The organism is Nonomuraea antri (assembly GCF_013283785.1).
Taxonomy (GTDB): Bacteria; Actinomycetota; Actinomycetes; order Streptosporangiales; family Streptosporangiaceae; genus Nonomuraea; species Nonomuraea antri.
Window position 1 is genome coordinate 1 of record NZ_JABCPZ010000023.1, and the last position, 57,671, is coordinate 57,671.

Here is a 57,671-nt window from a genome sequence, read left to right on the forward strand (position 1 = left end):
GGCTGCGGGCGGTGGGGGCGCCGATCCGGGGGCTGCCCGAGAAGTTGCTGATGGTGTGGTCGGGGGCGTTGATCGTCGCCGCGGTCATCCCGACCACGCCCATCGGCCACGACCTGACCACGACCGCGCTGATCCACCGGTACGTGTCGGTGGCCGCGTTCGTGAGCCTGCCCGCGGCGGGGGCGCTGCTGGTGCCCAGGCTGGCCGCGCACGCCGAGTGGAAGCCGGTGGCCAGGACGGTCGAGTGGGTGACGCTGGCGGGCGGTTTCGGGGTGCTGGCGATCACGTACGTGGCGATGCCGGGCGAGCGGGTGCTGATCGGGCTGGTGGAGCGGCTGCTGCTGGGCGCCGAGGTGGGGTTGCTGGCCGTGCTGGCGGCCTGGCTGGTGCGGGTGGTGTGGGTCCGGCGGACCTCACAGGCCGCAAATTTCACGACTTATCACAGATTTATCGCTAGTCGATCTTAAAATGGTCCGATTTGCTGCTATTCTCTCCCGCGATCTTCTATCCGGGAGCGGGTGTCATGGCATCGGGCAGATCTATCAGGTTCAAGATCTCGACGCTGCTCGTCATCCCCCTGATCTCCCTGGTCGCGCTCTGGGCCTTCGCCGCGAGCACGACCACGGGTCAGGCGCTGAACCTGCTCAAGGTCGAGACGTTCTGGTCCGGTGTCATCAACCACACCGACGCCCTCGTCACCGACCTGCAGAACGAACGCCTGGCCTCCGCTGAGCGGCTGGCCGGCGTCGCCACCGACCCGGCCGCGCTGTCCGCCGCCCGGGCCAAGGCGGACAAGACCAGGAAGGCCCTGACCGACAGCGTCCTGTCGCAGGACGTCAGGGACTCGATGACGGCCGAGATGAAGACGCGCCTGCAAGGCGTGCTGGCCGCCGTGGACAACCTCTCCGACACCCGGCGCCGGGTGGACGAGGGCAAGCTCACCGGCAGAGACCTGATCACCAGGTACGCGACCGTCTCGGACGCGGTGCACCTGCTGTACTCCACGTTCACGATCAGCACCGACGTGGAGCTCTCGCTCCAGGCGCAGGGCCTGATCGCCGCCGACGAGGTACGCGAGCTGCTCAGCCGCGAGCACGCGCTGATCGTCGCGGTGAACGGCAAGATCGAGCACGCGGACATGCACCTGGTGGCCGGGATCGACGGCACCAGGCGCTTCCTGTTCCCCAAGGCCCTGGCCCAGCTCGACCCCGAGCTGCGCGCGCCGTTCGAGAAGCTGGAGGCCTCCTCCAGGTACGCCACGATGGAGCGGGTGCTCACCGGCTACATCGCGGCCCAGCCCGTCGACATGCAGATCTGGCGCGGGCTGGCCGACCCGGTGCTCAAGGAGTACACCGAGGCCGTCTGGAGCACCGGCGGGGAGCTGCTGTCCAGGATGGAGCCTGCGGGCGTGTCGATCCTGGTGCAGGCCGCCATCGCGGGCGCGCTGGGGCTCATCGCGGTCGTCTTCTCGATCTTCATCTCGGTGCGGCTGGGCCGCCGCATCACCAGGGAGCTGGCCGGCCTGCGCCGCACCGCGCTGGACCTGTCGGAGATCAGGCTGCCCGACGTGGTGGCCAAGCTGCGCAGGGGCGAGAGCGTGGACATCGCGTCCGAGGCCCCGGCCATCACCGTCGGCTCCGACGCGACCAGCGAGGTCGCCGACCTGGCCGCGGCGTTCGACAGCGTGCAGAGCACCGCCGTGGACGCCGCCGTCGAGCAGGCCAGAATGCGCGAAGGCATCGCGCAGGCGCTGCGCAACCTGGCCAGGCGCAGCCAGTCGCTGCTGCAGCGCCAGCTCAAGCTGCTGGACGAGATGCAGCGCCAGACCGAGGAGCCGGAAGCGCTCGAGCACCTGTTCAAGCTCGACCACCTGACCACCCGCATGCGCCGCCACGCCGAGGGCCTGGTACTGCTGTCCGGCGGCTCGGCCGGCCGCAGGTGGCGCGGCACGATCCCGATGGAGGACGTGCTGAGCGGCTCCGCCGCCCAGATCGAGGAGTACACCCGCGTCCGCGTCTACCCGATGCCCGAGTACGGGGTGTCGGGCGGCACCGTGGCCGACCTCATGCACCTGTTCGCCGAACTGATCGAGAACGCCACCTCGTTCTCCGCCCCGAACAACGAGATCTCCGTACGCGGTGAGATGGTCGGCCGCGGCTTCGCGGTCGAGATCGAGGACCGCGGCCTGGGCATGTCCGAGGAGATCCGCAGGTCCATCAACGAGCGGCTGGCCAGCCCGCCCGACTTCGACCCGGCGCAGACCGAGCGGCTGGGGTTCGCGGTGGTCGGCATGCTCGCCGCCAAGCACGGGATCAAGGTCACGCTCAAGCCCTCGCCGTTCGGCGGCACGACCGCGATCGTGCTGGTGCCCAGGACGCTGGTCGAGCACGTGCCCGCGCCGGTGGAGCCGCTGCGGTTCGAGTCGGTCTCCGTCTCCGTGGTCAGGCCGGACACCGAGACCACCGGCGACGGCGAGCTGCCGCGCCGGGTGCGCACGACCAAGCGGGGGGTGACCTCACCGGTCGGGCAGCCGCAGGAGCCGGTGCTGCCCCGCCGGGTACGCCAGACGAACCTGCCGCAGCGGCAGGAGCACGTGTCCCACGTACCGGAGGAGCGTTCGCCCGAGCAGACCAGGGCGCTGCTCTCCTCGCTTCAGTCCGGCTGGCAGCGGGGGCGCCAGGACAGCGATCAGGATGGGGGATCTCAATCGTGAGTCGCGACCACGAGTGGGTTGACGAGGAGGCCGGGCCTGTCGTGCGCCCGTACGCGGTGACCCGCGGACGCACCAGGCCCACGTCCGCCTCGCTCGACCTGCTGGCGACGGTCGGATTGACCGGGCTGCCGGTGCCGGCCAAGGCCGAGCTGAGCACCCAGCACCGGCGGTTGTTGAGCTGCGTGGCCGGAGGGAGCCGGCCCGTGGCCGAGGTGGCCTCGGAACTGGGGCTGCCGGTGGGGGTGATCAGGGTGTTGCTGAGCGACCTGCTCGATTACGGGCTGGTCGCGGTGCGTCCGCCGGTCGACCGGGGCGCCACGCCTACGGAGAGCCTGCTGCGTGAGGTGATCAACGGGCTTCGTGCCCTCTGACGGCCCGCGCCGGGGGGAACGGCGGCGCGGGGCCAAAGGGTCCGCAGGGGGATCAGTTCGCGGAGGTCAGAGTCCGCAGTGAGTGCTCGACCAGGGCGATCATGACTTCCTTGGCCGACGCGCGCCGCCGCACGTCGCACAGCAGCACCGGCACGTCGTCGTCCAGGTCGAGTGCGATGCGCACGTCGTCCACGCTGTGCCTGTCGGCGCCGTCGAAGCAGTTCACCGCCACCACGAACGGCGTGCCGCGCTGCTCGAAGTAGTCGACGGACGGGAAGCAGTCGGTCAGCCGCCGGGTGTCGGCGATCACGACCGCGCCCAGCGCGCCGTAGCTGAGCTCGTCCCACATGAACCAGAACCGCTCCTGCCCGGGCGTGCCGAACAGGTACACGACCAGGCCATCACGGATGGTGATGCGGCCGAAGTCCATCGCCACCGTGGTGGTGGTCTTGCCTTCCACGCCGTCGAGGTCGTCCACCCCGATCCCGCGGTCGGAGAGCACCTCCTCCGTGCGCAGCGGCTTGATCTCGCTGATCGCGCCGACCAGCGTGGTCTTGCCCACGCCGAACCCCCCGGCGATGAGGATCTTCAGCGCTACGGGGTCCTCAGAGAGCACGGAGTCCATTGATCACTTCCTTGAGAATGCGCTCATTCGTCCGCGACCCGGCCGATGAGGGTGAGGTCACCGAGACGAGGCCGTGGTCAAGCAGGTCGCCGAGCAGCACCCGGACGACGCCGACAGGCAGGTCGAGCTCGACGGCCAGGTCGGCCACCGAGATCGGGCTTCGCGCCGCCCGCAGAATGAGCTGTTGCTCAGGCCCCAGAGAGTCGTGGCCGGCGGAGGGGCCGCGTACGGCGCGCACGGTCGCGATGAGGTCGAGGCCCTCCCCAGAGGATCTCGTGCGGCCGCGGATGAGAGCATAAGGCCGGACGATCGGTCCCGCCTCCTCATCCATCCACTGCGGGCTGTCGCTCATGGCGTGCCCGTGCGCGGGTTGGTGGTGATGTGCTGGCCCACCCGCTTGACCAGCATCGCCATCTCGTAGGCGATATGACCGACGTCGACGTTCGCGTCGGCGATCACCGCGAGGCAGGTGCCCTGCCCGGCCGCGGTCACGAACAGGAACGCCGTCTCCATCTCCACGATGGTCTGACGGACGTCGCCGCCGCCGAAATGCCGCCCGGTGCCGCGCGCCAGGCTCTGGAAGCCGGCCGCCACGGCCGACAGATGCTCGGCGTCCTCGCGGGTCAGGCCCTTGGAATAGCCGACCGCCAGGCCGTCCGTCGAAAGGATCACGGCCTGGCGTACCGCGGCCACCCTGCTGGTCAGGTCGTCGAGGAGCCAGTTCAGCTCACCGGTGTTGGTGGTCGGCACACTCATGCGTCCCCCTCATCATTGTCTTCTTCTCGTGCGCGCTGATTGCCCCGCTGGAACGCGGAGAACAGGTCGCGTACCTCATCGGGAGAGCGTTCGGTCTTCTTCTCCTCCGGCTCCACGGCCGGCTCGGGAAGCTCTGCGGGCGCTTCCTTGAGCTGTGGGGCCAGATTGGCCTGTCGTACGCGCCGCGGCAGCCCGGCATGGCTTCCCGAGCTGACCACCGCGAGGGCTTTCTTCCTGGTACGCGCGGGCAACGCCGGCATGTCGTCGCCGGATTCGACCGCCCCTGGCTCGGTGACCAGCGTTTTCGGCACCAGCACGATGGCGGTCGTGCCGCCGAAGGGCGAGCGCCGCAGCAGCACCTTGATGCCGTGCCTGGCGGCGAGCCTGGCCACCACGAACAGGCCGAGCCTGTCGCTGTCGGCCAGGTCGAACTCGGGCGGGTCGGCCAGCATGGCGTTGAACGCGGCGTACTCGCTGGGCGACAGCCCGAGCCCGCGGTCCTCCACCTCGATCGCGTAACCGTTGCTGACCAGGTCGCCGCGCACCTGGACGGAGGTGTCCGGGGGCGAGTAGATGGTGGCGTTCTCGATCAGCTCGGCCACCAGGTGGGTCAGGTCGGTCGCGGAGCCGCCGTCGAAGGCGCTGTCCGGCATGGTCTCGACGTTGACCCGGGTGTAGTCCTCGACCTCGGCCACGGCGGCGCGGACGATGTCGATCACCGCGACGGGCTTGCGCCACACGCGGGCGGGGGCCGAGCCGGACAGGATGAGCAGGCTCTCCGCGTGCCGCCGCATGCGCGTGGTCAGGTGGTCCAGGCGGAAGAGCTCTTCGAGCTGGTCGGGGTCGTGCGTGCGGCGCTGCATGCCGTCGAGCAGCGCGAGCTGGCGGTGCAGCAGGCCCTGCTTGCGCCTGGCCAGGTTGAGGAACACCAGGCTGACGCCGCGGCGCAGCGCGGCCTGGCCGACCGCGGCCTGCACCGCGGTGTGCTGCACGGAGCCGAAGGCCCTGGCCACGTCGATGATCTCGGCGGAGCCGCTCACCTTGATGGCCTTGGTCTCCTTCCCCACGTTCACGTCCTCGCCCTTGCGTAGCCGTTCCACGACGTCCGGGAGCCGCTGGGTGGACAGTTCCAGCGCCGCCGAACGCAGCCCCGCCATTTCGGCGGCGAGGCGACGACCGAAGCGTACCGAGATGATGATCGAGGCGAGTACCGCGATCAGGCCGACGCCGCCGGCGAACGCGATCCTGGCCACGGTGCCGTCGACGGCCTCGCCGCCCCGCTCGGTCACGACCGCGGTCGAGGTCACGGCGACCTTGTCGAGCTGGGCGGAGAGCTTGTCGACCGCGGAGTTCCAGGCGCCGGCGTCGTCCGGGGGCTCGCCGGTCTTGATGACCTGGCCCTCCATGGCGGCGAAGGTGAGGAACGGCTCGCCGGCGAAGAGCTGCTCGTAGGACCTGCGCAGCTCGACGTCGAGTCCGGCCAGGCCGCGCGCGTGCAGGAACTTCCTGGTGGCCGCGTACTCGGTGAAGGCGGAGATCTCCGGCGCGGTCAGATCCTCGTCGAGCAGCGCCGCGGTGATCAGGGCGTGCTGCCTGGCGATGAGCTCGCGGGCGTGGCCCATGGTCTGCAGCGAGGCGGCCTGCTGGTAGAGCGCCAGGTCGGAGACGGAGACCAGGTGGTCGTAGAGCGCGTAGAGCGCGTCGAGGAGGTGGTTGTACTCGTTCAGGCCGGTCAGGCGGGAGCTGAGGCCGCCGTCGATGTCGGCCCGGATGGAGCCGAGCCGGTTGAGCCCGGTGGTCAAGGTGTCAAGTGGGCCGCCGAGGTCTTCGCTGACCGCGTCGCCGGCCTCGGAGACGGCCCGCTGGAAGTCGTCGATCGCCCGGTCGGTGCGGGCCCGCTGCGCGCCCAGGTCCTCGGTGAGCTTACGGGTGGTGAGCGCCTGGGCCGAGCGCACCCGCTCGCCCTGTAACTGAATTCCCAGCTCGGTGGAGGAGACCCCGAGGGTTCGGTACAAGGTGTCGGCTCGCAGCAGTGACTGTCCGTCGCCCATGGTGAGGTTGAGTACGAAACCCCAGAGCGCGCTCAGAGACAGGAGGGGTAGCAGCAGCAATAAAAAGATCTTGAACCGAATTGACCGGTTTCGCGAGCCCATGTCCCAACCTCGAGTCGAAGGGCATTTCCACACCTTGTGTAAATACACCTCCGGAAGATCGCACAGGAGACTAGCACCGTTTATGGCTCCGCGCAGTGGGAGGAACGCGATGATTACCGTGATTATTGGGGCAAGTTCCGGCGCTCTCGTTGATCACTCTCCGTCGAGCCATCGTGACCAGGGAAATCACGCCGACCAGACCCGGTCGATCACCGTGCCGCCGCGAGCTCTCGCACGGCCCGGCAGGCGGCGGTGATCGCGGCGTCGGTGCTGTCGGCGGGACCCGTGCCGGCGCCCGCGTCGGAGCCCGCGATGGCGATCCTGCCGAAACGGCGCCGCGCGGTGTCGGCCGGGTACGGGCCGCCGGGGTGGAAGGCGTCCCACGGGCGGCGGTAGCCGGCCGCGACCCCGTGCCCCCACCGGTGCACGGTGACGGCCTCGACGCCGAGGTCCGATCCCGCCCGGCCGAGCAGCCTGGCGAGCTGGTCGCGGACCGAGCGCTCCAGCTGCTCGAACGGCGTCCTGAGCAGTTCCCACCGGGCCGCCGCCGCCCCGGCGCGCGGGCCCAGCTCGGACCGGCAGGGCGCGGCGTACAGGCGCGCGGTGACCGAACCGTCGGCGGCCGGCGCGCCGAGCTCGCTCACGCACCAGTACGCCCCGGTCCAGCGGGTTCGCCCGGCCCGCCACGGCCCGGGCCCGCGCAGCCGCACGACGGCCTCCAGCACCGGCAGCCGGACGGCCGCGCGCAACGCCTGCCGCTGATCGGCGGGCAGATCGGGCACCAGGTACGGGATGAACGCGTGCGGGCAGGCCAGGATCACCGCTCCCGCGGTCACCGTCCTGACCTCGTGGCCGTCGAAGTAGCCGACGACGGCCGCCGGGCCCTCGTCCCTGGCCAGCACGACCGGGCTGGACAGGCGGACGCGGACCCGGTTGCCCGGCCGGTCGAGTTCGCCGTCGTGGATCAGCCGGCCGGTCAGCGCGCGTACCAGCGCCGGGCCTGGCGCGTGCCGGGCCGGGCGCTCGTCCCACCGCCTGCGCACGCCTGCCGCGTTGAACCTGGACGGCTTCCCGCCGTCGAGCCCCAGCCCGCGAAAGCCCGGATAGCCCTGGCCCCAGGCGTCGATCGCGCCGAACGCCCGGGCGTCGCAGGCCCACTCGCGGCTGGGCAGGCTCCGGCAGAAGCGTTCCACGTCAGGATGCACCCGGCAGATCTCCAGCAGGAACCGCGAGTACGTCAGCCCGGCCAGCCGCTCCTGCTTGTCCTCGGCCGGCAGCCCGGGGAACCAGTCGGGCGGGTCCTCGTGGAGCGTCCGCAGCTCCCGCCTGGCCCGCTCGCCGAGCGGCAGCCCGCCGATCCAGTCCTGGCCGAGTTCGACCAGCCGGTCGGCGCCGAACGTCTCGGCGTCGCACATGACGCCGTCGTACGCGGCCGGCTGGTGGTGCGGTGGCGCGGGCGGGAACCCGAGCCGGTCGAGCAGGTCCTCCGTCTCCGGGGACGGTGACCTGATCTCCCCCGAGCTCTCCGGCCCAGGGCCGCCGACCTCGTCGCGGTTGTCCAGGACGAGCACCCGCGACCCCGGATGCCCGCGCAGCCATTCGTGGGCCGCGCTCAGCCCGCTCACCCCGCCGCCGGCCACCACCAGGTCGTAGGTCTCGCCGGTGTGCGCGGGCGGCCCGGCGTACCGCCAGAAGCGGCCGTCGCGCAGCGCGTGCGGGACGGCCAGCGCCTGCGCGGTGTCCCCGAGCAGCCGGAAGGGCGGCTCGGCGAGCGACGGGATCCCGGTGGACGCGTACCCGCCGGCCGCGCACCCGGCGGCGGTCACGGCGATGCCGTCGAAGAAATCGCGGCGGGAAATGGCGCGGTCCATCCCGAGGTCGTCCATGTCGCCGATCCTCGGCAGCGCCGCCGAATGTCGCTCAGTGGCGCGCAGCGGGACGAGGAACATTTTGCGCGACCTATTACGGCGAATGCCCCTTTGGCGTGCTGTCTGGAATGCCGTGAACAGGGGGATCTGGGGTGGCCTGGACGCCGAGGCCCGGGAGCCCGAGCCCGCCGACCTGGAGCCCGTCCGGCCGTCGCGCCTCGCGACGCGACCGCCGAGGCGACCGCAGTGGCGGGCGCCCCTGGGGGCCGGTGAACCGGAAATCCCTCGTGAAACCCCCGAATTCCATTGATAGCGGCGTTGCTCGGTTGTCTGGTCGCCGATTCCTCTAGCGTTTTTTCTGATGCCGCCAGAGGAATTGGAGAAATTCATGCTTAAGGCCTTTTTCAGGATTTGTCTAAGCATGATGGTCGTTGCCGGTTGCGCGGCCGCTGATGAGCAGAAGTCCGGCCAGGCCGGGCAGCCGTCGCCGTCGGCGAGCGTGGACGCGGCCAGGCTGCGGGCCGCGCTGCTGCCCGTGCCCAAGGGCATGACCATCGCCTACGGCCCGGAGACCGGCGCGTTCGGCGCGCTCAAATCCACCCAGCAGGGCCTGGCCGCGGTACGCCAGGCCAAGCTGGAACGCCCGGAGTGCGCGGGCGCCGCCCAGCTCGACGCCGCCAGGCCGGAGGTCGCCAAGGCGCCGGCCGCGGTGATCGCCTTCGCCGCCCAGCGGGGCTCGATCACCCAGGCCGTGGTGTCGCTGCCGGGCACCGCGTTCCCCGACCCGCTCCCCGCGCAGTGCGCCGCCTACCAGGCCGACGTACGCGGCACGCAGGTCACGTACAAGACCCGTGACCTGCGCATGCCGCCACGCGGCGACCGGTCGCGGGCGTACCTGACCACGGCGGCGGGCGGCAAGCAGAACGCCCAGATCGGCTCGGTGATGATCAGGCGCGGGAACCTGATCATGAGCATGCTCGTGGTCGGGCAGCGGGTGAAGCCCCGTGGCCTGTTCGAGCTCGGCCGGCTCGCCGACCAGAACCTGGCGCGGGTGACCAGATAACACAGGTCACCAGATAACACGGGTCACCGGGAAGCACGGGGCGGTGCGCCGCCGGTGCGTACGCGGTGCGCGCCCTCGCCGAGTCTTGATTCATCGCAAGACGACGAGGGAGCACCCGATGAGCAAGAACATCCTGATCTCCGGCGCCAGCCTGGCCGGCCCCGCCACCGCCTACTGGCTCACCCGCACCGGGCACCGCGTCACGGTGGTCGAGCGGGCCCCGGCGCTGCGCGAGGGCGGCCAGGCGGTCGACTTCCGCGGCGAGGCGCACCTGACCATGCTGCGCAGAATGGGCATCCTGGAGGAGATCCGCCGCTGGCAGACCGAGCCGAGCGAGCTGCAGATCATCGACGGGACCGGCCGGGTCAAGATCAGCCTGCCCGCCTCGTTCACCGGCGGCGCGGTGGAGATCACCCGCGGCGACCTGAGCCGCCTGCTGCACGACATGACCAAGGACCGGGCCGAGTACATCTTCAACGACTCGATCGCCGCGATGACCGAGCGTGCCGACGGCGTCCACGTCACCTTCGAAAGCGGCCTGAGCCGCACGTTCGACCTGGTGATCGGCGCGGACGGGCTGCACTCCATCGTCCGCAGGCTGGCCTTCGGGCCTGAGGAGCGCTTCGTGCGGCCGTCCGGTTACTACGCCGCGCTGTTCAGCACGCCGAACCCGCTCGGGCGGAGCGGCAGCACGCTGCTCTACAGCGAGCCCGGCCGCGGCGGCGCCTTCAACGCGGACGCCGACGGCGCCGGCCTGCTGTGCGTCTTCGCCTCGGAGGCGCTGGACTACCACCACCGGGACGTGGCACGCCAGAAGGAGCTCGTCGCCCGCGCGTTCGCCGGGATGGGCTGGGAGATGCCCACGCTGATGTCCGGGCTGGCGGAGTCGCGTGACTTCTACTTCGACTCGATCAGCATGGTGCACATGGAGCACTTCACCCAGGGCCGGGTCGCGCTGGTCGGCGACGCCGGCTACGGGGCGACCATGGGCGGCATGGGCGCGGGCATGTCGATGATCGCGGCGTACGTGCTGGCGGGCGAGCTGGCGGCGGCGGACGGCGACCACGTCACCGCCTTCGCCCGCTACCAGGAGACCATCAGGCCCTACGCCAAGGCGTGCCAGAAGATCGCCGGCAACGCCGGCCCCTTCTTCGCGCCCAGGACGGCCCGCGGCATCAAGCTCCGCGACCTGGCGCACCGGGTGCTCACCAAGGGCCCTTTCCTGCGCCTGCTCGACAAGATGTCCACCAAGGCGGCCAACTCGATCGAGCTCAAGGACTACCGCATCTGACCCGCCCGGGCGGCCGCTCAGATGAGGACGTGCGCGTCCGGCCGCCCGACGAACGAGAACTGCGCGTTACGCGTCAGCTTGATGTGGTCGGCCTGCCAGGTGTGCATCGAGGTGTCGGCGCTGCGCCAGTAGACGAAGTTGAACCGGTCCGCCGAGTAGATCTTGACCCCGTCCTCCTTGAGCCGCCGCACCAGGTGGGTGTCCTCACCCCGGGTGATGTCGGCGAACCCGTACGAGCGGAACATCTCGGCCGTGCCGAGGAACGTCCCGCCCTGCACCAGGAACGAGTAACGATGCTCCAGCCCGGGCAGCCGCAGCATGGTGGTGTTGCTGCCCTCGAAGTAGGAGTAGTGCGCGCCCTTGCCGACCAGCTCGGCGTCGGAGTAGTCGAAGGCGCGCACCAGGTCCGACAGGTAGTGGTCGCCGTAGAGGTTGTCGTCGTCCATCTTGGCGATCAGCTCGCCCTCGGCGGCCGCGATGCCCAGGTTCATGCAGGCCCCGAGCGAGAGCTCGGCGGCGGCGGGCAGCACCACGACGTCCGTGATGCCGGCCATGCGGGCCTTGTCCGCGACCACCACGGGGTCGATGTCCAGGCCGTGCAGCACCATGACGAGCTGCAGCGGACGGTGGATCTGACGGGCCACCGAGGAGATGGCGTGCTCGATCTGCGAGGCGCGGTTGGTGGGCAGCACCACCGAGATCGACCGGGCGCGCGGCGCGGTGGCGTGGCCGAGCAGCTGCAGGATCTGGTCCACCCGGTGCGAGAACAGGTGCTTGTCGAACACCTCGCGCATCGCCAGGTGACCCATCCTGGCCCGCAGCTCGGGGCTGTTGATCAGGTGCAGCACCTGGTTGTACGACTCGATCGGCTCGCGCGCGATGGGGATGAGCTCGCCGAACGTCTCCTCGATCGCCCGCGACCAGCCGGTCACGACCGGGGTCGCGCAGGCCGACAGCTCGAACACGCGCCTGGCGCACATGGTCGGCGAGTCGAGCACCGAGTTGACGTTCAGGAACACCTTGTACATGCGGTAGGCGGCGAGCATCTGGTCGTAGGGCAGCTCGCCGACGATGTGCGGGCGGTACTTCTCCGGCCAGGCGTACTTCTCGTCCACCTCGCCGTTGCGGGCGAAGATGTGCAGGCCGAGCTCGCGGACCGGGTCGAGCACGGTCTCCATCTGCTCGCGGCGCTCGGGGTGCTTGTCGCGGAAGTACATGCCGGCGAAGACGACGTCGTGCAGCCGGCCCTGCTTCTGCTGGATCGGGTTGTGCACCCGGGGCTGGGCGGCGAACTGCAGCACGTCCACCCGGTCGTGTCCCAGAGTTTCGCGATATTTCGGCAGCATGTCGCCGTCGCAGGTGAACACGTAGTCGAACAGCTTGGCCGTGTCGATGAAGAAGTCGAAGTTCGGCGGGTCCTCCTTGTTCCAGAAGACCGTCGGGATGCCCTCCGACTTGCACCAGGCGACCAGCTCGCGCAGCGGCTCCTTGGGCGCGTTCGTGCCGGTCATCTGGTAGCGCCAGCGGCCCTGGTTGCCGTGCCAGGCCGACTCGCAGAACAGCAGGTCCGGACGCTTCTCCGCGAAGATCTCCGGCCAGTCCTTGAGCCCGAACTCGATCTGGTCCCACTCGTATTTGAAGGCCATCCTGGAGAAGTCGTCCAGGATGACGGCGACCTTCAGGTCAGGACGGTTCACCGGCCCCAGCGGCCACTTCACCGCCGGGACCTCGACCAGCGGCGGCCGGTGGTTGGCGAGCTCGGCCGCCTCGGCGACGGGCAGGGGCGGCTTGGGCGCCTTCTCCCTGGACCGCACCGCCTCGACGATCTTCCCCGGGCTCTTGGTGCCCAGCGCCTCGCCCAGCTTGAACGTGCGCTTGGCCTGGGTGGCCTCCAGCTTCCACGCCGAGTAGGCGGCCTTGGCCTCGGCTATCTCCAGGCGCCGGCGCAGCTCCCTGACCTCGGCCTCGTATCGCTCGACGAGCTTGCGCTCCTCGGGCAGCCAGTTGACGGGACCGAGCCGCTGGAAGGTGGGCTCGTCAGGGGTTTCGGCCATGGGGGAACCAATCGCTCTAGCGGAGATATGTCATGGTACGGGGGGTTGGCCCGTTATTCCGAGCGAATGGCCTGGGAAGCCGGCGCCAGATTGTCGCCCTTCAGCCAGGCGGCGATCACCGTGGCGATGCGCGGGCCCGACTTGCCGTCCCACAGCACCGGCAGCTCGCCGGCCGGCGTGGCGGCGCCGTCGGACAGCGCCTTCTCCGCGGCCGCGGGCAGGAGGGCCGGCGTGACCAGGCGGTTCGTGCCGTGCGTGACCGTGATCGGCCGCTCGGTGTTGGGCCGCAGGGTCAGGCAGGGCACGCCCAGCATGGTGGTCTCCTCCTGCACGCCGCCCGAGTCCGTGACGACCAGCGCGGCCCCGCGGACGAGTGAGAGGAAGTCCACATAGCCGAGCGGCTCGACGACCTTGATCGTCTCGCCGTCCACCAGACCGGCCTCGGCCAGGCGCGCCTTGCCGCGCGGGTGCACCGGCACCACGATCGGCAGCTGCCGCGAGACCTCCAGGACCGCGTCCACCAGCTCCTTGGCTGCCTCGGCGGTGTCGACGTTGGCCGGACGGTGCAGGGTCGCCACGGCGTAGCGCGCGGGCAGGCCGAGCCGGGCCGCCACCGGCGCCGGGTCCAGCGACGGCAGGGCGGAGAACAGGCTGTCGATCATCGGGTTGCCGACCAGGTGCACCTTGGACGCGGGAACGCCCTCGGCGGCCAGGTAGGCCAGCGCCTCGGGCGAGGTGGCGAACAGCAGGTCGGCCAGCGCGTCGGTGACCACCCGGTTGACCTCTTCCGGCATGCCCCGGTCGAACGAGCGCAGCCCCGCCTCCACGTGCGCGGTCTTGATGCCCAGCTTGGCGCAGACCAGGATCGCGGCCAGCGTGGAGTTCACGTCGCCGTAGACCACGACCAGGTCCGGCTCCTGCTCCAGGCAGAGCTCCTCCAGGCCGACCAGCAGGGCCGCGGTCTGCTTGGCGTGGGTGCCCGAGCCGACCGCCAGGTTCGCCACCGGTTCCGGCAGGCCGAGGTCGGCGAAGAAGACGTCCGACATCAGCGCGTCGTAGTGCTGGCCGGTGTGGACGATGCCCTGCCGCACGCCGAGCTCAGCGAGTGCTCGCACCACCGGGGCCGCTTTCACGAAGTTGGGGCGAGCACCCAGTACGTGCAGGACCAGGGGGTTCTCCCTCATTGACCTCGCCTTTCATAGCGGAAGGGAAGAAAACGTTGCCTATGGTACGGTCACCGCGTGGCATCCGACGCCAGTCGTCAAGACTCCTCCAAGGTTTCCGCGAAGTCCGCCCGAGCAGGCGTCGGTGGACTTCTCAAGGGCTTCGTCCAGCATCCGATCATCGTCTCCCGCGTCGTCGTGACGAAGGTCAAATCCGACCCCGTCCGGGTGGCCCAGGCCGCCGCCGACGCGCTTCCGCCGCGCCTGCGTCCCGTCGTGGGCAAGGTGGCCTGGCCGGCCGCGCGCCAGGCCAGGCGCATGGTGCGCAAGCTCGGCATGCGCATGATCAAGGCCCCGTGGAACGAGGCGAAGGAACACTGGGACGCCGGCCGGGTCAGCCAGGCCGCCGAGGCGCTCGACGCGCACGCCAAGTACCCGTTCGTCAAGCGCAGGGCCGCCTACTACCGGGGCGAGCTGGCCGCCATCAGCCCTGAGCCGATCCCTCCCGGCCCGAAGGTGGCCATCACCGAGCGGGTGGCGGGCCGGGTGCTGCACCTGGTCACGAACGCGCTGCCGTACACGCAGGCCGGCTACACCGTGCGCACGCACCGCATCGTCACCTCGCAGCGGGCCGCCGGGCTCGACCCGCACGTGGTCACCAGCTGGGGCTGGCCCATGCTGCAGGGGCACGCCGACGCGCCGCCTTTCGAGGAGATCGACGGCACCCCGTACCACCGGCTGCTGCCCGACGGGCGCGGGGAGATGCCCTTCGAGATGCGCGGACGCATGATCAAGGGCGCGGACGAGGTCACCAAGCTCGTCACCCAGCTACGCCCGCAGGTGCTGCACGCGGCCACCGACCACCGCAACGGCTCTGTCGCGCACGCCGTGCGCGACAGGACGGGCACCCCCTTCGTGTACGAGGTCCGCGGCTTCCTGGAGGAGACCTGGGCCTCGCGTGACCCGATCCGGGTCGGCAGCCAGCGGCACGTGCTCCAGCGCGAGCGCGAGGCGTTCCTCATGCGCGAGGCCGACGCGGTCGTGACGCTGGCCGAGACGATGGCCGTGGAGATCGTCGAGCGCGGGGTGCCCAGGGAGAAGATCCACCTGGCGCCCAACGCGGTGGACGATTCCCTGCTGAGCGCCCAGTACGACGGCGCCTCGTTCCGCCGCGAGTACGGCATCGCCGACGACGAGATCGTGGTCGGCTCGGTGTCCAGCATCGTGGCCTACGAGGGTTTCGCCACCCTGCTGCGGGCCGCCGCGCTGCTGCGCGACCAGCGCAACCCGGTCCGGGTGCTGATCGTGGGCGACGGCACCGAGCGCGAGAACCTGCTCACCCTGGTCGGGGAACTCGGACTGAGCGACGCGATCCTTCCGGGACGGGTCGGCCCGGAAGAGGCGCTGCAGGCCCAGGACGCGATCGACATCTTCGCCTGCCCGCGAGAGGACCTGCGGGTTTGCCGACTTGTTACGCCATTGAAACCCGTCGAGGCGATGGCGCTCGGAAAGCCGGTGGTGCTCAGCGATTTGCCTGCGTTGTCCGAGTTGGTGGGCTCTGACGGGGCCGGAATGCTGGTCGCGCCCGGCGATCCCGCCGCACTCGCCAAGGCGATCGCGGATCTTCGTGAAGATCCCGCACGCCGCGCGGAGATGGGTGAAGCCGGTCGCGCGGAAGTGGCGGCGAAGCGCACCTGGGGCCGCGTTGCCGAGACTTATCAAGCTCTATACCGATCTCTTGCGGAATGATGACCTCCAAGTTGGCTGTCTGTTGTGACGGGTTCGGTCGCATTAGGCGTGAGCTAGGTGGACTTGAGATAACCTTTGCGACCATGAAGTGTTGTTTCCGGCTCTCTAAGGCACAGCTGTGACAGAAATCGACTTGGCTGTCATCGGCCTGGGCTACGTCGGCATGCCGCTCGCCAAGGAGGCAGTGGCCGCCGGCCTGCGGGTCGTGGGCGTGGACGTCGACCGGAACAAGGTCGACGCGCTCAACGCCGGGCAGTCCTACATCGATGACCTCACCGACGCCGACCTCGAGCACATGCTGGCCAACGGGTTCAGCGCCACGCTCGACGAGTCAGTGCTGGCCAAGAGCAACACGATCGTCATCTGCGTCCCCACGCCGCTGGACGAGGACCACCGTCCGGACCTCTCCGCGGTCGAGGGCGCGACCAAGTCCGTCGCGCGCAACCTGAGCAAGGGCACGCTGGTCGTGCTCGAATCGACCACCTGGCCGGGCACCACCGACGAGGTGGCCCGCCCGCTGCTCGAAACCTCGGGCCTGGTCGCCGGCGAAGACTTCCACCTGGCCTTCTCGCCCGAGCGCATCGACCCGGGCAATCCCAAGTTCGGCCTGCGCAACACGCCCAAGGTCGTCGGCGGCTTCACGCCGACGTGCCGCGACCGGGCGACCGCGTTCTACGGCCAGTTCATCGAGCAGGTCGTGCCGGTCAGCGGCACCCGCGAGGCCGAGATGGCCAAGCTGCTCGAGAACACCTACCGGCACGTCAACATCGCACTCGTCAACGAGATGGCGATCTTCTGCGACGAGCTGGGCATCAACCTGTGGGAGTCGATCGAGGCGGCGGCCACCAAGCCGTTCGGCTTCCAGAAGTTCCTGCCCGGTCCCGGCGTCGGCGGACACTGCATCCCGGTCGACCCCTCGTACCTGTCCTACACCGTGCGTAAGCTGGGGTACCCGTTCAGGTTCGTGGAGCTGGCACAGGAGATCAACGAGCGGATGCCTTCCTACGTGGTGGCCCGCGTCCAGCGATTGCTGAACAGGCATAAGAAGCCCGTGAACGGCGCCAGAGTGGTTATGCTCGGCGTCACTTACAAGCCGGATATCGCGGACGAGCGTGAGACCCCGGCCCTGCCCGTGGCGCGTGCGCTGCTGGAGCTGGGCGCCGAGCTCTCGTTCGCGGACCCGTACGTCAAGGAGTGGTCGGTCGACGGCACGCAGGTGCCGCGTGAGGAGGATCTGGCCGAGGCCGTGGTGAACGCCGACGTGACGCTGCTGCTGCAGCAGCACGCCGCGTTCGACCTCGACATGGTCGAGGCGAAGGCCAGGCTCGTGCTCGACACCCGCGGTGTTCTCACCGAGGGTGAACGCGTCGAGCGGCTGTAGCGACGGAGGGCTGCGCGCAGTGCACGTGCTCGTCATGACGGTGGTGCATAACCCCGAGGATGCCCGGATCCTGCACCGGCAGATCCGCGCCCTCGTGGATGCCGGTCATGAGGTCACGTACGCCGCATCCTTCAGTGCGCACGGCGTCGTCCCCAGGCCGTGGGTCACCGGCGTCGACCTGCCCAGGGCGGCGCAGCGCAAACGGCTGGCGGCCGTATGGGCCGCAAGACGGCTGTTCAAGCGCATGCGCGACAAGGTGGACCTGGTCCTCATCCACGACCCCGAGCTGCTGTTCGCGGTCTGGGGCGTGCGTAACAGGCCGCCGGTGGTGTGGGACGTGCACGAGGACACCCCGGCCACCCTGTCGCTCAAGCCGTGGCTGCCGGCCCCGCTGCGGCCGCCCGCGCGCTTCCTGGCCCGCCTGCTCGAAGGCACCGCCGAGCGTCACATGCACCTGCTGCTGGCCGAGACCGCGTACGCGGGCCGGTTCAAGCACGCCCACCTGATCGTGCCGAACGAGACCTGGGTGCCCGACTCGGTCACCCCGCCGGGCGACGACCGGGTGGTCTACCTGGGCTGGCTGTCCAGGGCCAGGGGCGTGGCCGAGGCCATCGAGGTGGCCAAGCTGCTGCAGCCGTACAAGGTGGCGGTGGAGCTCATCGGCTACGCCGACCCGCAGAGCCGTCCGGTGCTCAACCAGGCCGTCACCGAGGGCCTGCTGGAGTGGCGCGACTTCATGCCCAACGACGAGGCGCTCAAGCGGCTCGACGGCGCCCTGGCGGGCCTGTCGCTGCTGCACGACGAGCCGAACTACCGGCACTCCATGCCGACGAAGATCGTCGAGTACATGGCGCACGGCATCCCGGTCATCACCACGCCGTCGCCGCGCGCGGTCGAGCTCGTGGAGCGCTACGACAGCGGCGTCGTGGTCCCGTGGGAGGACCCCAAGGCCGTGGCGCAGGCCGTGCTGACGCTGCGCGACGACGTCAGGGAGCGGCGGGCCCAGGGGGCGCGCGGCTACGCGGCTGCCCGGGCCAACCACCACTGGCCGAACTCCGCCAAGCGTTTCGTGTCCCAGCTCGAGGCCTGGGCGGGCGTCAAGCAATAGCCGTTTATTCTCGGCACATCCAGAGGGCGGTAGGTTCCTGAACGTGCGCTGGCTGTTCGTGCTCGTGGGCGCGGTCGCCCTGGCCGCGGTCGCGGCTGTGGTCATCGTGCTGCCCTCGTCCTCGGAGCGGCCGCCCGCCGCGTCGCCGCCGCCGTCGCGTCCGGCCACCTCGCCGGCGCCCAAGGCGAGCGAGTTCACCGACCCGTGTGGCACGTTCGAAACGGACAAGGAGGCGTCCTACGCCGTCACGGGCTACTGGATCACCCCCAAGTCGAACCCGTGCACCTGGCGTCACCAGCTCCAGGAGATCCACCGGGTCGGCGGCGACACGATCATCAGGATCGGCTACGGCCTGCAGTACCGCTCGGTCCGGCCCGACGACGGCGCGATCCTGCTCAAGGACGAGAGCGACGTCGACCCGCTCTACCGTGGCTGCGAGGCCGGTGGCCTGAGCTGCACCCAGCTCATCGACCAGGCGCTGAAGAAGGCCGCGCCGGGCAACCGGGTCAGCCGCACGTACGTGTACCGGACCGACGAGGCCTTCGGCAAGGACCTGTTCCGCTGCCCGGGCATGGAACGTACCGTCGACGGGGGCAAGCGCGTCTACTACCTGGTGGTCACCCCGGAGGACGGCTCGGACCCGGCCTCGTGCGACTTCGGCAAGGGCCAGAAGTACGACCTGATCGTGATCGCCGGCTCGCCCCCCGGCAAGGACAGCCTGGGCGAGCTGCTCGACCTGGCCGACCGGTTCGACATGCGGGTCTACCCGGCGCTGCCGCTGGCCCCCCGCGACCCCAAGACGCCGACCAGGGCCAACCCGAAGCACCTCATCACGCTGACCACGCTGACCCGCCGCATCCTGCAGGACTACGGCCTGCGCTTCGCCCAGCGGGCCTCGCTCGGCGGGGTGTACCAGCCGTTCGAGGTGCAGATGGGCGCCACCCTGGTGTCCAACCCCACGCTGGACGTCTACGCCACCCAGCACAAGATCGTCGAGCAGGAGCTGCCCGGCAAGGACATCCTGATCAGCCCGTACCTCGACGCGCGCAAGCGGGTCGGCTTCGGCCAGACGCCCGCCCAGGTGGCCGAGGCGTTCAAGGCGCTGGCCAGGACCGGGGTCGGCATCATCGCGCCGCAGGACAGCCGGGGCACCGGCAAGGTGGGCCTGTTCTGGCCGGACGAGCGCGACGACGAGGTGGACGAGCGGCTGCGGCCGGTGGTGGGCGAGTCGACGTACGGCACGGCGTACCACGGCTCCACCCGCGACTACTACCGCGAGATGGCCCAGGCCCGCAGGCAGATGCTGCAGGAGGGCCACGAGGTGCAGCTGTGGGCCAACGTCGAGGCGTTCGAGCCCTCGGGCGACCGGCCCTGCGCGCCCCAGGGCACCCGCGGCAAGACCGACAAGAAGCGTCTGGACCAGGCCGTGGCGATGGCCGGGCGGTACGTCCAGAAGATCGTTTCGTACATGTGGAGCGACTTCCTGACCTGCGGCTCGCCCTCCCTGGAAGAGGAGATCAGGAAGGACTGGACGCGTCCGATCGCGGTGGACGCCATCAGGCGCCCGCGCGACGTCCAGGACGGCGTGGAGGTGCGCGGCTACAGCCTCAAGTCCGGCACGGTCACCGTGGAGTGGTCGGGCGGCGTCAAGGAGCTGAACGTGGCCGCGGAGGGCTGGTTCGAGGAATACCCGGTCGACGAGCAGGACGACGGCATGGAGGCGCTGCCCGACGGCATGCAGACCGCCTGGGTGCCGTTCGACTGGGCCCAGGTGCCGGCGGGCGAGTGGGTGCGCATCGGCGTCAAGTCCGACTCCGGCCTGCCGGCCAACGAACTGTTGCACGTGCGGATCACGACCTGATCCTGCTTCCGTTCGATGGCGACCGCACCAGCGTGTAACGTGCCGAGCATGGTCCCGAGCATCCCGGTCAGCGTCGACCTGGTCGTGCTCACCGTACGCAACCACGCGCTCAGCGCGCTGTTGTGGCGGCGCGACAACCCGCCGTTCCTGCGCCGCTGGTCGCTGCCCGGCGGCTTCATCCAGCTCGACGAGGACCTGCCCGCCGCCGCCGCCCGCATCCTGGCCGAGCGGGCCGGTCTGCCCGGCGCGCCGGTGCACCTGGAGCAGCTGCAGACCTACGGCTACCCCGACCGCGACCCGCGCCAGCGGGTGCTGAGCGTGGCCTACCTGGGGCTCGCGCCCGACCTGCCGGCCTCGGAGAAGGCGCACATGAGCTGGCAGCCGGTCGACTCACTGAGCGTGATGGCCTTCGACCACCGGCGCATCATGCTGGACGGCATCGAGCGGGCCAGGGCCAAGCTCGAATACACCTCGCTGGGCGCGGCCTTCTGCCCGCCCGAGTTCACCGTGGCCGACCTCAGGCGGGTCTACGAGATCGTCTGGGGGCGGTCGCTGGACCCGCGTAACTTTCACCGCAAGGTCACCAAGGCCGAGGGCTTCCTGGTGGAGACCGGGGGCACCACCACCAGAGACGGGGGGCGTCCGGCCAAGCTTTACCGTCGGGGGCCGGCCGAGCTGCTGCATCCGCCGATGCTCCGGTCGCTCAAGGAGTAGCGGCCCGGAAGGGCGTGGTATTGCGCGTGGGGGCGCTTCGCGCGTGACAGCTTCAGGCGTTCTGCCGGTCGGGGCGGGCCCCGACTCCTGTAGGGCCTCACTTCGTTCGGGCGTCCTGCTGAGGGGCGCTTCGCGCCCGGGCGCGGGCTTCGCCCGGCTCGTCCAAGCACGGTCTTGCGCGTGGGGGCGCTTCGCGCGTGATAGCTCCAGGCGTTCTGCCGGTCGGGGCCGGCCCCGACTCCTGTAGGGCCTCACTTCGTTCGGGCGTCCTGCTGAGGGGCGCTTCGCGCCCGGGCGCGGGCTTCGCCCGGCTCGTCCAAGCACGGTCTTGCGCGTGGGGGCGCTTCGCGCGTGACAGCTTCAGGCGTTCTGCCGGTCGGGGCCGGCCCCGACTCCTGTAGGGCCTCACTTCGTTCGGGCGTCCTGCTGAGGGGCGCTTCGCGCCCGATGCGGGCTTCGCCCGCCTCGCGCGTTCTGGTGAAGCGGTTGGGTGTTCACTCTCCGGTGCCAGCGATCATCAATACACGGGCCAGGCCGCGCTTGATGGCATCGCGAACGTCGGTCGGCGATCTGGAGAATGGCGACCAGGCACGCCGGGGGTATAAGCCACCCCATCACACATTCCGTCCGGACGTTCGTCGCCATGGCGGGATTCACCTGCTCAGGACCGTGCAGGCGGGGACGGGTGATGCTTCATTTGGCGGCGCCTCTTAAGGTAAGGCCATGCCTCGTTTCCGTCAGATTCTGGACACCATGCCGGCTTACAAGCCGGGTAAGGCCGTCGCCACCCCCGACGGCCGGTCGTACAAGCTCTCCTCCAACGAGTCGCCCTACGATCCGCTGCCTTCCGTGGTCGAGGCGATCGCCGAGGGCGCGCGCCAGATCAACCGGTACCCCGACCCCGGTGCGATCAAGCTGACCGAGGCCATCGCGGCGAAGTACGGCGTGCCGGCCGAGCACGTCGCGCTGGGCGCCGGTTCGGTGACCGTGGCGCAGCAGCTGTTCGAGACCGTGGGCGAGCCGGGGGCCGAGGTCGTCTACGCGTGGCGGTCGTTCGAGGCGTACCCGCTGCTGGCCGACCTGGCCGGGGTGCGTTCGGTGATGGTGCCGCTCAAGGGCGAGGACCACGACCTCGACGCCATGGCGGAGGCGATCACCGACGACACCCGCATGATCTTCGTGTGCAACCCGAACAACCCGACCAGCACCGCCGTCCGCCGCGCGGAGCTGGAGGCGTTCCTGGACCGGGTGCCCGAGCGGGTGCTGGTCGTCCTGGACGAGGCCTACCGCGAGTACGTGCGCGACGAGGACGTCCCCGACGGCCTCGACCTCTACCGCGACCGGCAGAACGTCTGTGTGCTGCGTACGTTCTCCAAGGCGTACGGGCTGGCCGGGCTGCGGGTCGGCTACCTGATCGGGCACGAGCCGGTCGCCGCGGCCGTCCGCAAGACGATCATCCCGTTCGCGGTGAACCACCTGGCCCAGGTCGCCGCCATCGCCTCCCTCCAGGCCGAGGACGAGCTGCTGGAGCGGGTCGACCGGGTGGTCAAGGAGCGCGCCAGGGTGCGTGAGGCGCTGCTCGCGCAGGGCTGGACGGTGCCGCCGACCGAGGCCAACTTCGTCTGGCTGCGGCTCGGTGAGCGCACGCTCGACTTCGCCGCCGCGTGCGCGGTCGAGGGCGTGGCCGTGCGGCCGTTCCCCGGCGAGGGCGCGCGCGTGTCCATCGGCGACCCGGAGGCGAACGACGCCTTCCTGGCCGCCGCCGCGGCCTTCCCGCGCTGACGGGTACGTATCAGGGCCCTCGCCTGGAGGGCCCTGATCAGACCTTGACCTCTTCCCGTGCCGGGGCCTTGGATCTGCGTTCTGTCGACACCACCAGGGCGACGCCGATCAGGATCACCACGCCGCCGAGCACGATCTGCGTCGTCACGTTCTCGTTGATCACCAGCACGCCCAGCAGGACGGCGACCACCGGGTTCACGTACGCGTAGGTGGAGACCAGCGAGATGGGCGCGTTGGTCAGTAGCCAGGTGTAGGCGGTGAAGCCGACCAGCGAGCCCACCAGCACCAGGTAGATCAGCGCGGCCCAGGAACGTCCTGAGACGGCGGCGAGGTCGAGCCGCTCGCCGAACGCGGTGCCGGTCACGGCCAGACCCGCCCCGCCGACCAGCATCTCCACCGTGCTGGCCGCGAACGGGTTGGCGGGCATCGGGATGCGTCCGGCCAGGAACGAGCCGATCGACCACGACAGCGACGCCAGCAGGATCACCACGATCCCGGTGGTGCTCGACGCCGACCCGTCGGCGCCGTTCAGCGACAGTGCCGCCACGCCGGCGAACCCGACCAGGACCCCGGCCAGCGTCAGCGTGCCAGGCCTGTCCCTGACCACGAACCTGAACACGACCAGCCACAGCGGCACGGAGGCCACCAGCAGCGCGGCCAGGCCGCTGGAGATGTGCTGCTCGGCCACGGCGACCATGCCGTTGCCGCCGGTCAGCAGCAGTACGCCGACCAGCGCGGCGCCGCCGAACTGGCGCAGCGTCATCCTGAAGGGCGCCCAGCCCTTTCTGATGATCAGGAAGCCGCCCAGCAGCAGGCCGGCCGTCACGAATCGCAACGCGCCGTGCAGCATGGGGGGCATGCTCTCGATGACGATCGCGATGCCGAGGTACGTCGACCCCCACACCACATAGACGATCGCCAACGCTCCCCAGACCAGGAGCGGAGCTCGGCTGTCAGTGGCGTTTGAAGTCATAGGTCCTGACTTTAGCGGGCGAGTCCGACAAAGCACTCGCGGGTATCAGACTGTGCGTCATGGCGGGATATTAGCGATAGGCGGCATTCGTGCCACTGTTGGGGGTAAGTGGCCCGCTGGCAGGATTCAACCCGTCAGAGCACCCCGCACCCGCCCCGCCCTGAAGGGACAAGTCAGGAAATGTCCGCCGTCACCGCCGCCGTAGCCGGCGCCGTCACTACCATCCCGGCCGCCGACAACGCCGCCGCGCTCGCCCACTTCGCCGCCCGCCTCGCCTTCGAGACCGACGTCTCCGACGTCGCCGCCGACCTGGCCGCGGGCGTCCCCGGCGTGGTGGTGGTCGACTCGCGCAGCCAGGAGAGCTGGGACCAGGGTCACGTCCAGGGCGCCGTCCACCTGCCCACCGGGGAGATCGCCGCCAGGGCGGCCACGTCCATCCCGGCGGACGTCACCGTGGTCACCTACTGCTGGGGCCCCGGCTGCAACGGCGCGACCCGGGCGGCGCTGGAGTTCGCCAAGCTCGGCTACCGGGTCAAGGAGATGATCGGCGGCTTCGAGTACTGGGCCCGCGAGGGCTTCCCGGTCGAGACCCGCTCAGGCGTCTCGCGCAAGCCCATCGACCCGCTCACCGCCCCGGTCTCCGGCATCGCCTGCGCCTGCTGAGCGCGAGAGCCGGCCTGGCCACCACCTACGTGGGCCGAGCTCCAGCACCAGCGCGGGCAGGACGCCCTCCCCGGGGTTCCGGTCCAGGCAGGGCGCTCAAGGCGGCTCTGAGCCCGTCCAGGGCCGCGTCGCTCGTCTCCTTGATCGCCCGGTAACACGACCGGCGCCTGGTCCGGCCGCCGGTCCATCACGTGCGGCGCCACCCGGGCCCGCGTGCTGGTCACCGCCGGCGCGTGGCCGACCACGTCGGCACCTCCCTGGCCCGTGCGCAGCCGCGTCGACGCTCCCGTGGATGACCACCTGGTGATCCTCGGCTGGATCGTGGCGCCCTGGGCGGACGGTGGGGGGATGGCCGGGACGGGCCTGGTACGCCTGACGCCACCGCTCGGCCACGGCCCCTGGGCGCGCGAGCCGCAGAACCGGCCCACAGGGATGGCCCAGCCACAGGAATCTCACCCTCGCGCGTTAGGCCACCGCGTACGGCGAAACCCGACGGAACCCCAGGCCCGCAACCATGCCCCCGATGAGCCGAAACCCAGCCAATCGATACCAGGAACGCGCGTATCGCCGCCCACAACGGCGTTCACGGCCCCCTCGGCCGCTCCGGCGCCCGGCGCGAAGGCGGGCAGACCGTCCGCGATCAGGACGTGCCGCCGCGCGAATCCCCGCAGGGCCAGCCAAAACCGTCCACGACAACAGTGCGACGGGGAGAGGCGGTTGACATCGGCGTCTCGACGTAGTCGTGCGTACGACGCCGGATCCAGAAAATTTGGTGCCCCCGTCCGAATCCCGTCGATCGGGGGCGTCGGAGAACATACCCGCATCTACTCGGGTCAACCAATAACTTCACAAGAGTCGGCACTTAGTCCGGAAGCGCGCTCAGGCGAAGCGAAGACGGGGGCCCGCCGCCCGGAAGGGGAAGGAGGGCGACGGACCCGTATTGGGGGCACCGCTGATCCGGAACGCGCGGATCGGTCAGCGGGGGCCGAGCCGGCGCGGCCGGGTCAGCGGGGGCCGAGTTTCTCCACGATCAGCCGATACAGCTGGCGCGGACGGCCCGGCTGCGGCGTGCGGTTCGGCGGTAGCGGCCACGCGAGTCCCTCGTCAACCAGCGTGCGCAGCAACCGCCGGGCCGTACGAGGCGTCACGCCCAGCATCTTGCCCGCGCCTTCCGCGTCGACGACCGTGTCGCCGCCTTCGAGTTTCGCCGCCAGCCTGGCCAGCACCTCCACGCCTTTCGGCTTGAGCGTGGTCGTGCCGGTCGGTGGCATCCTGGGCGCCGGGATGAGCGCGCGGCCCTCCCGGTCCACCGCGAACCCCTGTGCCTGCTTGCCCGCCTGCGTACGCGCCAGCGCGGCCCTGGCGTGCGACTCCGCGTCGTGTGTCGTGCGGCCCATGCCCACGCCCACCTCGACCGCCAGACCCAGCTCGTCCCTGATCCTGGCCGCGAACGGCAACACCCTGAACCCGTCGGTGGCCGCCGCGATCGAGCCCCTGGTCGCGGTGACCAGGTAGCTGTGATCGTCGATCGGCCAGACGGTGGCGTTGATCCGGTTCGCCTCCTGGACCAGCAGCCGGTGCAGCGACAGCCGCAGCTCGTCGCGCCAGTAGCGGGGCGCCGCCCGGCGTACCGGCTCGCGCAGCGTCGGCACCTCCACCAGCACCACGGTGAGCTGCGACTCCTCCAGCCGGTGATGCGCGCCCAGCAGCGCCGCGGTGTGCAGCGCGGTGCGCACGGCCGCCGAGGTCGGCTTGATCCTGATCACCGCCACTCCCGCCGCTTGCAGGCGTTCGGCCACCGCGGGCAGGCACGTCAGCGCTCCCGTCGTGGCGCCCTGGCGGGCCAGGCGTTCGTGGTAGGCCGCGATCGTCCCGGTCGCGCCGGGTTCGTCGCGGCTGTGCACATCCGTGGCTGGTATCCCCAGATCTGTGTACGCCTCCTCGACGTCAGCCCGGCTCACCACGTCGATGCTGACCCGTTGCGGGTCCATGCGCGCATCGAGCGCGGCCTTGGCCAACGCCGCCACCAATGCCGCTCCGCCGAGTTGCACGTAGGTCGCGGGCATCGTCAGCACGCCTGAACGCCTGGCCAGGTCATAAGGGACCGGGCTGGCGAACAGGCAGGCATCGACACCAGGACCGAGCCGCGTCACCTTGTCAGGTGCCTCTTGCTCATCCCGGTAGGCGGCCGCCACCAACCGGCAAGGCAGCGGCGCGGCCGCGTGTCCCATCAGCATGACTCTTTCGACCAGGTCGTGGGGTCCGACCACGCCGATGGTGAGGTCCGGTGTCATGGCGCCCGGGCGTGACACTCGGGGAGTTTCTTCGGCCCTCTCGACCAATGTTCGTCCCATCCTGCCGTCCGTTGCAGTGCTCTCTTTTGGAACGATCGCTCGCGGGGGCCGTAATGTCACGCCCGACTTTTCCGGAAAGCCGTTCTGGTTGACCGCCCGAGAAGGTGTCTCAGCAGCTCATCGGGGATTTTCTCACGTTTTTCAACGCTCGGAAATCTCTCGTGTAATGTCCGCGCCGAGTGCGCGCATTCGCGCCGCGAGATGTGCGTGGCCGCGATCGATCAAGTATCCGGACTCGATCACGGTCTCGCCTTTCGCCGCCAGTCCGGCCAGCACCAGTGCAATCCCCGAACGCAGATCGTGTGCCGTCACCCGGGTTCCGGTCAGCGGGGTGGCGCCGTGCACGACCGCCCGGCTGCCGTCGACCTCGACCGCGGCGCCCATCTTGTTGAGCTCGCCGGCCAGTGCGAACCTGCCGTCGAAGATGCGCTCGTGGATGTAGCTGGTGCCGTCGGCCAGCGCCGCGACCGTCATCATGGGCGACTGCAGGTCGGTGGCGAAGCCAGGATAGGTGTCGGTGATGATGTTGATCGGCCGCAGCGGGCCCTCGCACCGCACGTGCAGCACCGCGCCCTGGCGGGCGAACTCCACGCCCATCTGCTCCAGCTTGTAGCGGACCACGCCCAGGTCGAGGCCGGTGCCGACGAGGCTGAGCTCGCCGCCGGTGATCGCCGCGGCCATCGCGAACACGCCCGCGTCGAGCCGGTCGGGCATGACCGTGTGCTCGACCGCGTGCAGCTCCTCGACGCCTTCGACGGTGATGAACCCGGTGCCCGCGCCGCTGATGCGCGCGCCCATCTTGGTGAGCATGTCGATGACGTCGAGCACCTCGGGTTCGAGCGCCGCGTTCTCGATCACCGTGGTGCCCTTGGCCAGGGCGGCGGCCATGATGAGGTTCTCGGTGCCGGTGTGCGACGGGGTGTCGAGGTAGAGCGTGGCGCCGGCCAGCCCGGACGCCTTGACGTGGATGACGGTCTCGCCCTCGTCCACGATCGCGCCCAGCCGTTTGTAGCCGAGGTAGTGGAAGTCGAGGTTGCGGCTGCCGAGGTTGCAGCCGCCGACCCCTTCCACGATCGCCTCGCCCAGCCGGTGCAGCAGCGCCGGGGTGAACAGGACCGAGCCGCGGAAGCGCCGCGCGATCTCGGCGGGCAGCACCGGGCTCGACAGCCTGGAGGCGTCGATGACCAGCGTGCGCTCGGACTCGTGCAGCTCGACGTACGCGCCGACGGCCTCGGCGAGCTCGACCGCGCGGCGGACGTCCTCGATGATCGGCACGTTGCGCAGGACGGTGCGGCCCTTCGCGGCGAGCAGAGCCGCACCGATCATGGGGAGCACGGCGTTCTTCGCGCCCTGGATGAACGCGGTTCCACGCAGTGCGTTGCCACCGCGCACGCGGTAACGGACCATTCGTGCGGCTCCTTGAACAATTAACGGTCGGGCTCGATCGGGCCAACAGTAGCCGCTAACACCACGTGACCCAGCCGAATCATCCGCTAAAGGGAGCTCCGGTGATGCGCTCATACGCTTCTAGGTATCGCTGCCTGGTGCGTTCGACCACATGATCGGGAAGCACTGGTGGGGGGTTTCCGGAGGATTTGTCCCATCCTGATTCGGATGAAGTCAGCCAATCCCTGACATATTGCTTGTCAAAAGAAGGCTGAGCGCGGCCCGGCCGCCACTCGTCGGCCGGCCAGAAGCGCGAGGAGTCGGGGGTGAGAACCTCGTCGCCCAGCGTGAGCACGCCGTTCTCGTCCCAGCCCAGCTCGATCTTGGTGTCGGCCAGGATGATGCCGCGCTCCCTGGCGATCTCCGCGCCGCGCGTGTAGACGGCCAGCGTGATGCGGCGCAGCTCCGCCGCCGTCTCCTCGCCGACCTCCGCGACCACCTGCTCGTAAGAGATCGGCTCGTCGTGCTCGCCCATGGGCGCCTTCGTGGACGGCGTGAAGATCGGCTCGGGCAGCCGGGAGCCGTCCTCCAGCCCCTCGGGCAGCGCGACGCCCGACACCATGCCGTCGCGGCGGTAGTCGGCCAGCCCTGAACCGGCCAGGTAGCCGCGCGCCACGCACTCGACCTGGACCATCTTCAGCGGCTTGCACAACACGCTGCGCAGGTCGGGGCCGATGCCCGCGAGGTGGTTGGGCACGACGTCCTTGAGCTGGTCGAACCACCACAACGACATCTGGGTGAGGATGGCGCCCTTGTCGGGGATGCCGGGTTCGAGCACGTAGTCGAAGGCCGAGATCCGGTCGGAGGCCACCATCAGCAGCAGGCCGTCCTCGGTCTGGTAGAGGTCGCGTACCTTGCCGGAGTGCACGTGCTTCATCGGGCGATGTCCGTCCTGTGGTGCGAGCCGCGCAGCTGGACCCTGGAGACCAGCTCGTAGGCGTGGGCCCGGGCGGTGTCCTGGTCGTGGCCGGTGCCGACGACGGTGAGCACCCGGCCGCCGGCGGAGACGACGTCGCCGCCCGACCGCGCGGTGCCCGAGTGCAGCACGTAGGCGTGCTCGGTCGGCTCCAGGCCCTTGATCACGTCGCCCTTGACCGGCGTGGCCGGGTAGTTCTCCGCCGCGACCACCACGGCCACCGCAGAGCCGGGCTTGAACACCGGGTCGGGGCCGAGCTCGCCGGTGGCGCAGGCCATCAGCAGGCCGCCCAGCGGTGTCTCCAGCCGGTCGAGGACGACCTGGGTCTCCGGGTCGCCGAAGCGCGCGTTGAACTCGACCACCTTCGGGCCCTTGGACGTCAGCGCCAGCCCGACGAACAGCACGCCCTGGAACGGCAGCCCGCGCTTGGCCAGCTCGCCGATCGTCGGGTGCACGACCTCCCGCATGAGCTGGTCGGTCAGCCCCTCGGGGGCCCAGGGCAGCGGCGTGTAGGCGCCCATGCCGCCGGTGTTGGGGCCCTCGCCGCCGTCGTAGGCCCGCTTGAAGTCCTGGGCGAGCTGCAGCGGCACCGCGGTGCTGCCGTCGCAGAGCGCGAACAGCGAGATCTCGGGGCCGTCGAGGTATTCCTCGATCACCACGCGCTCGCAGGCCAGCGCGTGTGCCAGCGCCGTGTCGTGGTCGTCGGTGACGACCACGCCCTTGCCCGCCGCCAGGCCGTCGTCCTTGACCACGTACGGGGCGCCGAACTCGGCGAGCGCGGCGGCGGCCTCGGCCTCGGTCACGCAGGTGCGGGAACGCGCGGTGGGCACGCCGGCCGCGGCCATGATCTCCTTGGCGAACGCCTTGGAACCCTCGATCATCGCCGCCTCGCCGGACGGCCCGAAGCAGGCGATGCCCGCCTCGCGCACCGCGTCGGCGACCCCGGCGACCAGCGGCGCCTCCGGGCCCACCACGACGAGGTCGACCCGCAGCCGCGTGGCCAGCTCGGCCACCTGGGCCGGGTCGAGCGGATCGACGGGATGCACGGTCGCGACGTCCTCGATGCCCGCGTTGCCGGGGGCACAGTGGAGTTCAACGACCTGGGGATCGAGTTGAAGCGAACGGCACAGGGCGTGCTCACGCCCTCCGGAACCAATGACTAGAACGCGCACGCGCCCCATTGTCGCAGCACCGCCCGGCCGCCGCTCACGGGTCCATCGCCGGCGCCCGGCCGATGTCTGCCGCACACCAAATGCAGGAATAGTCCCCGATCTTTGTCGAGTTCTACCTGATACCGAGGCCCGCCGACCGGTATCGTCGGTTGGGTTCACCCGCCTGTGGTAAGTTAGGGCGGCTTTGCGGCGTCTCGTGTGATTGGAGGTGGTCCGGGATGAATCCTGGTGATCCCAGCAGTACGTGGTCAAACACGTACATCTTGCATACCCCCGACCACTCCAATCCGGCAGCCTGATCGTGCCTCCACGCATTTGTGTCGATTGAGGTGACTTTTCATCGCGCGTGGAGCGTGCCAGGTCGGGCGGAAAGGGACTGCCATGCGCTCGTCCACGCTTTTCCGTCGCATCAACCGTCACCCTGTCAAGCCGCACACCGTGCACCCGGCGCCCAAGCCGGTGCGTGAGGTCTGCGTGCCTCCTGTCGACTCCATCGTCGAGTACGGCGCCTACATCGAGGGCAAGAAGGTCAACGCCTCGGGCATCGTCGAATCGCTCGACCTGGTGCGCGAGCACAACAAGGGCTCGGACGGCGTCAACGCGTTCGTCTGGGTCGGCCTGCACGAGCCCGACGCGCCCGAGGTGGAATGGCTCGCCGAGGTGTTCGGCCTGCACCCGCTGTCCGTCGAGGACGCGGTCAAGGCGCACCAGCGCCCCAAGGTGGAGCGGTACGGCGATTCCCTGTTCATGGTGCTGAAGACCATCGCCTACCTCGACCACGACGAGCTGACCGCGACCAGCGAGATCATCGCCACCGGCGAGATCATGGTGTTCCTCGGCGTGGACTTCGTGGTGACCGTGCGGCACGGCGACCACTGCCCGCTGTCGGAGGTGCGTGAGCGGCTCGAGGACCGGCCCGAGCTGATGAACCGCGGCGCGGCCGGCGTCCTGCACGCCATCTCCGACCACGTCGTCGACCAGTACCTCCAGGTCGCCGACCTGATGCAGCTCGAACTCGAAGAGGTCGAGGCCACCGTCTTCGCCGACGTCAGCTCCCGCGACATCAACCGGATCTACCAGCTCAAGCGGGAGATGCTGGAGATGAAGCGGGCCATCACGCCGCTGATGGCGCCGCTGTCCGCGCTGCCGCAGCGGCGCGTCATCCCGTCGGAGATGCGCGAGTACTTCCGCGACGTGGGCGACCACCTCTCGCGCGTGTGCGAGCAGGTGGAGTCGTCGAACGAGCTGTGCAGCTCGATCCTGCAGGCCGCGCTGGCCCGCTCGAACGCGCTGGCCAACGAGGACATGCGCAAGATCTCGTCGTGGGTGGCCATCCTGGCGGTGCCCACGATGATCGCCGGCATCTACGGCATGAACTTCGACTTCATGCCGGAGACCAAGCAGGTCTGGGGCTACCCGGCGGTGCTCGCGGTGATGATCACCGCGTGTGTCCTGCTGCATCGCGGGTTCCGCCGCAACGGCTGGCTCTGAGGCGAGCCGGGGCTCAGACTCCCACGGGCCTGAGCGGCCCGATGGGGTCGGGCAGTTCGAGCCCGCGCTCGCGCCACAGCTGACGCATCCGGTCCGGGTAGTCGGTCACCACGCCGGCCACGCCCAGGTCGAGCATGCGCACCGCCACGGCCGGGTCGTTGACCGTCCAGACCGCCACGTCGAGGCCGGCCGCCGCGACCTGGGCCATCAGGCTCTCGTCGACCATCACGTGCTCGGGCGAGAGCGTGGTGGCGCCGGCCGCGCGGGCCGCGGCCGGGACGTCGTCGCCCAGGTCGCCGTTCCAGTGCAGCGTGTCGAGCTCGATCAGGGCGAAGCGGCGGGTGCCCGGCGCGAGCTCGGCGGCCCGCGAGACGATCCGCCAGTCGAAGCTCAGCACGGCCGCGTTGCCCAGCCTGCCGTGCCGGTCGAGCTCGTCGATCACCAGCTCGGTGAACATCGCCGGGTCGGCGCTCAGCTCCGGCCTGGTCGGGTCGGACTTCAGCTCGACGTGCAGCCGGACGTTCTCGGCCTCGAAGGCGTTCAGCAGCCCGAGCACCGCGCCCAGCGTGGGCATCCTGGTCTCCGGGATGGCCGCCTGGGTGAGCGCGAACGGGTCGTCGAGGTGGCGCGGCCACCTGATGCCCACGTCGAGCGTGCGGAGCTGGGCGAGGGTGAGCGCGTTGATCGGCTTGCCCACGTACGGGTAGAGCGGGTCGCCGGGGCTGAGCGGCCGGGTGTCGGCGCTGGTGACGGCCGAGACCGTGAGGTCGTGCGTGAGCACGAGGCGGCCGTCGGCGGTGAGCGCGACGTCGATCTCCAGGGCGTGCACCCCGAGCTCCATCGTGCGGCTCAACCCGGGCAGCGTGTTCTCGGGCCACAGGCCCCTCGCCCCTCGATGACCGTGAATCTCAACGCGCACACCGGGGACACTACCCGCCGCATGCCGCGATCCCTGTGCCGCCACGCCGTGTCCTTTTTATCCCTCTACGCCCGGTCAGGGGTTATTCGACACTAAATGCAAGTAAATGGCAATAAGGTGAATGTCATGACCGAGGCTCTCCAAACGGTCCATCCCGGAACCGTTCGTGCATGGGCGGACGGATGGGCGATCTCCCGCAGCGTCCCCCGGCCGGTCACCGAGCCCTGGGGCGCCCGGATCGAGGTCGGCCTCCCCGGCCACGTGACCAGGCACATCATCCCGAACCCCACGCAGGAGACCCTCGAACGCCTGACCGCCGCGATCACCGTCCCCGGCACCTGGCTGAAGATCTGCGCCCCGGTGGAGACGGTCGCGCCGTGGATTCCCGGCACCTGGTCGGTCAAGGTCGAGGAATACATGATGACCGCGACGCTGACCCGTGCCGCTCCCCGGCCGAGGGCGGTCGCGCCGCCCGGCTACACGCTCGCGATCACCACCCGCTCCGGCGTGACCGTCGCCCGGCTGCTCACCGACGACGGGGAGATCGCCGCCAGGGGCCAGTTCGCCGTCTCGGGCCGCACCGCGGTCGTCGACCAGGTGGAGACCGCGGTGAACCACCGACGCCGCGGACTCGGTACCGTGATCATGCGCACGCTGGCGGCCACGGCCTGGTCGGCGGGCGCGCGCACCGGCGTCCTCGTCGCCACCGGGGAAGGCCAGGCGCTCTACCGCACGCTCGGCTGGTCGCTGCACACGGAGGTCACGGCCGCCGTACTCACCTAGACGGCGACCAGAGGCGGACGGGGCCGCGTCGAGGAGTGATTCCCGGGGAAGTCACTTCTACGATGTCGGCACGTCTTCCTGAGGAAGAGGTTTCATGCTCGCCAGGACCAGGTCGCGCGGCCTACGCGTGGTGCTGTCGTTATCCGCGGCGTTGATCCTCACCGCCGCCACGCTGACCGTGGTGATCAGCCGTGAGCCGCCCGCGCCGGGGCGTGACTCCGGCCAGGAGTGGCGGCTGGTCTGGTCCGACGAGTTCGACGGCCCGGTCGGCCCGCCCGACCCGGCCAAGTGGAACCTGGTCGACGACCACCTCGGCTACAACAACGAGCTGGAGTACTACAGCCCGCGCAACGCCGCGCTCGACGGCCGCGGCAACCTGGTGATCACCGCCCGCGACGACGACGCGCACCTGCGCGACTGCAGCCCGCGCGTGTGCGCCGCCACCTCCGCCCGGCTGTTCACCGCGGGCAAGTTCGCGCACCGCTACGGCCGCCTGGAGGCCAGGCTCAAGCTGCCCGTCGGCCAGGGCATGTGGCCCGCGTTCTGGGCCAGGCGCTCGCCCCAGGGCAGCGGACGCGGCGAGATCGACATCATGGAGTACCTCGGCCACGAGCCCGGCACCGTCCACGGCAACCTGCACGGCGAGCGCGGCTACGACGCGGTCAACTCATACCGGTTGCCCGGCGGCGCCAGGTTCTCCGACGACTTCCACGTCTTCGCCGCCGACTGGTACCCCGACCGCATCTCCTTCCTGGTCGACGGGCAGGTCTACGCCACCGAGCACCGCTCCGCCGCGCCGCCCGGCGGCTGGGACTTCGACGTGCCGTACTACCTGCTGCTGAACCTGGCCGTCGGCGGCGACTGGCCGGGCCCGCCGGACGACACCACCCGCTTCCCGCAGCGGCTCGTGGTGGACCACGTCCGCGTCTACGCCGCTACCGGCCCGCCGCAGTGACGCCCCGGCGGCCCGTGGCGAAGCTCGACACCAGCACGCCCACGCCGAGCAGCAGCGACAGCCCCTGGGCCAGCGCCCACCCGAGCGCCGCGGCCTCCAGCCCGACCGGCAGCAGCACCGCCACCAGCCCCAGCACCAGGACCGCGTTCACGCCGTTCATGAAGACGTAGGCGCCGGTGCGGTCCCTACTGATCAGGATCGTGTCCACCAGGTAGTTGCCGCCGCTGACCAGCGCCGCCAGGCCCAGGATCCGCAGCGTCTGCGCGGCCTGCGCCGAGTAGCCGGAACCGAACGCGGCCAGCAGGTACGGCGCCCCCAGCACGACCACCGCCACGGCGGGGACGAGCAGCCCGTAGACCCCCACCAGCGCCTTGCGCAGGTACCGGCGCAACGAGATCCGCTGCGCCTCGGCGAACAGCACCTGCGCGCTCGCCGAAGGGATGAAGTTGAGCACCGCCGCCACCTGGAAGGCGATCGCGAAGTACGCCGCCGCCTGCGGCCCGCGCACCGCCAGCACCTCCAGCGGCACCACCGTGCTCGGCAGCATGCCCAGCGCGGTCGCCACGTATCCGGCCGCGGAGAAGGGCAGGTACCTGCGCAGCAGCTCACCGGGCCGGGCCCGGCGCACCGCCCGGGTCAGCCGCGGCCACAGCGCGGCCCCGCCGAGCACGGTGGCCAGCAGCGTGCCGCCGCCGTAGGCGAGGATCAGGCCGTCGACGCCGAGCGGCACCAGCGGCACCGAGGCGCCCACCTTCACCGCGATGCCGGCCAGGTTCTTGGCCAGCAGCGGCCCGGTGCCCCTGGTCGCGATCAGCCCGGCGTCCAGCGTGCCGCCCACCGCGGTGACCATCACCAGGACGGTGACCATCGCGACCGTACCCGGCTGGCCGACCAGCTCCGGGCCGCCGGGCAGCAGCGGGGCCAGCACCAGCAGCGACGTCAGCGCCAGCGCCCCGCCGGCCGCGCCGACCGCGGTCACCGCCATGGCCGCGAGCCCGCGCGGATCGGCGGCGGTGGTGAGATGGCGCAACATCGTGGTGGGCAGGCCGAGCGCGGCGACGGTGGACAGCAGGTTCACGCTCGCCGTCACGGCGGTCAGCCAGCCGACGGCCTCCACCGGGTAGTTGCGGGCGGCCAGCGTGAAGAACGCGAACCCGCCGGCCGCCAGCAGCACCGTGTTGACCAGCAGCAGGAACGTGCCCCGCACCAGCACGTTTCGCAGCAGCGAGGCCAGCCTGGAGTCCCCGGTCCCGGTGACGGTCGCGTAGGCGCCCCGGGTGGCGCGGGCGATCCTGGGCCAGCCCGGGCTCCTGACGTGCGCCAGCGCCGCGGCCGACATCGCCGCCAGCGTCGCCGCGTCGTACGCCACCGCCTTGCGCAGCGCCGCGCCCAGCCCGGCCACGCCGCCCTCGTAGCGGACCAGGGCCTCGGCGGGCAGCGCGGCCAGCTCGGGCAGCGCGGGCACGATCAGCGGCCGGCCGTGCCCGAGCGCGAGCAGCGCGCTGCCGCTGGTGGTGACCTCCCGGAACGGCAGCACCACCACGTCGGCGGCCGCGAACAGCGCCGCCACCTCGCTCTCGGGCACCTGGCCGAGCCGCAGCTCCACCCGGCGGTCGGCGGCCGCGGCCAGGCGGGCGGCGAGCGCGGGGTCCGGGCAGGACCCGGCCACCACCAGGCGCACCCCGGGCCAGTCGGGCAGCGCGGTGAACGCCGCCAGCAGGTCCTCCACCCCCTTGTACGGCTCGATCCGCCCGAAGAACAGGAACGTGCGCGGCCCAGGGGCCAGCCCGGGCGGCGGCAGCGGCGGCGCGGGGAACGGCCCGTGCGGGATGACGGCGGCCCGCGACGGGACCGCGCCCAGGGCGGCCAGCCGCTCCAGCGCCGACGAGTGATGCGCGATCACCAGGTCGCAGCGCCGCACCAGGGCGCGCCTGGCGGCCACGTCGTCGGCGAACACCTGCCGGTGCGGCAGCACGTTGTGCGCGGTCCACACCAGCCGCAGCCCGAGCAGCCGCACCACGGCGAGCACGACCGAGAACCAGAGCTGCGCCGGTCGCCGCGTCGCCGCGCCGCCCGGCAGCGCGAACTTCCACACCCAGTGCAGGTGCACGACCCTGGCCCCGCCCAGCCGCCGCACCGCCAGCTCGGCCGGCAGCAACACCAGGTTGAGCGTGTGCGAGAAGGTCAGCTCGCCCAGGTAACGCACCCGCACGCCGGACGCGCGCAGCTCGTCGTGCAGAAGCTCCTGGTACGGGTTGGAGTCACGGGGAAAGACCAGCACCTTCATCGGACGGCACGGCCCAGCAGTGAGGCGAGCCCGGCCAGCACGCCCGCGCCGTACAGCAGGTGGTCGGCCAGCACCCGCACCGGCCCGTTGCGCCGGTTGCGCCAGGCCGGCACCAGCAGCAGCAGCGGATAGAACGGGAACCACACGGTCAGCGGCAGTCCGAGCAGGAAGAGGGGATAGACCACCACCATCGGCTCCCTGCGCAGCAGCAGCGCGCGGCGGGCGCGATGCTTGGCGTACAGCCGGGCGCGTGCCTTGCCGTAGACGAACGAGCGGCGCAACTGCCTGCGCGTGTCACCCCACTCGTGCGTGACGACCGCGTCGCCGGCGCTGCGGATGCGGTGCCCGGCGTCCTGGACGCGCCAGCTCAGATCCACGTCGGAGCCGTAGCCGAAGCTCTCGTCGAAGCCCGACACCCGGTCGAGCACCGCCCGGCGTAACGCCAGGTTGCCGGTGCCGCACTCGTGCAGGTAGCGGTCGGCGGCCCGGCGGCGGGCGTCGTGGTCGTAGAGGCTGTCGCGGCCCGCCGGCGCGGTGACCAGCCCGCACACCACGCTCTCGCCCTCGTCGAGCATCGGCGCGACGAGGTTGCGCAGCCAGTCGTCCTGGGGCAGGCAGCCGGCGTCGGTGAACACCACGATCTCGCCGGCGGCCGCGCGCACGCCCGCGTTGCGCTGGTGCGCGATCGACACGCGCACTCCGGGCGGCGGCGTGTAGGCCGTCCAGCGCACGTGCGGGTGCGCGGCGGCGATGGCGTCGAGCCTGCCCCGCGAGGCGTCCACGACCACGATCTCGTACGGGTGCCCGGCGGACTCGGCCGCCCGGGTGACGCCGTGGAGCGTGTCGTCGAGCTCGGGTTCGTCCTTGCTGACGATGACAATGGAGATCATCGGTGGAACACCTTCGTGGCTCCGCTCGTGTACACGAGATCGTAGTGCGCCTCGAGGAAGGCGGTCGGGAACGCGTACAGGGCGAGCTGGTTGTCGAACAGCGACCTGGCCCGGCCGACGGCCGTGTTTGTCCAGCTCGCGTACACCCAGGCCTTCTTGTCCAGGGTGTGCGGCGTGATGTCGGTGTGGATCCGCCGGCCGGGGCCGAGCTCGGCGAACAGCCGTAGCTGGGCGTACCTGTCGGCGTAGAGCCGGTCGGGCGAGTCGCCGATGGCGTCCTTCAGCCAGCGGGCTCCGGCCAGCTCGGCGGCGTACATGCAGTAGCGCTCGCAGTCCTCGCCGCGCGTGGTGAGGTGGGCCGCGCGCTCGCCGCCGAGCAGCGCGTTGTCCAGGCCGCTGCCGGCCACGAAGACGGCGACGACCGCCGCGCCGGCCAGCCCGGGCACCGGGCGGACGAGCCCGCGCAGCACCGGCGTCCACCGGCGGCGGCGCCGCGGCGGGCGGAGCGCGGCCGCCCTGACCCGGTGCAGCAGCCAGAACATCGCGACGGCGACCAGCGTCAGCGCCTGCAACTGGGCCCGGCTCTGGTTGTAGGCGGCCGACAGGGTGCCCGACAGCCGCAGCAGCACCAGCGCGCCCAGCATCGGCACGGCCAGCGCCCCGCACAGCCGCACCAGCCTGGACGAGCGCCGGCTCAGCGCCATCACCAGCGCGCCCACCAGGCCGAGCAGGTTCGCCAGCTGCTGGGCGAGCAGCACCCCCAGGTCGAGCGCCGTGCTCACCCCGGGGGCGAGCTTCCGCGGCGCCGGCACGCCCGCGTCGCCGAGGGTCCAGCGCGGGTCGTCGACGTCGGCCGCGGGCGTCACCGACGCCTTGGGCGGCCGGTACTTGAGCACCACCCGCTTGGAGTACAGGTACGTCGAGATGCGGGTCACGTCGGTGCCGCGCAGGTAGGCGGCGACCAGGTTCCCCGCCGTGTCGGCCCCGGGCAGCAGCCGCAGGCCGTCGGCGCTCAGCGCGGTGCGGAACTCGCCGATGTTGGCCGTCGAGCCGGTGATCGGCACGTACCACAACACGCCGGCCAGCAGACCGGGCACCAGCGCCGCCACCACCGCGCGCGGCGCGACGCGCGGCCGCCGCGCCAGCCACGACACGCCCTGCACCACCAGCGCCCCGCCGAGCATCGCGGCGGTGAAGTACGCGGTCGTGTAGTGCGAGACGACGATGCCCGCGCCGAACAGGCCGAGCAGCCCCGCCTTGGGCCACCTGGGCAGCCGGGAGTCCAGCAGCGCGCCGCACAGCGCGGCGAACAGCAGCATGGCGATCTCCTGCCTGGCCAGCGCGGGGAACTGCTGGGCCAGCGCGCCCTGCGCCGTCACGAAGCCCGCCGCCGCGAACGCCCATCCCACCGGCACGAACCGGGTGGCCAGGTGGAAGATCGCGACGGGGAACATCGCGAAGATCGCCGGATAGACGAGCTTGAGCACCAGCACGACCGGCAGGCCGGTCAGCGCGTGCAGCTCGGCGGGCAGCACGGTGATGCTGAGCATCGCGCCGTAGGCGTCGGGGTGCGGCCCGGTCACCCAGATCCCGGACGTCACGCTCTCCTGGGCGACGGCGTACTCGGAGGCGATGTCGAAGCCGTAGACCAGGTCGCCGCGCAGCGCGTACGACCACATCATGGCCAGCGCCACCGCGTACAGCAGCACCGCCGAGCGCCCCCGGCCCAGCCGCCCGGCCAGGGCGATCCCGGCGGCCAGCACGAGCGCGCCGCAGGCGACGGCGGCGATCGCCACCGCCGGGCCGTGGCCGTGGTTGAGCCGCAGCGCCCCGGCGGCGGCCAGCAGCGGCAGCAGCAGCGGCAGCGCCAGCCACCCGGTCGCGGGCAGCGAACGCCACGGGACGGCCGTGTCGGCCGGCGCCCGCACCCCGGCGAGCAGCAGCGCCAGGCAGACGAGCTGGAACCCGGCGAGCAGTGGGCCCGGCCGCAGCGGCGTCGCCGGGTCGAACGTGGCGCCGAACACCGCGTCGAGCACCGGCCCTGGCACCGCGCCGAGCAGCGGCACGAGCAGGGCCACCGCGAGCCCGGAGACCATGAGCACGATCAGCGAGGCGGCGGGCACGTACAGCGGGAACGCCGCCACCCTGGCCCCGGGCACCCGCAGCGCGCGCAGCAGCAGGCAGCCGGGCACGATCAGCAGCAACGGCACCAGCAGCAACTGGGCGGCCCACAGGTGACGAACCTGGGTCAGCCCGACGATCAGGGCGAGAGCCGCGCCGTACAGCAGCACCCGGCCGTCACGCTCGCGGGCCGTCGCCTGCCCGTCGCGCTCGGGAGCCGTCACCCGCCCCGCCCTTCGAAGCCGCCGCGGAAGGCCCACAGGCCGTGCAGGAAGCCCAGGTTCTCGCCCGTCTCCTGGGCGAGCTTGACGTAGGGGTCGGCGAGCGATTCGAGCCCGCCGCCCGTCACGGCGTGCCGAACCCCGGCGGGGTAGAGCAGCAGCGGCAGCAGCACCGGCACGACCGCGAGCACCGGCGATGCCACCGCCGTCAGCGCGAGCAGCGCGACCAGCACCGGCCAGGGGAACAGCGTGGGCCGCACCCCCGGCCACTTCAGGTACTGCATCGCGGCCCCGCGCCCGTAGGCCAGGCTGCGCCGCAGCAGGCCGCGCAGGGTGGGCACGCAGTGGTGCAGGACCGGCGCGTCGGGCACGAAGACCAGGCGTCCCGCGCCGTGGCGCCGCAGCCGGCGCGACAGGTCCTCCTCCTCGGCCGCGTGGCGGAAACGCGGGTCGAAGCCGCCCGCCGCCAGCAGCCGGTCGCGCCTGAACGACATGTTCCCGCCGCTGAAGGCGTAGACGTCGCGCCGCCCGTTCCTGGGCGCGCGCGGCCGCCACTGCCGCCGCAGGTACAGCCAGAGCCGGTACGGCAGCGCCGCGCTGACCGTGAGTTCGAGCTCCAGCGGCTGGTGCCGGTTGTCGCGTTCGAGGAAGCGCGCCAGGAAGCCCGCGCCGGTCGCCGGGACGATCGGGCCGCCGACCCCGGCGACGTCGTCCCCGGTGTAGCCGGACAGCAGGGTCTCCGCCCAGCGGGGGCCCGGCTCGCAGTCGTCGTCCAGGAAGGCCACGACCGGCGCGGCCGCCGTCCGCAGCCCGGTGTCGCGGGCCGCCGCCGCGCCCCGGTTGACCTCGTGGCCGACCACCGTCGCGCCGCCGGCGCGGGCGACGTCCGAGGTGGCGTCGGTTGAGGCGTCGTCCACGACGATGATCTCCAGGTCGGCGCGCACGGTCTGGACGGCCAGCGCGCCGAGGGTCAGGCCGAGCCGGGCCGAGCCGTTGTAGGAGCAGATGACGACCGACAGGCTAGGGGACATGACGCCCCGGCACGGTCGAGCGGGCGGCCGCCAGGTAGAGGTCGATCGTCCGGGTCACGACGGTGTCCAGGTCGGTCCCCCGGTCGCGCGGCACGGCGGTGTCGTCCCCGCCGCCGCTGTCGAGGAAGTCGGCGATCGTCTCGGCCAGGCGGCCGGGGGAGCCGGGGGGAACCGTCCAGCGGGAGCCGTCGAACAGCTCGCCGAGCCCGCCCGCCGTGCTCGCGATGACCGGCACGCCGTAGGCCGCCGCCAGGTTGGCCACCCCGCTCTGCTCGGCGTCGCGGTAGGGCAGCACCACGGCCTCGGCGGCCTCGAACCAGGCGGCGATGTCGCCGTCGGGCACGTACCCGGTGAAGACCAGCCGGTCGCGCACCCCGGCGGCGCGCGCCAGGCGGCGCACCACGGCCCGGTGCGCGTGGTCGCGGGCCTCGAACAGGCGGAACGGCCCGTGCCTGCGGCGTACCGCGCCGGCGACCACCACGCGCACGTCACGCAGCGTCTCGCGCGGCAGCAGGCCCAGCGCGCGCACCAGGTCGTCGAGCCCCTTGCTGACGTGGATGTGGCCGAAGGCGAGCAGCACGCGGGCGTCGCCGAGCCCGAAGCGCATGCGCAGCGCGGCGGCCGAGCCGGTGGCGCGCGGCGGCGGCACGGAGAAGTGCGGGATGACCACGCCCTTGCCGGCGCCGCCCAGCTCGCTCAGCGTGCCCGCGGCCGCCCGCGTGTGGACCACGACCCGGTCGCAGCTCGCCACGATCCGCCGGTACAGCGCGCGGCCCGGGCCACGCAGCAGCGCGGTGTCACGGCTGACCTCGTGCAGGGTGGCCACCACCGGTACGTCCACGCCGGCGGCCAGCCAGCGGGTCACGGCCGCCACCCGGGCGCCGAACGCGGGCACGGCGAACTGCACGTGCACCACGTCGGGACGGAACCCGGACACCGCCCGGCGCAGCGGCTCGGCCGAGCCGGGTCCGCGCAGCGCGCCGACGACCTCTTCCGGCGCGTCCGGGTGCGGGCGGGCGGCGACCACCGCCACCTCGTGGTCCCGCTCACGGACGGCGTGCGCGAGCACCCGCATGTAGACACCGATGCCGTCGCGGGCCGGGGGATAGGGGCCGACGAACAGGATCCTCATGGCAACATCGCCTTCACCACGTGCGCGGCGATCGATTCGAGCGCGTACTCGCCGACCCACGACTCACGCTCGGGCTCGTCGCCGTCGGGCGCGTCGAGCGCCCGCGCGAGCGCCGCCGCGAACGCGTCCAGGTGGTGGTCGCAGACGATCCCGCGCCGGGTCCGCAGCACCAGATGCTGGGCCAGGTTGTCGCGTGCCGAGGTCGTCACCACGGGCACGCCGCAGGCGATCGCTTCGAGCACGGCGATGCCGAACCCCTCGCGCGTGGACGGGAAGGCGAACACCCGGGCCGCCTTGACCAGCGCGTACACGTCCTTCTGCTCGCTGACGTCGTGCCGGAACTCCACCGCGTGCGCGATGCCCAGCCGCTCGGCCTCGCGGTGCAGCGCGTCGCGCTCCGGGCCGTCGCCGATGATCCGGCAGCTGACCGCGCGGCCGGTGGCGTGCAGCCGGGCGACGGCGGCCAGCAGCAGGTCCAGGCCCTTGTGCCGCATCAGCCTGCTGACCACGACCAGGTCGGTGCGCCGCTCGTCCGGGGATGCCTGTTCCACCTGGGCGAGGTCGATGCCGTTGGGCGCGATGGTGATCCGCGCCCGCTCGCCGAGCTCCGCGCGCAGCCGCATGGCGGTCTGGGGCGAGACGGCGATGATGCGGTCGGGCGCGCGCATCGCCAGCCGCTCGATCCACCACGCGGGACGCCAGCGCCCGCCCATGCTCTCGCGCCAGTACTCCGGCCCCCACACCTCGTGCCAGGTGGCGACCAGCGGCTTGCGGCGCAGGGTCGCCACCAGGCGTAAGGGCAGCAGGTGCAGGAACGGGATCTGGTCGACGTTGAGCACGTCGAAGCGGTGGCGCAGCAGCCGCAGGCAGGCCGCCGCGAACGTCAGCGCCTGCCAGACGGAACGCACGCCCTGCCGGTACATCGGCAGCAGGCGGGAGATCGCGTGGAAGGTGATGCCGCCTTCCGTGCGCACCCGGGGGCCGTCCCACCAGCGCATGGTGAACACGTGCACGTCGGCGTACGGCGCCAGGTGCGGGCCGAGCTCGTGGTAGCGCATCTCCCTGCCGCCGAAGCTGTAGGGATGGATGGCGTCGGTGACCAGGGCCACGATCGGCCGCTTCCCCCCGTGGAACACCGGCTGGCTCATCCGGCCTACCCCTCGTCGATGTCGGCCGAGCAGACGGCCCGGTGGGTGATGGCCTGGCCCCCGGCCAGCTCGACCCTGATGGTGATCGGTCCCGGCGCGCACAGCGCCTTGGTCGGCGGCGTGATCGTCACGGACTGGCCGTCGGCCAGCGTCACGCGCCCGTTCGCGACGGCCCGGGTGCGGCCGGACTCGACGAGCCGTACCGACCAGGCGTGCTCGCGCTGCCGGCCGGTGACGTTGCGGATCGTGAAGGCGGGCGGCACCAGGAACGAGGTGGCGGGCACCCGCCCGGGCAGCGCCGTGGGCGTGGCGAAGGCCAGCTCGGTGTACCCGGCGGGCGCGCCGGCCAGGCCGGCCGCGAGGAGCAGGTCACGCCCCTGTTCGGTCTGCGCGCCCAGCCCGGCCGCGACGACCATGACGAGAACGACGGCAGCCGTTGACGAGTTAAGGCTGGGGAAAAATCGCGTCATGTAGGGCGTGACTTATCCATTGTTGCGAATAGGACGACTGATCCTAATGCACTTCAGGGGAAATTTGTCACTTTGTATGACTGATGGTGCAAATGTTATGAAGGACCGTTCCAATCGGACATTTGGCTGTTTATCCGGCTAGGAACTGCGGAAATCAGCCGCGCCCGATCTGCCGGTACACCCGCACCCAGTCGACCACCATCCGGGCGGGAAAGCGGGTCGTCGCGTTCGGGTTCCCCACCCAGCCGCCGCCCACCTGCAGGTTGAGAATCAGGTAGAACGGCTTGTCGAACGGCCAGCCCGGGTAGCGGGGGTACTGGGCGTACGGCTCGCCGTCCACCCACCAGGTGATGCTCTCCGGCGTCCAGTCGACGCCGTAGACGTGGAAGCCCGCGTCCAGCCGGTCCGGCAGGTAGACCTTGCCGCCGCCCTTGCGGTCCTTGGAGTGCGTATAGCCGCGGACCAGGCGCGGCTCGTGGCCCCGGTTCTCGACGATGTCGATCTCGCCGTACGTGGCCGAGCCGGACCGGCCCGCATCGACGCGCTTGAGCCAGAACGCCGGCCAGAGCCCCTGGCCGAGCGGCAGTTTGATGCGGGCGGCGAACCTGCCGTACGCCTGGGCGAAGCTCGTCCTGGTCTCCAGCCTGGCGGAGCTGTAGCGGCACGGGCCGTACCAGCAGGGGGTGGCCGGGGCCGCGGCCCCGGTGCGCTGGGCGGAGATGACCAGGTGGCCTGAGCCGTCGAGCGCGGCGTTGGACGGGCTGTAGTAGTGCAGCGCCTTCCTGTTCGACCAGGCGGTGCCGGTCAGCGCGTCCCACTTGGCAGGGGTGCCGCGCCCGGCGAACTCGTCCGACCAGCTCAGCTTCCACCGCACGGCGGGCAGCGCGAGCGGCGGCGGCGCGATCGACTGCAGCGGGGCGGGCGCGCTCGGCGGCCGGACGGGGGCCGCCTCGCCCAGGCTGCGCACCCCGGCCGCGCTGATCGCCAGCACGGTGACGCAGGTGCCGATCGCCAGGGCCCAGGAACGTGAACGGCCGCGGCCGTCGGCCGCCGGACTTCGTTTCGTCCCGCTTCCCATAAATAATGACTTCCGGCGAGGTTCCGTCCTGGCCGGGGGAGAATACCAAAGGGAGAGACGCAGTGACCGGAGGTGGCTGGAAGGGCGGGGCGGTCGAGCCGGATGGGCCGTCCGGTCAACACGAGCGCATTTCCCAGCCCTCGCTGCCGCCGACCACGGAGTTGACCGATCCCGGGCCCGTTTCCGGCTCCGGCCGCCTTTGGGCGGCCACCGACCCGGTGCGCGCGGCCGAGCGCAAGAGGTTCCGCTCGCTGCTGATCGGCGGGGTGTCGGCGGTCGTCGCGGTGCTCGTGGCGGGCGGCGTGCTGGTGGCCACGCGGAACAGCGGCGAGACGCCGGCCGCGGAACTGGCCGGCAACCTGTTCGCGGCCGGCCCTGCGGGCAGCCCCGACGGACGTCAGCGCGAGCTCAACGGGGTGGCCGCGCTGGGCGGCACGGTGGTGATCGCGGGCGGCGAGGACGTCGACTCCGGCTACCGCACCGAGTTCTTCGCCTCCAAGGACGCCGGACGGACCTTCGCCCAGGCCCCGGTGCGCACCGCCAAGGGCGAGCCGCCCGCGGCCGGCGAGGTGCCCAGGCATCTCGCCGCGGGCCCGGGCGCCTGGGTGGCGCTCGGCGAGCGGATGGACCGGGGCGCGTCGGGGTCGCCGCCGGGAGTGCGGCAGGCGTCCCGCGGCACGGTGGTCTGGACGAGCGCCGACGGCGCCTCCTGGACCCGCCAGCCCGACGCCACCGCCGGGCTCGCGTTCGGCCCCCGCGACCGGGTCGCCGACGTCGCCTGGACCGGCGACGGCTTCACCGCCGTGGGCCGGACCTCGGAGAAGGGCGACTTCACCGACGCCGCCCCCGTGGTGTGGCTCTCGCGCGACGGCCGCAGCTGGGAGCGGCGGGCCGGCTGGCGGCTGCACCCGCCCACCGGCGGCACCCTGGCGCTGACCGACGTGGCCGCCGTCAAGGACGCCATCGTGGTGCGCGGCGAGAGCTCGATCAAGCCGTACGACGTCACCTGGCGCTCCACCGACGCCGGCGACACCTGGCAGGCGTTCGCGGTGCCGGGCACGTCGGACGAGCCGGAACTGACCCTGGCCGCCACCGCGACGACCATCCTCGCGGTACGCGGGGAGTCCGGCCACGCCGTCACCTACACCTCCCCCGACGGCATGCGCTGGACCACCGCGGCGAAGATCGAGGCGGCCGGCTACCGCGGTCTGCTGCGGCTGACCGCCACCGCCGAGGCCGCGGTGGCCGCGGTCGAGACCGACGCCGGGGTGCGGCTGCTGCGCAGCGCCGACGGCCGCTCCTGGCAGCCCGTGGGCGCGAATCCGATCAGCGCCCAGGTCCGCGACACCGCCTCCGTCTCGGGCCACACGGTCGCCGTCGGCGCCGACACCGCGGCCGGCGGCTCCGGCGCACTGCTCGCGGTACGCGACAAGTCCGGCAAGGACGTGCCCAGCGGCGTGCCCAACCCCACCGGCAGCGGCCGGGTGGTCGACGCCCTCGGCACCGCCGGAGAACGCGTGGTCGCCGTCGGCGGCGCCGACGGCGACGCGGCCGTCTGGTCCTCGGCCGACGGCGCGGACTGGCGGCGCGCGGCCGACCGGCACAACGCCCTGGCCGGGCCGGGCCGCCAACGGCTCACCGACGTCACGCCCGGCATCGCCGGCTGGCTGGCCGTCGGCTTCAGCGGCCAGTCGCCGGCCCGCCCGCTGGTCGTCACCTCGGCCGACGGCGAGAGCTGGCAGCCGGCCGCCGCCCAGGCGCTGCCCCCCACCGGCTCGACCCCGCCGATCCCCCGAGGAGTCGCCGCCAACCCGGACGGCTACGTGATCGTGGGCGAGGACGGCTTCGGCGCGGGCACCTGGTGGTCACCCGACCTCAAGACCTGGGAACGCGGCATCCCGGCGGGCAAGGACAACCTGGCCGGCACGGAGACGACCAAACGCTGGATGAACGCCGTCACCAGCGGCCTGTTCGGCTACGTGGCCGCGGGCGGCGTGACCGACCCGAACGCCTACGGCGGCGTCTACGTGCGCCGTCCGACCGTGTGGATCTCGCCGGACGGCCGCAAGTGGTCGCTGCTGCGGCTGCCGATCCCGGCCGGGGTGAACGAGGGCTGGTTGTCCCACATCGCCTCGACCGACGACCTCGTGGTCACCGCGGGCACCGCCGTGACCGGCAACGGGGTGGGCACGGCCGCGTTCGGTTACGCCTCGCACGACGGCGGACGGAGCTGGCAGCAGATCACGCTGCCGGTGGCGGCGGGAGAGCAGTCGAGCGTCACCGCCGTGGCCGCGACCCCGCGCGGGTTCGTGGTGGCGGGCACCGTGGGCAGGCCGGGCGACGTGGTCGTCTGGACCTCGGCCGACGGCCGCATCTGGAAGGCCGCGCAGCCGTCGGGCACCGGGCTGTCCGGCCCGGGCGACCAGCGGCTGACCGCGTTCACCACGGTGGACGGCGACCTCGTGGGCGTCGGCTCGACCGCGACGGGCCAGGGCGACGAGCCGATCGTGTGGCGCCGCCCGCTGTCCTCCGCCGCCCCGTGAACGCAGGGGAGCAGGGGCGGGATACCGGCGATCAGCGCAGCCCGACGCCCCAGAGCCGGAACACCGGCGATCAGCGCAGTCCGACGCTCCAGAGCCGGAAGGTGGCGTCTCCGGCCACCCCGGCCAGCGTCTTGCCGTCGCGGCTGAACGCCACCGAGTACACCCAGTCGCCAGGGCCGGCCAGCTCGCCGGTGCCGCGCCCGGTCGCCACCTCCCACAGCCGCGCCTTGCGGTCGTAGCCGCCGCTGGCCAGCGTCTTGCCGTCGGGGCTGAAGACGACCGAGACCGCCCACCCCCGGTGGCCGGCCAGCACGTGACGCTCCTTGCGCGCGGCCACGTCCCACAGCCGGATCGTGCGGTCCGCGCTCGCGGTCGCCAGGCTCTTGCCGTCGGGGCTGAAGGCCACCGACATGACCCAGTAACGGTGGCCGGACAGCGTGGCCACGGCCTCGCCCGTCTCCGGGTTCCACAGCCGCACGCTCCTGTCGTGGCCGGCGGTGGCGAGGGTCCTGCCGTCCGGGCTGAACGCGACGGAGTTCACCCAGTCGGTGTGGCCGCTGAGAATGGCCGTGCCGTTGCCGGTCGCGGCGTTCCACAGGCGCACGGTCTTGTCGTGGCTGGCCGTGGCGAGGGTCTTGCCGTCGGGGCTGAACGCCACCGAGCCGACCCACGCGGTGTGCCCGGCCAGCGTGCCCTTGCTCTCGCCGCCGGGCAGGCCCCACAGCCGGACGATCCCGTCGGCGCTGCCCGTGGCCAGGGTCTTGCCGTCGGGGCTGAAGGCGACCGCGTGCACGCCCTTGTCGTGGCCCTTGAGCGAGGCGGTGACGCGCTGCCCGGCCGCGTCCCACAGGCGCACGGCGCCGTCCGCGCCGCCGGTGGCGAACGTCTTGCCGTCGGGGCTGTAGGCCACCGCGTAGGCGGGCGACGGCGCGACGGTGCGGGTCACCTCGGGCTGGATCACCGGGAACACCGGGTACGGCGAGGCGGACGGCGTCACGGGCGCGGTACCCGTCGGCGCGAAGACGAAGAAGGCCCCGGCGGCCAGACCCCCGGCCACGACCACGCCGATCCCGGCGGCGAGCAGCCTACGCCGTGACCTGAGCCCGGCGGCGAGCAGCGTGCGCCGGGACCTGAGCCCGGCCGGCCCGCCTCGCGGCGGTTCCGCCACCGGAACAGGCCCGCCGCCCGGAGCGGCGGCGTGCGCGGGCCACGGTTCCGACGGCGCGGACGTGCCGGCTGCGGGCGTGCCGGATAACGGCGCCGACGCCGCCGCGCCTGGGGCGGCCCACACCCCGGCGCCGCCGGTCAGACTGCCCGTCGGCCCGCTGGTCGGGCTGCTCACCGGACCGCTCGGCAGGCTGCCGCCGCCCACGGGGCCGCTCGGCAGGCTGGTGGCCGACGGGCCGCCGGGCAGGCGGTCCGGGGAGACGGCGGTGCTCGCGGCCGGGGCGCCGCCGTCCGCCGTGAGCAGCGGCTCGCGCTCGGGCGTGTCCCTGGCCGGGTTCGGCACCCCGTGGCCGAGCAGCGTGAACAGCACGTCGGTCGCCGACGGACGGGCCTCGGGCCGCTTGTCCAGGCACGCGACCACCAGCGAGCTCATCGGCTCGGTCAGCCCGGTCAGCTCCGGCTCCTCGTAGAGGATCCGGTGGAAGATGGCCGGGATGCTGTCGTTGCCGAAGGGCGGCCGGCCGCTGGCCGCGTACGCCATGGTGGCGGCCCAGCTGAACATGTCGGAGGCGGCCGTGACCACGCCGGCGCTGAACTGCTCCGGCGCCATGAAGGCAGGCGTGCCGATGATGTCGCTGCCCTCGGCGACGGTGGAGTCGAGCGCGCGGGCCAGCCCGAAGTCGACCACCCGTGGCCCGTCGGGGCCGCAGACCACGTTGCTCGGCTTGAAGTCGCGGTGCACGATGCCGGCCTGGTGGATGGCCACCAGCGCGGTGACGGTGGCCACGGCCAGCCGCTCCAGCGCGTCGGGGTCGCGCACGCCCTGCTGGGAGATCAGCCGGCTCAGCGAGATGCCCTCGACGTACTGGCTGACCACGTACGGCTGGTCGCCGCTGGTGTCGGCGTCGAGCACGCGGGCCGTGCAGAACTGCCTGACCTGGCGGGTGGCGGAGATCTCGCGCAGGAACCGCTCGCGCGCCTCGGGCTCGGTGGACAGCCTGGCGTGCATCACCTTGATCGCCACGGCCTGGCCCTCCGGCGACTCGCCGAGGTACACCACGCCCTGGCCGCCCGCGCCCAGGTAGCCCGTCAGCCGGTAGCGGCCCACATGGCGGGGGTCGTGCGGCCGGAGCGGGCTGTGAGCGGGCACACGGACCTTCCCAACGGAGTTTCAGGCACGGTTTTCGGCACATGCGCACGCTTACGGCAAGCGCGGCGTTAAAAGCCTACTCGTATGGAACGCGCCGCAGCCGGAACCGTCACGGCACGTTTCGCCGTGAAAAGCCGGAGCGCGGCGACCACGCGGTCACCGCCCCCGAAAGATCAGCTCCCTCAGACCAGGGACCTGAGCACCACGGTCTGGTCGCGGCCCGGGCCGACGCCGATCGCGGAGATCGGCGCGCCGCTCATCTCCTCCAGCGTCCGCACGTACGCCTGCGCGTTGGGCGGCAGGTCGTCGAACGACTTGGCGTTCGTGATGTCCTCCTGCCAGCCGGGGAACTCCTCGTAGATCGGCTTGGCGTGGTGGAAGTCGGTCTGCGTCATCGGGATCTCGTCGTGACGCACGCCGTCGACCTCGTAGGCCACGCACACCGGGATGCGCTCCAGGCCGGACAGCACGTCGAGCTTGGTGAGGAAGATGTCGGTCAGGCCGTTGATGCGGGTGGCGTAGCGGGCGATCACCGCGTCGAACCAGCCGCAGCGGCGGTTGCGCCCGGTGGTGACGCCGTACTCGCCGCCGGTGGTGCGCAGCCACTCGCCCATCTCGTCCTCCAGCTCGGTGGGGAACGGGCCGGAGCCGACGCGCGTGGTGTACGCCTTCAGGATGCCGATCACCTTGGTCAGCCTGGTCGGCGGGATGCCGGAGCCGGCGCAGGCGCCGCCCGAGGTGGGCGAGGAGGAGGTGACGAACGGGTAGGTGCCGTGGTCGATGTCGAGCAGCGTGCCCTGGCCGCCTTCGAGCAGCACGAACTTGCCGTCGTCCAGGGCCTTGTTCAGCACCAGGGAGGTGTCGGCGATGTGCGGCTTGAGCCGCTCGGCGTAGCCGAGGTACTCCTCCAGCACGGCCTCGGGCTCGATGCCGCGCCGGTTGTACACCTTGGTCAGCACCTGGTTCTTCTCGGTCAGCGCGACCTCGATCTTCTTGGCCAGGATGCCGGGGTCGAGCAGGTCCTGGACCCGCACGCCCATGCGGTAGATCTTGTCGCCGTACGCCGGGCCGATGCCGCGCCCGGTGGTGCCGATCCTGGCCTTGCCCAGGTAGCGCTCGGTGACCTTGTCCAGCGCCTTGTGGTGCGGCATGATCAAATGCGCGTTGGCGGAGATCAGCAGCCGTTCGGCGGAGATGCCCCGGGCGGCGAGACCGTCGATCTCGCTGAGCAGCACTCCCGGGTCGATCACCACGCCGTTGCCGATCACCGGCACCACGTTCGGCGACAGGATGCCCGTGGGTAGCAGGTGCAGCGCGTATTTCTGGTCGCCGATGACCACGGTGTGGCCCGCGTTGTTGCCGCCCTGATAGCGGACGACGTAGTCGACGCGGTCTCCGAGCAGGTCGGTGGCCTTGCCCTTGCCCTCATCGCCCCACTGGGCACCAACGAGAACGGCAGCTGGCATTGGTTCAGTCTCCCCAGCACAAAACGAAACCCCTGGCGCAAGCGCGACAGGGGCTCTTGCGTAGAGAGACTACCCGAACGTGCCTATTCGTCCCAAGGGCTAGTTCTTCGTCAGCGCGTCGTAGCCCGCCTCGGTGCTGTCCTTGAGGAACTGCACGCACCGCTCGGCCTCGTCCTTCTCGCCGATCGCCTGAGCGGCCCTGGCGAGCGCGTAGAGACACCGCAGGAAGCCGCGGTTCGGCTCATGCTCCCAGGGGATGGGCCCGTGCCCCTTCCAGCCGCTGCGACGAAGCTGGTCGAGCCCGCGATGGTAGCCGGTGCGGGCGAACGCGTAGGAGGTGACGGCGTGCCCTTGGGCGAAATATTCCTCCGCGAGCGCGGCCCAGGCCGCTGGGAAGGCGGGGAAGCGGGCCGCGACGTCGGCGGCCTTGGCGCCGGATTCGAGCGCCTCCCTGCCCTCGGGCAGGTCCGGCAGGTAGGTCGGGGGCGGCCCGGCGAGAAGGTTATCCATAGGACAAGTCATACCCGCCGGGCCATGAAAGTGGCTAGGAGATCTTCATCCCACTCGGCTAGGAGATCTTGGTGCCCGCGGACTTCAGGTGCTGGCACGCCTCGGCCACCCGCGCGGCCATGCCGGCCTCGGCGCTCTTGCCGTACGAACGCGGGTCGTAGACCTTCTTGCTGCCGACCTCGCCGTCGACCTTCAGCACGCCGTCGTAGTTGCGGAACATGTGGTCGGCGATGGGCCGGGTGAAGGCGTACTGGGTGTCGGTGTCGACGTTCATCTTCACCACGCCGTACGAGATCGCCTCGTGGATCTCCTCCAGCAGCGAGCCGGAGCCGCCGTGGAAGACCAGGTCGAACGGCTTGTCCTGGCCGTACTTGGCGCCGACGGCCTCCTGGATGTCCTTGAGCACGCTCGGCCGGAGCTGGACGTGGCCCGGCTTGTACACGCCGTGCACGTTGCCGAACGTGGCGGCCAGCATGTAGCGGCCCTTCTCACCCAGGCCCACGGCCTCGGCGGTGTCCATCGCGTCGCCCACGGTCGTGTAGAGCTTCTCGTTCATCTCGCCGACGACGCCGTCCTCCTCGCCGCCGACCACGCCGATCTCCATCTCCATGATGATCCTGGCGCGGGCGCACTTGTCCAGGAGCTCCTTGGCGATCTCCAGGTTCTCCTCCAGCGGCACGGCAGAGCCGTCCCACATGTGCGACTGGAACAGCGGGTCGAGGCCCTTGGCCACCCGCTCGAGCGAGATGTCGATCAGCGGCCGCATGTAGCCGTCGAGCTTGTCCTTGGGGCAGTGGTCGGTGTGCAGCGCCACCGTCACCGGGTACTTGGCGGCGACCACCCTGGCGTACTCGGCCAGCGCGGTCGCGCCCGTCACCATGTCCTTCACCGTGGTGCCGGACAGGAACTCCGCGCCTCCGGTCGACACCTGCACGATGCCGTCGCTCTCCGCTTCGGCGAAACCGCGCAGGGCCGCGTTCAACGTCTGAGAGGAGGTGACGTTGATCGCCGGATAGGCGAATCCGCCGGCCTTGGCCCGGTTCAGCATTTCGGCGTAGACCTCTGGAGTTGCGATAGGCATGATTCATCTCCCTGAGAAGTACGGCTTCGCGCAGCCCAGTATCGCGTTGTCACTACCCCGGGTGGTAGTGACAACGCGCGCTTGATGGTCGCCTCGGAATTCCCTGTTACGGGTAGGCTCTCGGCGTGGACTGGCTCTGGAATCTCCTCGACCCGACGTGGTGGCTCACCCTCTTCGGTGCTTTCGCCACCTTCGGCGTCCTGGCCATCATCTTCGCCGAGACGGGTCTGCTGCTCGGCTTCTTCCTGCCGGGTGACTCCCTGCTGGTGGCGGCCGGTATCTTCAGCTCTGCCTCGGTGGCCGCGGGCATGGGGATCGAGCCGCTGTCCCTGCCCATCCTGTTGATCGGCACGCCGCTGTGCGCGATCGCCGGCGCGCAACTCGGGCATTTCCTGGGTTCGCGGTTCGGCAGGAAGATGTTCGACAAGCCCGACTCGCGGTTGTTCAAGCGCGAGCACGTGCTCAGGGCCGAGGAGTTCTTCGAGAAGTTCGGGCCGGCCAAGGCGGTCATCCTGGCCAGGTTCGTGCCGATCGTCCGCACGTTCATGAACCCCGTCGCCGGCGTGCTGGAGATGCCCGCCAAGCGGTTCTTCCTGTGGAACGTGGTCGGCGGCCTGGTCTGGGTCGAGGGCCTGATCCTGCTCGGTCACTTCCTGGGCAGCAAGGTCGACCCCAAGCAGATCGACAGGTACATCCTGCCGGGCGTCTTCCTCATCGTGTTCATCTCGCTGATCCCGATCATCGTCGAGTTCGTCAAGAGCCGCAGGGCCGCCAGGCGGCTCCCGCCGCCGAACGGCAAGCACCACCGGGTGCCGTCGGCCACCGACACCAGGGAACCGGGCTACTAGGGAACCGGGCTACCAGGGAAACCGGGGTTACCACCGGGTACAGTGCCCACTGTGGGACGCCACAGGTCAGATCCGATGGGCCTCGCCCGCCTCGCGCTCGCCGTGCTGGCGGCCGTGGCCGTAGTGTCGCTCCTGGTCGTGGGCGGGCGCGCGTTGCTGAGCTCACTCGACACGCCCGACCCGCCGCCCGAGCGGCTGCGTGTCTCCGCGGCCGCCTCGCCGTCCGCGAGCAAGGTGCCGACCGTGCGCATCGAGTGCGTCGCCGACACCTGCCCCCACGTCACCGTCCGGGTGCCGGGCGGTGACGTGCTGCAGCACCGCGAGATGAGCAAGGGCGAGGAGGTCAGGTACTTCAAGCCCGAACTGGACGTCGTGCTCAGCGACGCGGGCACCGTCCGGGTCGCGGTGAACGGCGAGCCCCGGCCGCAGGGCGAGAGCGGCGAACGCGAAGCCTTCACCGCCAAGAGCCCGAAGTAGGGTTGTTACAAGCCGAAGTCCGAGAGCGTGAAGGGGTGGCGGTAGGTCAGCCCCTCCTCGGCGATGCGCGGCGCCGCGCCCCGCTCGACGATGGTGGCGACGGCGACGACCTCGGCCCCCGCCTCGCGCAGCGCCTCCACCGCCGTCATCACCGAGCCGCCCGTCGTCGAGGTGTCCTCGACCGCGAGCACGCGACGCCCCTTCACGTCGGGCCCCTCGATGCGGCGCTGCAGCCCGTGCGTCTTCTGCGCCTTGCGCACCACGAACGCGTCAAGCCTGCGCCCCTGCGCGGCCGCGGCGTGCAGCATCGCCGCCGCGACGGGGTCGGCGCCGAGGGTCAGCCCGCCCACGGCGTCGTAGTCGAGGTCGGACGTCACGTCGAGCATCACCCGGCCGACCAGCGGGGCCGCCACGCTGTCGAGCGTGATGCGGCGCAGGTCGAGGTAGGCGTCGGCCTCCTGCCCGGAGGAGAGCGTGATCTTGCCGTGCACCACGGCCTTGTTCTGGATCTCGGCCAGCAGAATGTCGCGGTCAGTCATGCACCCAAGCTTAGGGTCCGGGCAGGCCACGGCCCCGCCGGGAGGTTCCGGCCGCGTGCGGTCACGCGGGGTAAAGAAGCCGCTTCGGTTTAGTCACGTCCCGGAATGCGCAATGATTACGCGGGGCAACCCCACGTAATCGCGAGGTCACTATGAGTGTGGAATCGCCGCAAAGCGACGCGGATCTGCTTCAGGCGGTCAGAGCAGGCGATGCGGCCGCCTACGGCCGGCTCTACGAACGTCACGTCACCGCGGCCCGCGCGCTGGCCAGGCGGCTCGTCACGGGCGAGGCCGAGGTCGACGACGTGGTGGCCGAGTCGTTCACGAAGATCCTCGACCTGGTCGGCAGGGGCGGCGGCCCGGAGTCGGGGTTTCGCACGTACCTGCTGACCGTGGTGCGGCGCACCGTCTACGACCGCTCGCGGGTGGAGAGCCGCCAGGTCACCACGGGGGAGATCGAGCTGTTCGACCCGGGGGTGCCGTTCGTCGATCCGGCGCTGGCCGGGCTGGAGAAGACGATGATCGCCCGGGCGTTCCTGTCGCTGCCCGAGCGGTGGCGGGCCGTGCTCTGGCACACCGAGGTGGAGAAGTGCAAGCCGGCCGAGGTGGCGCCGCTGCTCGGCCTGACGGCCAACGGGGTGGCGGCGCTCGGCTACCGGGCGCGCGAGGGGTTGCGTCAGGCGTACCTGCAGATGCATCTGGGCGCGCCGCCGCGGCACGCCTGCCGTCCGGTGCTCGGCAAGCTGGGCGCCTACGTCCGGGGCGGGCTGGCCAGGCGCGACTCGAAGAGCGTCGACGAGCACGTGAGCGGCTGCCCGGAATGCCACGCGGTGCTGCTCGAACTGACCGACGTCAACCGCGGCCTGCGCGTCGTGATCGGCCCGCTGATCGCCGGTCCCGCGCACGTCGCGTACGTGGCCGCGCTGGCCAAGGCGGCCGCGGCCGGCGGCGGCGCGGCCGGCCTGCTGCGCCTGGTCGGCCTGATCCGCAGGGTGCCCAGGCAGCAGCAGGCGGCCATGGCCGGCGGCGCGGTGACGGCGATGGCCGTGGCCGTCGCGTTCGCGCTGGTCTCCGGCGAGGAGCCGGTCAAGAAGCCGGCGCCGACGCCCGCACCGGTCGCCCAGCCGCCCGCGTCGGTCGCGCCGCCGCCCACCCCCAGGCGCGACGAACGGCCGCGCCTGGTCCCGCCACCGGCGCGCGAGGAACCCTCGCCCGACGGCGAGCCGCGGCTGCGGGCCAGCATCGCCGCGCTCGGCGCCCTGGTGCGCGACCAGCCCGGCATCGTCGGCATGCGGCTGCGCAACGACGGCGCGGGCCCGAGCGACGACCTGGAGGCGTTCGTCGACCTGCCGCCCGGCGTGCTGCTGATCCCGTCGGCGGCCCGGGGCGCCGCGACGGCCGCACTCGCCCCGGTCGGCAAGGTCGCCCCGGTCGGCACGGTCGGTAAGGCCGCCTCGGTCAGCACGGTCGGCAAGGCCGCCTCGGTCGGCAAGGTCGGCACGGTCGACGGCTGGTCCTGCCGGCCGAGCGGCACCGGCGCCAGGTGTGCCAGGGCGCCGCTCGGCGCGGGCACGTCCACCGCGGTGTTCCTGCGAGTGCTGGTGTCGGCGGGGGCGTCGGAGGGCGCGGCGCCGTCGGTGCGGATCAACGCGGGCTCGCTGCGGCTCCGGGCGCGCGCCGGCGCGGGCGTGGTGACGTCGGGCGCGGCGGCCAGGTTCGCCACCGACGGTCACGTGGCGGTCAGGGCGATCGGCGGCGCGCTGCTGAGCTGCGACGCGCGGAGCGCCGGCTGCGCGGAGACCCGGCGCCGCCGCGGCGACCAGCGCGACAACGACCTGTGGCCGATGACCAGGCTCGACCACGACACCAGCGCGGCCACGGCCTCCTCCAGCGCCGCCAGGCTGGAGTTGCCCGCCGACAACGAGGTCGTGTGGGCCGGGCTCTACTGGTCGGCCGGCGACGCGCCGCCGGGCCCGGTGCGGCTGCGTCCGCCGGGCCGCCGCGCGTACCTGATGATCCAGCCCGACCAGGTGCTCACCAGGGAGCTGCCGTCGGGGGGCGCGTACCAGGCGTTCGCCGACGTGTCGCGTCTGGTCGGCAAGTCGCGCAGGAGCGGGGTCTGGTGGGCCGCCGACGCCCCGTTGGACGAAGGGGTCTCCACGTACGCGGGCTGGAGCCTGGTGGTCATCGTGGCCGACCCCCGGCAGCCCTACAGCCAAGCAGTGGTGCTCGACACCGCCACCGTGATCGGTGGGCAGGAAGACAAAATACGTATTCCGCTGGGTGGGCTGAGTCCGGCCGCCGCGCCCGCTAGGGTCGAGTTGGTGACATGGGAAGGGGACGCCGATCTCAAGGGAGACAAGGTCTCTCTCGGGTCCGGTGCGCTCACGCCCCAAGGGGGCGATCGTGATCAAGCAAACGTTTTCGACGGCTCGTCAAACGGCGCGACGGAGATGACGTTCGGTGTTGACGTCGATACGGTCAGCGCCCAGCTCGGGCCGGCGCCCGGGCTGACGATCGCCACGGACAAGGACGTGGTCCTGTTCGGAGTCGCCGCCGTCAGCGTGCGTGCACGATCGTGACCAGGAACGGGACAAACTGGTACGGTCTGCCTAAATGGTCCGGCGTAGTGTCGGGCGAGGGGCGAATCGTCGGGATTCACCCTCGCGCGATCACCTGCTTTCATTACCCTGAGAGAGGGCCGCCGAGTCCGGTCTCTGACGGTGCAGAGCCAGCAAGGTCGGACCACCAGGAAAGGGGCGGTGTCAGTGGATCGCTGTGCGCTGTTCGTGGACGCTGGCTATCTGCTGGCTGACGGCGCGATGGCCGTGCATGGCACTCGTCATCGCGAGGCCGTCGCCTGGGACTACCCAGGCCTTCTCCAGCTGATGACCAATCTCTCGCGGGAGCGAACCGGCTTGCCGCTGTTGCGTTGCTACTGGTACGAGGCGACCGTCGAAGGCCGCCGCACCCCGGAGCACGACGCGCTCGCCGACATCCCCGGCCTGAAACTCAGGCTCTCCCGCATCCGCCCCGGCCGCCGCGAGGGCGTCGACGCCCAGGTGCACCGCGACCTGATGACGCTGGCGCGCAACAACGCCATCTGCGACGCGGTCGTGGTCAGCGGCGACGAGGACCTGGCCCAGGTCGTCTGCGACGCCCAAGACCTCGGCATCAGGGTGACCGTG

Annotated in this window: 46 protein-coding genes (1 of these 46 running past the window's edge); 20 read left to right on the forward strand and 26 right to left on the reverse strand. The window is 71.4% G+C overall.

The window, feature by feature from the left end; translation table 11 throughout:
• From HII36_RS10605 to HII36_RS10615, 3 genes are all read left to right on the forward strand, one after another.
• Positions 1-467, forward strand: a 467-nt coding sequence (locus HII36_RS10605; RefSeq protein ID WP_173522936.1) for a DUF998 domain-containing protein, incomplete at its 5' end; no start/stop codon positions are given.
• Positions 468-523: 56 nt separating this feature from the next.
• Positions 524-2,713: a sensor histidine kinase gene (locus tag HII36_RS10610; protein ID WP_217369373.1), complete on the forward strand. Its 2,190-nt coding sequence runs from the start codon at positions 524-526 to the stop codon at positions 2,711-2,713.
• Complete coding sequence (locus tag HII36_RS10615; protein ID WP_173522938.1) at positions 2,710-3,084, forward strand: DUF742 domain-containing protein; 375 nt, start codon at positions 2,710-2,712, stop codon at positions 3,082-3,084. The genes HII36_RS10610 and HII36_RS10615 overlap by 4 nt, the downstream gene beginning before the upstream one ends.
• A gap of 52 nt (positions 3,085-3,136) precedes the next feature.
• Here HII36_RS10615 and HII36_RS10620 read toward each other — a convergent pair whose 3' ends face one another.
• From HII36_RS10620 to HII36_RS10640, 5 genes are all read right to left on the reverse strand, one after another.
• Positions 3,137-3,709: a GTP-binding protein gene (locus HII36_RS10620; protein ID WP_173522939.1), complete on the reverse strand. Its 573-nt coding sequence runs from the start codon at positions 3,707-3,709 to the stop codon at positions 3,137-3,139.
• Entirely contained in the window at positions 3,690-4,061 is a 372-nt protein-coding gene (locus HII36_RS10625) for a DUF742 domain-containing protein (RefSeq protein ID WP_173522940.1), read from the reverse strand. The genes HII36_RS10620 and HII36_RS10625 overlap by 20 nt, the downstream gene beginning before the upstream one ends.
• The gene (locus tag HII36_RS10630; protein WP_173522941.1) at positions 4,058-4,465 is read right to left on the reverse strand and encodes a roadblock/LC7 domain-containing protein; all 408 of its coding nucleotides are present in this window, start codon (positions 4,463-4,465) and stop codon (positions 4,058-4,060) included. Before HII36_RS10630 ends, HII36_RS10625 begins: the two co-directional genes overlap by 4 nt.
• Positions 4,462-6,576 carry a sensor histidine kinase gene (locus HII36_RS10635; RefSeq protein WP_173522942.1) on the reverse strand — a complete coding sequence of 705 codons (2,115 nt, stop codon included), beginning with the start codon at positions 6,574-6,576 and terminating at the stop codon, positions 4,462-4,464. The genes HII36_RS10630 and HII36_RS10635 overlap by 4 nt, the downstream gene beginning before the upstream one ends.
• 251 nt (positions 6,577-6,827) lie before the next feature.
• Positions 6,828-8,504: an NAD(P)-binding protein gene (locus HII36_RS10640; protein WP_236003367.1), complete on the reverse strand. Its 1,677-nt coding sequence runs from the start codon at positions 8,502-8,504 to the stop codon at positions 6,828-6,830.
• A gap of 403 nt (positions 8,505-8,907) precedes the next feature.
• Here HII36_RS10640 and HII36_RS10645 point away from each other — a divergent pair, with 403 nt between their 5' ends.
• The gene (locus HII36_RS10645; protein ID WP_173522943.1) at positions 8,908-9,549 is read left to right on the forward strand and encodes a hypothetical protein; all 642 of its coding nucleotides are present in this window, start codon (positions 8,908-8,910) and stop codon (positions 9,547-9,549) included.
• Between the two features lie 118 nt (positions 9,550-9,667).
• Positions 9,668-10,840, forward strand: coding sequence for an FAD-dependent monooxygenase (locus HII36_RS10650; RefSeq protein WP_173522944.1), 1,173 nt, complete (start codon positions 9,668-9,670; stop codon positions 10,838-10,840).
• Positions 10,841-10,857: 17 nt separating this feature from the next.
• Here the strand turns inward: HII36_RS10650 and HII36_RS10655 are convergent, their stop codons facing one another.
• Both HII36_RS10655 and wecB read right to left on the reverse strand, forming a co-directional pair.
• Positions 10,858-12,894: a glycosyltransferase family protein gene (locus HII36_RS10655; protein WP_173522945.1), complete on the reverse strand. Its 2,037-nt coding sequence runs from the start codon at positions 12,892-12,894 to the stop codon at positions 10,858-10,860.
• Between the two features lie 53 nt (positions 12,895-12,947).
• Positions 12,948-14,078 carry a non-hydrolyzing UDP-N-acetylglucosamine 2-epimerase gene (gene wecB, locus HII36_RS10660; protein ID WP_173522946.1) on the reverse strand — a complete coding sequence of 377 codons (1,131 nt, stop codon included), beginning with the start codon at positions 14,076-14,078 and terminating at the stop codon, positions 12,948-12,950.
• Between the two features lie 57 nt (positions 14,079-14,135).
• On the opposite strand from wecB, the gene HII36_RS10665 reads away from it, so the two are divergent.
• The 6 genes from HII36_RS10665 (at position 14,136) to hisC (ending at position 22,652) form a co-directional block, all read left to right on the forward strand.
• Complete coding sequence (locus HII36_RS10665) at positions 14,136-15,806, forward strand: glycosyltransferase family 4 protein (RefSeq protein ID WP_173522947.1); 1,671 nt, start codon at positions 14,136-14,138, stop codon at positions 15,804-15,806.
• Between the two features lie 118 nt (positions 15,807-15,924).
• Positions 15,925-17,187, forward strand: a complete 1,263-nt coding sequence (locus HII36_RS10670) for a nucleotide sugar dehydrogenase (RefSeq protein WP_173522948.1) — start codon at positions 15,925-15,927, stop codon at positions 17,185-17,187.
• Positions 17,188-17,206: 19 nt separating this feature from the next.
• On the forward strand, positions 17,207-18,295 hold the full coding sequence (locus HII36_RS10675; RefSeq protein ID WP_173522949.1) for a glycosyltransferase: 1,089 nt from the start codon (positions 17,207-17,209) through the stop codon (positions 18,293-18,295).
• A 43-nt stretch (positions 18,296-18,338) separates the two neighbouring features.
• Positions 18,339-20,156, forward strand: coding sequence for a DUF4434 domain-containing protein (locus HII36_RS10680; protein ID WP_173522950.1), 1,818 nt, complete (start codon positions 18,339-18,341; stop codon positions 20,154-20,156).
• A 48-nt stretch (positions 20,157-20,204) separates the two neighbouring features.
• Positions 20,205-20,870 (forward strand): NUDIX hydrolase, encoded by a 666-nt coding sequence (locus HII36_RS10685; protein ID WP_173522951.1) that lies wholly within the window; start codon positions 20,205-20,207, stop codon positions 20,868-20,870.
• A gap of 723 nt (positions 20,871-21,593) precedes the next feature.
• Complete coding sequence (gene hisC / locus HII36_RS10690) at positions 21,594-22,652, forward strand: histidinol-phosphate transaminase (RefSeq protein WP_173522952.1); 1,059 nt, start codon at positions 21,594-21,596, stop codon at positions 22,650-22,652.
• Between the two features lie 37 nt (positions 22,653-22,689).
• Here hisC and HII36_RS10695 read toward each other — a convergent pair whose 3' ends face one another.
• A complete protein-coding gene (locus HII36_RS10695; RefSeq protein WP_236003368.1) occupies positions 22,690-23,574 on the reverse strand; it encodes an EamA family transporter in 885 nt (294 codons plus the stop codon).
• A gap of 231 nt (positions 23,575-23,805) precedes the next feature.
• On the opposite strand from HII36_RS10695, the gene HII36_RS10700 reads away from it, so the two are divergent.
• Positions 23,806-24,288 carry a rhodanese-like domain-containing protein gene (locus HII36_RS10700; RefSeq protein ID WP_173522954.1) on the forward strand — a complete coding sequence of 161 codons (483 nt, stop codon included), beginning with the start codon at positions 23,806-23,808 and terminating at the stop codon, positions 24,286-24,288.
• Between the two features lie 1,004 nt (positions 24,289-25,292).
• Here HII36_RS10700 and HII36_RS10705 read toward each other — a convergent pair.
• From HII36_RS10705 to purD, 4 genes are all read right to left on the reverse strand, one after another.
• Positions 25,293-26,582 (reverse strand): GTP cyclohydrolase IIa, encoded by a 1,290-nt coding sequence (locus tag HII36_RS10705; protein ID WP_173522955.1) that lies wholly within the window; start codon positions 26,580-26,582, stop codon positions 25,293-25,295.
• Positions 26,583-26,783: 201 nt separating this feature from the next.
• Positions 26,784-28,049: a UDP-N-acetylglucosamine 1-carboxyvinyltransferase gene (murA, locus tag HII36_RS10710; protein WP_173522956.1), complete on the reverse strand. Its 1,266-nt coding sequence runs from the start codon at positions 28,047-28,049 to the stop codon at positions 26,784-26,786.
• Between the two features lie 79 nt (positions 28,050-28,128).
• Positions 28,129-28,965, reverse strand: coding sequence for a phosphoribosylaminoimidazolesuccinocarboxamide synthase (locus HII36_RS10715; RefSeq protein ID WP_173522957.1), 837 nt, complete (start codon positions 28,963-28,965; stop codon positions 28,129-28,131).
• Complete coding sequence (gene purD, locus HII36_RS10720) at positions 28,962-30,176, reverse strand: phosphoribosylamine--glycine ligase (RefSeq protein WP_173522958.1); 1,215 nt, start codon at positions 30,174-30,176, stop codon at positions 28,962-28,964. Before purD ends, HII36_RS10715 begins: the two co-directional genes overlap by 4 nt.
• A 381-nt stretch (positions 30,177-30,557) precedes the next feature.
• On the opposite strand from purD, the gene corA reads away from it, so the two are divergent.
• Positions 30,558-31,667 carry a magnesium/cobalt transporter CorA gene (gene corA, locus HII36_RS10725; protein WP_173522959.1) on the forward strand — a complete coding sequence of 370 codons (1,110 nt, stop codon included), beginning with the start codon at positions 30,558-30,560 and terminating at the stop codon, positions 31,665-31,667.
• Between the two features lie 13 nt (positions 31,668-31,680).
• Here corA and HII36_RS10730 read toward each other — a convergent pair whose 3' ends face one another.
• Complete coding sequence (locus HII36_RS10730; RefSeq protein ID WP_328807676.1) at positions 31,681-32,631, reverse strand: glycerophosphodiester phosphodiesterase family protein; 951 nt, start codon at positions 32,629-32,631, stop codon at positions 31,681-31,683.
• A gap of 81 nt (positions 32,632-32,712) precedes the next feature.
• Here HII36_RS10730 and HII36_RS10735 point away from each other — a divergent pair, with 81 nt between their 5' ends.
• On the forward strand, positions 32,713-33,369 hold the full coding sequence (locus tag HII36_RS10735; protein ID WP_217369376.1) for a GNAT family N-acetyltransferase: 657 nt from the start codon (positions 32,713-32,715) through the stop codon (positions 33,367-33,369).
• A gap of 94 nt (positions 33,370-33,463) precedes the next feature.
• Positions 33,464-34,324, forward strand: coding sequence for a glycoside hydrolase family 16 protein (locus HII36_RS10740; protein ID WP_173522961.1), 861 nt, complete (start codon positions 33,464-33,466; stop codon positions 34,322-34,324).
• On the opposite strand, the gene HII36_RS10745 is transcribed toward HII36_RS10740, so the two are convergent.
• From HII36_RS10745 to HII36_RS10780, 8 genes are all read right to left on the reverse strand, one after another.
• On the reverse strand, positions 34,305-36,611 hold the full coding sequence (locus HII36_RS10745) for a glycosyltransferase (RefSeq protein ID WP_173522962.1): 2,307 nt from the start codon (positions 36,609-36,611) through the stop codon (positions 34,305-34,307). The two genes, HII36_RS10740 and HII36_RS10745, sit on opposite strands and share 20 nt — an antisense overlap.
• Positions 36,608-37,501: a glycosyltransferase family 2 protein gene (locus HII36_RS10750; RefSeq protein ID WP_173522963.1), complete on the reverse strand. Its 894-nt coding sequence runs from the start codon at positions 37,499-37,501 to the stop codon at positions 36,608-36,610. Before HII36_RS10750 ends, HII36_RS10745 begins: the two co-directional genes overlap by 4 nt.
• On the reverse strand, positions 37,498-39,846 hold the full coding sequence (locus HII36_RS10755; RefSeq protein WP_173522964.1) for a hypothetical protein: 2,349 nt from the start codon (positions 39,844-39,846) through the stop codon (positions 37,498-37,500). The genes HII36_RS10750 and HII36_RS10755 overlap by 4 nt, the downstream gene beginning before the upstream one ends.
• Positions 39,843-40,874 (reverse strand): glycosyltransferase family 2 protein, encoded by a 1,032-nt coding sequence (locus HII36_RS10760; RefSeq protein WP_173522965.1) that lies wholly within the window; start codon positions 40,872-40,874, stop codon positions 39,843-39,845. The genes HII36_RS10755 and HII36_RS10760 overlap by 4 nt, the downstream gene beginning before the upstream one ends.
• The gene (locus tag HII36_RS10765) at positions 40,864-42,006 is read right to left on the reverse strand and encodes a glycosyltransferase (RefSeq protein WP_173522966.1); all 1,143 of its coding nucleotides are present in this window, start codon (positions 42,004-42,006) and stop codon (positions 40,864-40,866) included. The genes HII36_RS10760 and HII36_RS10765 overlap by 11 nt, the downstream gene beginning before the upstream one ends.
• Complete coding sequence (locus HII36_RS10770; protein WP_173522967.1) at positions 42,003-43,154, reverse strand: glycosyltransferase; 1,152 nt, start codon at positions 43,152-43,154, stop codon at positions 42,003-42,005. The genes HII36_RS10765 and HII36_RS10770 overlap by 4 nt, the downstream gene beginning before the upstream one ends.
• Before the next feature lie 5 nt (positions 43,155-43,159).
• Positions 43,160-43,570, reverse strand: a complete 411-nt coding sequence (locus HII36_RS10775) for a hypothetical protein (RefSeq protein ID WP_173522968.1) — start codon at positions 43,568-43,570, stop codon at positions 43,160-43,162.
• A 208-nt stretch (positions 43,571-43,778) separates the two neighbouring features.
• Positions 43,779-44,702 carry a glycoside hydrolase family 16 protein gene (locus tag HII36_RS10780; protein ID WP_173522969.1) on the reverse strand — a complete coding sequence of 308 codons (924 nt, stop codon included), beginning with the start codon at positions 44,700-44,702 and terminating at the stop codon, positions 43,779-43,781.
• A 62-nt stretch (positions 44,703-44,764) separates the two neighbouring features.
• Here HII36_RS10780 and HII36_RS10785 point away from each other — a divergent pair, with 62 nt between their 5' ends.
• The gene (locus HII36_RS10785; protein WP_173522970.1) at positions 44,765-47,245 is read left to right on the forward strand and encodes a beta propeller repeat protein; all 2,481 of its coding nucleotides are present in this window, start codon (positions 44,765-44,767) and stop codon (positions 47,243-47,245) included.
• A gap of 70 nt (positions 47,246-47,315) precedes the next feature.
• Here HII36_RS10785 and HII36_RS10790 read toward each other — a convergent pair whose 3' ends face one another.
• From HII36_RS10790 to fbaA, 4 genes are all read right to left on the reverse strand, one after another.
• Positions 47,316-49,562 carry a protein kinase domain-containing protein gene (locus HII36_RS10790; protein ID WP_173522971.1) on the reverse strand — a complete coding sequence of 749 codons (2,247 nt, stop codon included), beginning with the start codon at positions 49,560-49,562 and terminating at the stop codon, positions 47,316-47,318.
• A 182-nt stretch (positions 49,563-49,744) separates the two neighbouring features.
• Entirely contained in the window at positions 49,745-51,028 is a 1,284-nt protein-coding gene (locus tag HII36_RS10795) for an adenylosuccinate synthase (protein ID WP_173522972.1), read from the reverse strand.
• A 99-nt stretch (positions 51,029-51,127) separates the two neighbouring features.
• Positions 51,128-51,538, reverse strand: a complete 411-nt coding sequence (locus tag HII36_RS10800) for a DUF3151 domain-containing protein (RefSeq protein ID WP_217369377.1) — start codon at positions 51,536-51,538, stop codon at positions 51,128-51,130.
• Between the two features lie 58 nt (positions 51,539-51,596).
• Positions 51,597-52,619 carry a class II fructose-bisphosphate aldolase gene (gene fbaA, locus HII36_RS10805; RefSeq protein ID WP_173522974.1) on the reverse strand — a complete coding sequence of 341 codons (1,023 nt, stop codon included), beginning with the start codon at positions 52,617-52,619 and terminating at the stop codon, positions 51,597-51,599.
• Positions 52,620-52,744: 125 nt separating this feature from the next.
• Between fbaA and HII36_RS10810 the strand changes: the two genes are divergently transcribed.
• Both HII36_RS10810 and HII36_RS10815 read left to right on the forward strand, forming a co-directional pair.
• The gene (locus HII36_RS10810; protein WP_173522975.1) at positions 52,745-53,467 is read left to right on the forward strand and encodes a DedA family protein; all 723 of its coding nucleotides are present in this window, start codon (positions 52,745-52,747) and stop codon (positions 53,465-53,467) included.
• 75 nt (positions 53,468-53,542) lie between these two features.
• On the forward strand, positions 53,543-53,944 hold the full coding sequence (locus HII36_RS10815; protein WP_173522976.1) for a hypothetical protein: 402 nt from the start codon (positions 53,543-53,545) through the stop codon (positions 53,942-53,944).
• A gap of 5 nt (positions 53,945-53,949) precedes the next feature.
• Here the strand turns inward: HII36_RS10815 and pyrE are convergent, their stop codons facing one another.
• Positions 53,950-54,483 carry an orotate phosphoribosyltransferase gene (pyrE, locus tag HII36_RS10820; RefSeq protein ID WP_173522977.1) on the reverse strand — a complete coding sequence of 178 codons (534 nt, stop codon included), beginning with the start codon at positions 54,481-54,483 and terminating at the stop codon, positions 53,950-53,952.
• Positions 54,484-54,635: 152 nt separating this feature from the next.
• Here pyrE and HII36_RS10825 point away from each other — a divergent pair, with 152 nt between their 5' ends.
• The gene (locus HII36_RS10825) at positions 54,636-57,065 is read left to right on the forward strand and encodes a sigma-70 family RNA polymerase sigma factor (RefSeq protein ID WP_173522978.1); all 2,430 of its coding nucleotides are present in this window, start codon (positions 54,636-54,638) and stop codon (positions 57,063-57,065) included.
• A 186-nt stretch (positions 57,066-57,251) separates the two neighbouring features.
• A protein-coding gene (locus HII36_RS10830; RefSeq protein ID WP_173522992.1) for an NYN domain-containing protein crosses the window boundary here: on the forward strand, positions 57,252-57,671 show its start. It continues 894 nt past the right edge of the window; the window shows 420 of its 1,314 coding nt (coding positions 1-420); the start codon lies at positions 57,252-57,254; its stop codon lies beyond the right edge, outside the window.

Excerpts from the sequence above, each read along its gene's own strand:
- HII36_RS10610 (WP_217369373.1), top strand. The coding sequence starts at position 524 with ATGGCATCGGGCAGATCTATCAGGTTCAAGATCTCGACGCTGCTCGTC.
- HII36_RS10620 (WP_173522939.1), bottom strand. The coding sequence starts at position 3,709 with ATGGACTCCGTGCTCTCTGAGGACCCCGTAGCGCTGAAGATCCTCATC.
- HII36_RS10625 (WP_173522940.1), bottom strand. The coding sequence starts at position 4,061 with ATGAGCGACAGCCCGCAGTGGATGGATGAGGAGGCGGGACCGATCGTC.
- HII36_RS10630 (WP_173522941.1), bottom strand. The coding sequence starts at position 4,465 with ATGAGTGTGCCGACCACCAACACCGGTGAGCTGAACTGGCTCCTCGAC.
- HII36_RS10640 (WP_236003367.1), bottom strand. The coding sequence starts at position 8,504 with ATGGACGACCTCGGGATGGACCGCGCCATTTCCCGCCGCGATTTCTTC.
- HII36_RS10645 (WP_173522943.1), top strand. The coding sequence starts at position 8,908 with ATGATGGTCGTTGCCGGTTGCGCGGCCGCTGATGAGCAGAAGTCCGGC.
- HII36_RS10650 (WP_173522944.1), top strand. The coding sequence starts at position 9,668 with ATGAGCAAGAACATCCTGATCTCCGGCGCCAGCCTGGCCGGCCCCGCC.
- HII36_RS10655 (WP_173522945.1), bottom strand. The coding sequence starts at position 12,894 with ATGGCCGAAACCCCTGACGAGCCCACCTTCCAGCGGCTCGGTCCCGTC.
- wecB (WP_173522946.1), bottom strand. The coding sequence starts at position 14,078 with ATGAGGGAGAACCCCCTGGTCCTGCACGTACTGGGTGCTCGCCCCAAC.
- HII36_RS10685 (WP_173522951.1), top strand. The coding sequence starts at position 20,205 with ATGGTCCCGAGCATCCCGGTCAGCGTCGACCTGGTCGTGCTCACCGTA.
- hisC (WP_173522952.1), top strand. The coding sequence starts at position 21,594 with ATGCCTCGTTTCCGTCAGATTCTGGACACCATGCCGGCTTACAAGCCG.
- HII36_RS10700 (WP_173522954.1), top strand. The coding sequence starts at position 23,806 with ATGTCCGCCGTCACCGCCGCCGTAGCCGGCGCCGTCACTACCATCCCG.
- HII36_RS10705 (WP_173522955.1), bottom strand. The coding sequence starts at position 26,582 with ATGACACCGGACCTCACCATCGGCGTGGTCGGACCCCACGACCTGGTC.
- murA (WP_173522956.1), bottom strand. The coding sequence starts at position 28,049 with ATGGTCCGTTACCGCGTGCGCGGTGGCAACGCACTGCGTGGAACCGCG.
- HII36_RS10715 (WP_173522957.1), bottom strand. The coding sequence starts at position 28,965 with ATGAAGCACGTGCACTCCGGCAAGGTACGCGACCTCTACCAGACCGAG.
- corA (WP_173522959.1), top strand. The coding sequence starts at position 30,558 with ATGCGCTCGTCCACGCTTTTCCGTCGCATCAACCGTCACCCTGTCAAG.
- HII36_RS10735 (WP_217369376.1), top strand. The coding sequence starts at position 32,713 with ATGACCGAGGCTCTCCAAACGGTCCATCCCGGAACCGTTCGTGCATGG.
- HII36_RS10740 (WP_173522961.1), top strand. The coding sequence starts at position 33,464 with ATGCTCGCCAGGACCAGGTCGCGCGGCCTACGCGTGGTGCTGTCGTTA.
- HII36_RS10745 (WP_173522962.1), bottom strand. The coding sequence starts at position 36,611 with ATGAAGGTGCTGGTCTTTCCCCGTGACTCCAACCCGTACCAGGAGCTT.
- HII36_RS10750 (WP_173522963.1), bottom strand. The coding sequence starts at position 37,501 with ATGATCTCCATTGTCATCGTCAGCAAGGACGAACCCGAGCTCGACGAC.
- HII36_RS10760 (WP_173522965.1), bottom strand. The coding sequence starts at position 40,874 with ATGTCCCCTAGCCTGTCGGTCGTCATCTGCTCCTACAACGGCTCGGCC.
- HII36_RS10765 (WP_173522966.1), bottom strand. The coding sequence starts at position 42,006 with ATGAGGATCCTGTTCGTCGGCCCCTATCCCCCGGCCCGCGACGGCATC.
- HII36_RS10770 (WP_173522967.1), bottom strand. The coding sequence starts at position 43,154 with ATGAGCCAGCCGGTGTTCCACGGGGGGAAGCGGCCGATCGTGGCCCTG.
- HII36_RS10775 (WP_173522968.1), bottom strand. The coding sequence starts at position 43,570 with ATGGTCGTCGCGGCCGGGCTGGGCGCGCAGACCGAACAGGGGCGTGAC.
- HII36_RS10780 (WP_173522969.1), bottom strand. The coding sequence starts at position 44,702 with ATGGGAAGCGGGACGAAACGAAGTCCGGCGGCCGACGGCCGCGGCCGT.
- HII36_RS10795 (WP_173522972.1), bottom strand. The coding sequence starts at position 51,028 with ATGCCAGCTGCCGTTCTCGTTGGTGCCCAGTGGGGCGATGAGGGCAAG.
- HII36_RS10800 (WP_217369377.1), bottom strand. The coding sequence starts at position 51,538 with ATGGATAACCTTCTCGCCGGGCCGCCCCCGACCTACCTGCCGGACCTG.
- fbaA (WP_173522974.1), bottom strand. The coding sequence starts at position 52,619 with ATGCCTATCGCAACTCCAGAGGTCTACGCCGAAATGCTGAACCGGGCC.
- HII36_RS10815 (WP_173522976.1), top strand. The coding sequence starts at position 53,543 with ATGGGCCTCGCCCGCCTCGCGCTCGCCGTGCTGGCGGCCGTGGCCGTA.
- pyrE (WP_173522977.1), bottom strand. The coding sequence starts at position 54,483 with ATGACTGACCGCGACATTCTGCTGGCCGAGATCCAGAACAAGGCCGTG.
- HII36_RS10825 (WP_173522978.1), top strand. The coding sequence starts at position 54,636 with ATGAGTGTGGAATCGCCGCAAAGCGACGCGGATCTGCTTCAGGCGGTC.